General features: G+C 64.2%; 37 protein-coding genes and 2 pseudogenes. 18 read left to right on the top strand and 21 right to left on the bottom strand.

Annotated features, from left to right (window positions below; translation table 11 throughout):
- Nucleotides 1-260 (bottom strand): annotated as a pseudogene (locus tag Q1V78_RS08400) (myo-inositol-1-monophosphatase); the annotation flags it as partial.
- A 38-nt stretch (nucleotides 261-298) separates the two neighbouring features.
- Between Q1V78_RS08400 and Q1V78_RS08405 the strand changes: the two are divergent.
- The gene (locus Q1V78_RS08405) at nucleotides 299-1,204 is read left to right on the top strand and encodes an ROK family protein (protein WP_300613552.1); all 906 of its coding nucleotides are present in this window, start codon (nucleotides 299-301) and stop codon (nucleotides 1,202-1,204) included.
- Between the two features lie 352 nt (nucleotides 1,205-1,556).
- Nucleotides 1,557-3,161, top strand: coding sequence for an RNA polymerase sigma factor (locus tag Q1V78_RS08410; RefSeq protein ID WP_300613554.1), 1,605 nt, complete (start codon nucleotides 1,557-1,559; stop codon nucleotides 3,159-3,161).
- Nucleotides 3,162-3,248: 87 nt separating this feature from the next.
- Here Q1V78_RS08410 and Q1V78_RS08415 read toward each other — a convergent pair whose 3' ends face one another.
- The 3 genes from Q1V78_RS08415 to Q1V78_RS08425 form a co-directional block, all read right to left on the bottom strand.
- The gene (locus Q1V78_RS08415) at nucleotides 3,249-3,608 is read right to left on the bottom strand and encodes a DUF308 domain-containing protein (RefSeq protein ID WP_300613556.1); all 360 of its coding nucleotides are present in this window, start codon (nucleotides 3,606-3,608) and stop codon (nucleotides 3,249-3,251) included.
- 78 nt (nucleotides 3,609-3,686) lie between these two features.
- Nucleotides 3,687-5,423, bottom strand: coding sequence for a DEAD/DEAH box helicase (locus Q1V78_RS08420; protein ID WP_300613558.1), 1,737 nt, complete (start codon nucleotides 5,421-5,423; stop codon nucleotides 3,687-3,689).
- 12 nt (nucleotides 5,424-5,435) lie between these two features.
- A complete protein-coding gene (locus Q1V78_RS08425; protein ID WP_012360147.1) occupies nucleotides 5,436-5,678 on the bottom strand; it encodes a DUF3039 domain-containing protein in 243 nt (80 codons plus the stop codon).
- Nucleotides 5,679-5,738: 60 nt separating this feature from the next.
- On the opposite strand from Q1V78_RS08425, the gene Q1V78_RS08430 reads away from it, so the two are divergent.
- The 6 genes from Q1V78_RS08430 (at nucleotide 5,739) to galE (ending at nucleotide 11,631) form a co-directional block, all read left to right on the top strand.
- Complete coding sequence (locus Q1V78_RS08430) at nucleotides 5,739-6,209, top strand: DUF3099 domain-containing protein (RefSeq protein ID WP_300613562.1); 471 nt, start codon at nucleotides 5,739-5,741, stop codon at nucleotides 6,207-6,209.
- Nucleotides 6,210-6,336: 127 nt separating this feature from the next.
- The gene (locus Q1V78_RS08435; RefSeq protein ID WP_300613563.1) at nucleotides 6,337-8,067 is read left to right on the top strand and encodes a methyltransferase; all 1,731 of its coding nucleotides are present in this window, start codon (nucleotides 6,337-6,339) and stop codon (nucleotides 8,065-8,067) included.
- A gap of 10 nt (nucleotides 8,068-8,077) precedes the next feature.
- Nucleotides 8,078-8,545, top strand: a complete 468-nt coding sequence (gene dtd, locus Q1V78_RS08440; RefSeq protein WP_300613565.1) for a D-aminoacyl-tRNA deacylase — start codon at nucleotides 8,078-8,080, stop codon at nucleotides 8,543-8,545.
- Nucleotides 8,546-8,718: 173 nt separating this feature from the next.
- The gene (locus tag Q1V78_RS08445; protein ID WP_300613567.1) at nucleotides 8,719-9,741 is read left to right on the top strand and encodes a sigma-70 family RNA polymerase sigma factor; all 1,023 of its coding nucleotides are present in this window, start codon (nucleotides 8,719-8,721) and stop codon (nucleotides 9,739-9,741) included.
- A gap of 91 nt (nucleotides 9,742-9,832) precedes the next feature.
- Nucleotides 9,833-10,552, top strand: a complete 720-nt coding sequence (locus Q1V78_RS08450; RefSeq protein ID WP_300613571.1) for a metal-dependent transcriptional regulator — start codon at nucleotides 9,833-9,835, stop codon at nucleotides 10,550-10,552.
- Nucleotides 10,553-10,614: 62 nt separating this feature from the next.
- The gene (gene galE, locus Q1V78_RS08455; RefSeq protein WP_300613572.1) at nucleotides 10,615-11,631 is read left to right on the top strand and encodes a UDP-glucose 4-epimerase GalE; all 1,017 of its coding nucleotides are present in this window, start codon (nucleotides 10,615-10,617) and stop codon (nucleotides 11,629-11,631) included.
- On the opposite strand, the gene Q1V78_RS08460 is transcribed toward galE, so the two are convergent.
- Nucleotides 11,628-12,944 (bottom strand): DUF4192 domain-containing protein, encoded by a 1,317-nt coding sequence (locus tag Q1V78_RS08460; RefSeq protein ID WP_300613574.1) that lies wholly within the window; start codon nucleotides 12,942-12,944, stop codon nucleotides 11,628-11,630. The two genes, galE and Q1V78_RS08460, sit on opposite strands and share 4 nt — an antisense overlap.
- Before the next feature lie 264 nt (nucleotides 12,945-13,208).
- Between Q1V78_RS08460 and Q1V78_RS08465 the strand changes: the two genes are divergently transcribed.
- Nucleotides 13,209-14,192, top strand: a complete 984-nt coding sequence (locus Q1V78_RS08465) for a PAC2 family protein (protein ID WP_300613576.1) — start codon at nucleotides 13,209-13,211, stop codon at nucleotides 14,190-14,192.
- Complete coding sequence (locus Q1V78_RS08470; RefSeq protein ID WP_300613578.1) at nucleotides 14,192-16,750, top strand: RNA helicase; 2,559 nt, start codon at nucleotides 14,192-14,194, stop codon at nucleotides 16,748-16,750. The genes Q1V78_RS08465 and Q1V78_RS08470 overlap by 1 nt, the downstream gene beginning before the upstream one ends.
- On the opposite strand, the gene Q1V78_RS08475 is transcribed toward Q1V78_RS08470, so the two are convergent.
- Nucleotides 16,734-17,702 carry a hydrogen peroxide-inducible genes activator gene (locus Q1V78_RS08475; protein WP_300613580.1) on the bottom strand — a complete coding sequence of 323 codons (969 nt, stop codon included), beginning with the start codon at nucleotides 17,700-17,702 and terminating at the stop codon, nucleotides 16,734-16,736. The genes Q1V78_RS08470 and Q1V78_RS08475 overlap by 17 nt on opposite strands.
- A gap of 130 nt (nucleotides 17,703-17,832) precedes the next feature.
- On the opposite strand from Q1V78_RS08475, the gene hrpA reads away from it, so the two are divergent.
- Complete coding sequence (gene hrpA / locus Q1V78_RS08480; protein ID WP_300613582.1) at nucleotides 17,833-21,951, top strand: ATP-dependent RNA helicase HrpA; 4,119 nt, start codon at nucleotides 17,833-17,835, stop codon at nucleotides 21,949-21,951.
- 50 nt (nucleotides 21,952-22,001) lie between these two features.
- Here the strand turns inward: hrpA and nrdR are convergent, their stop codons facing one another.
- Both nrdR and Q1V78_RS08490 read right to left on the bottom strand, forming a co-directional pair.
- Nucleotides 22,002-22,475, bottom strand: coding sequence for a transcriptional regulator NrdR (gene nrdR, locus Q1V78_RS08485; RefSeq protein ID WP_300613584.1), 474 nt, complete (start codon nucleotides 22,473-22,475; stop codon nucleotides 22,002-22,004).
- 106 nt (nucleotides 22,476-22,581) lie between these two features.
- Nucleotides 22,582-23,031, bottom strand: coding sequence for a cell wall hydrolase (locus tag Q1V78_RS08490; RefSeq protein WP_300613586.1), 450 nt, complete (start codon nucleotides 23,029-23,031; stop codon nucleotides 22,582-22,584).
- A 337-nt stretch (nucleotides 23,032-23,368) separates the two neighbouring features.
- Between Q1V78_RS08490 and lexA the strand changes: the two genes are divergently transcribed.
- Complete coding sequence (lexA, locus tag Q1V78_RS08495) at nucleotides 23,369-24,118, top strand: transcriptional repressor LexA (RefSeq protein WP_300613588.1); 750 nt, start codon at nucleotides 23,369-23,371, stop codon at nucleotides 24,116-24,118.
- 32 nt (nucleotides 24,119-24,150) lie between these two features.
- Nucleotides 24,151-24,951, top strand: a complete 801-nt coding sequence (locus Q1V78_RS08500; RefSeq protein ID WP_300613590.1) for a DeoR/GlpR family DNA-binding transcription regulator — start codon at nucleotides 24,151-24,153, stop codon at nucleotides 24,949-24,951.
- Between the two features lie 127 nt (nucleotides 24,952-25,078).
- Here the strand turns inward: Q1V78_RS08500 and Q1V78_RS08505 are convergent, their stop codons facing one another.
- Together Q1V78_RS08505 and hflX are read right to left on the bottom strand one after the other, a co-directional pair.
- On the bottom strand, nucleotides 25,079-26,464 hold the full coding sequence (locus tag Q1V78_RS08505; protein ID WP_300613592.1) for a solute carrier family 23 protein: 1,386 nt from the start codon (nucleotides 26,462-26,464) through the stop codon (nucleotides 25,079-25,081).
- Nucleotides 26,465-26,527: 63 nt separating this feature from the next.
- Nucleotides 26,528-28,048: a GTPase HflX gene (gene hflX / locus Q1V78_RS08510; RefSeq protein WP_300613594.1), complete on the bottom strand. Its 1,521-nt coding sequence runs from the start codon at nucleotides 28,046-28,048 to the stop codon at nucleotides 26,528-26,530.
- A gap of 179 nt (nucleotides 28,049-28,227) precedes the next feature.
- Between hflX and Q1V78_RS08515 the strand changes: the two genes are divergently transcribed.
- A complete protein-coding gene (locus Q1V78_RS08515) occupies nucleotides 28,228-29,052 on the top strand; it encodes a hypothetical protein (RefSeq protein WP_300613596.1) in 825 nt (274 codons plus the stop codon).
- On the opposite strand, the gene miaA is transcribed toward Q1V78_RS08515, so the two are convergent.
- Entirely contained in the window at nucleotides 29,049-30,041 is a 993-nt protein-coding gene (gene miaA, locus Q1V78_RS08520; RefSeq protein ID WP_300613598.1) for a tRNA (adenosine(37)-N6)-dimethylallyltransferase MiaA, read from the bottom strand. The two genes, Q1V78_RS08515 and miaA, sit on opposite strands and share 4 nt — an antisense overlap.
- A 141-nt stretch (nucleotides 30,042-30,182) precedes the next feature.
- Here miaA and Q1V78_RS08525 point away from each other — a divergent pair, with 141 nt between their 5' ends.
- Nucleotides 30,183-31,565: a DUF349 domain-containing protein gene (locus tag Q1V78_RS08525; protein ID WP_300613601.1), complete on the top strand. Its 1,383-nt coding sequence runs from the start codon at nucleotides 30,183-30,185 to the stop codon at nucleotides 31,563-31,565.
- Between the two features lie 59 nt (nucleotides 31,566-31,624).
- On the opposite strand, the gene Q1V78_RS08530 is transcribed toward Q1V78_RS08525, so the two are convergent.
- The 5 genes from Q1V78_RS08530 to Q1V78_RS08550 form a co-directional block, all read right to left on the bottom strand.
- A complete protein-coding gene (locus Q1V78_RS08530) occupies nucleotides 31,625-32,389 on the bottom strand; it encodes a hypothetical protein (protein ID WP_300613603.1) in 765 nt (254 codons plus the stop codon).
- The gene (miaB, locus tag Q1V78_RS08535; RefSeq protein WP_300613623.1) at nucleotides 32,382-33,923 is read right to left on the bottom strand and encodes a tRNA (N6-isopentenyl adenosine(37)-C2)-methylthiotransferase MiaB; all 1,542 of its coding nucleotides are present in this window, start codon (nucleotides 33,921-33,923) and stop codon (nucleotides 32,382-32,384) included. Before miaB ends, Q1V78_RS08530 begins: the two co-directional genes overlap by 8 nt.
- Nucleotides 33,924-34,016: 93 nt before the next feature.
- Complete coding sequence (gene recX, locus Q1V78_RS08540) at nucleotides 34,017-34,658, bottom strand: recombination regulator RecX (RefSeq protein WP_300613605.1); 642 nt, start codon at nucleotides 34,656-34,658, stop codon at nucleotides 34,017-34,019.
- A gap of 8 nt (nucleotides 34,659-34,666) precedes the next feature.
- Nucleotides 34,667-35,782, bottom strand: a complete 1,116-nt coding sequence (recA, locus tag Q1V78_RS08545; protein ID WP_300613607.1) for a recombinase RecA — start codon at nucleotides 35,780-35,782, stop codon at nucleotides 34,667-34,669.
- 408 nt (nucleotides 35,783-36,190) lie between these two features.
- Nucleotides 36,191-36,397: a DUF3046 domain-containing protein gene (locus tag Q1V78_RS08550; protein ID WP_300613609.1), complete on the bottom strand. Its 207-nt coding sequence runs from the start codon at nucleotides 36,395-36,397 to the stop codon at nucleotides 36,191-36,193.
- 43 nt (nucleotides 36,398-36,440) lie between these two features.
- On the opposite strand from Q1V78_RS08550, the gene Q1V78_RS08555 reads away from it, so the two are divergent.
- The 3 genes from Q1V78_RS08555 to Q1V78_RS08565 are packed head-to-tail and all read left to right on the top strand — an operon-like array spanning nucleotide 36,441 to nucleotide 38,418.
- Nucleotides 36,441-37,073, top strand: coding sequence for a biotin transporter BioY (locus Q1V78_RS08555; RefSeq protein ID WP_300613611.1), 633 nt, complete (start codon nucleotides 36,441-36,443; stop codon nucleotides 37,071-37,073).
- A gap of 14 nt (nucleotides 37,074-37,087) precedes the next feature.
- On the top strand, nucleotides 37,088-37,795 hold the full coding sequence (locus Q1V78_RS08560; protein WP_300613613.1) for an energy-coupling factor ABC transporter ATP-binding protein: 708 nt from the start codon (nucleotides 37,088-37,090) through the stop codon (nucleotides 37,793-37,795).
- Nucleotides 37,783-38,418, top strand: coding sequence for an energy-coupling factor transporter transmembrane protein EcfT (locus Q1V78_RS08565; RefSeq protein WP_300613615.1), 636 nt, complete (start codon nucleotides 37,783-37,785; stop codon nucleotides 38,416-38,418). The genes Q1V78_RS08560 and Q1V78_RS08565 overlap by 13 nt, the downstream gene beginning before the upstream one ends.
- Before the next feature lie 18 nt (nucleotides 38,419-38,436).
- On the opposite strand, the gene Q1V78_RS08570 is transcribed toward Q1V78_RS08565, so the two are convergent.
- From Q1V78_RS08570 to Q1V78_RS08590, 5 genes and pseudogenes are all read right to left on the bottom strand, one after another.
- Nucleotides 38,437-39,303 carry a PspA/IM30 family protein gene (locus Q1V78_RS08570; protein WP_070759028.1) on the bottom strand — a complete coding sequence of 289 codons (867 nt, stop codon included), beginning with the start codon at nucleotides 39,301-39,303 and terminating at the stop codon, nucleotides 38,437-38,439.
- A 107-nt stretch (nucleotides 39,304-39,410) separates the two neighbouring features.
- Nucleotides 39,411-39,707 (bottom strand): helix-turn-helix transcriptional regulator, encoded by a 297-nt coding sequence (locus tag Q1V78_RS08575; RefSeq protein ID WP_231837780.1) that lies wholly within the window; start codon nucleotides 39,705-39,707, stop codon nucleotides 39,411-39,413.
- 166 nt (nucleotides 39,708-39,873) lie between these two features.
- Nucleotides 39,874-40,410 (bottom strand): CinA family protein, encoded by a 537-nt coding sequence (locus Q1V78_RS08580; RefSeq protein WP_300613619.1) that lies wholly within the window; start codon nucleotides 40,408-40,410, stop codon nucleotides 39,874-39,876.
- 21 nt (nucleotides 40,411-40,431) lie between these two features.
- Nucleotides 40,432-41,046 carry a CDP-diacylglycerol--glycerol-3-phosphate 3-phosphatidyltransferase gene (gene pgsA, locus Q1V78_RS08585; RefSeq protein WP_300613621.1) on the bottom strand — a complete coding sequence of 205 codons (615 nt, stop codon included), beginning with the start codon at nucleotides 41,044-41,046 and terminating at the stop codon, nucleotides 40,432-40,434.
- A 10-nt stretch (nucleotides 41,047-41,056) separates the two neighbouring features.
- Nucleotides 41,057-41,681 (bottom strand): annotated as a pseudogene (locus tag Q1V78_RS08590) (TerC family protein); the annotation flags it as partial.

The raw sequence follows: 41,681 nt of genomic DNA on the forward strand, positions 1-41,681 counted from the left end.
GCGCGGTCTGCTTCGGTGACGGGGTCGACTGCGGAAGACTTGGTCTGAGCCACCGGCATCGCCGAACCCATCAGCTCGATGATGGAGCCCGCCACCGCCTCACCATCGGTGCGTTCCCGGCGAGTGCGCAACACCAAGGCAGCGGCGAGTGCCGCGACCTCTTCAGCCGCGGCTTGCAGCTCGTTCACGCTCGCCCCGCCGGGGATTACCGCCGGAGCGTGGTCGGTGGTGGTTTTATCAAGCAACAAGGTCTCGGTCATGCCTCCACAGATACCACTGATGTGTAGCATTCAGACCCATGAGCACCGAGCAGGCCAGTAGCGCCGAATGGGCCGGAATCACCGTGGGAATCGACGTCGGTGGGTCCGCGATCAAAGCAGGCTTCGTCGACACCCGCTCCCACTGCGTCGTCGGGGAAAGATTCACCGTCCCTACTCCCCAACCGGCCACGCCCGAAAGGGTTGCCGGCGCCGCCGCAGCTCTCGCAACGCAGGCACTCGCCCAGGAGGTGGGCGCGGCGCTCACCACGCCTGCTAGCCCAGGCTGGTTCCGTGCGCTGCGGATCGGCGTCGCCATTCCCAGCGTGGTGACCAACCAGGAGGCACGCACCGCAGCGAATATCGCGCCGTCGTGGGTCGGTACCCGTCCCGCTGCGCTTTTCGACGAGGCCCTGCGACAGGCGTTATCGGGTGGCGCATCGGGGTCTTCCGCCCTCCAGGTGGAGTGGTTCTTCCTCAACGACGCCGACGCTGCTGGGATTTCTGAATGTGGCCCGTTTAGCGCCGACGAGGCGGCCGACCCGGAATACAGCCGGCTTTTCCTGACCTTGGGCACTGGGATCGGCTCTGCGCTCTTCCGTGGCGCGAGGCTGTACCCCAATACCGAGCTGGGCCACCTGACGGTGTTGACCGACGACGGTTCCCCCAGTAAAGCGGAGCGTTGGGCCTCGGCCGTGGTGAAGGCCCGCCAAAACCTCACGTTCCCCGAGTGGGCGGGCCGGTTGAGCACAGTACTCAATACCTATGTCGCACTGCTGCGCCCCCAGGAGCTGATCCTCGGTGGCGGGATTTCCGCCGAGGCAGAACGGTGGCTGCCAATGCTTAACCTCGAGGAGCCTTCGGTCCGGGTGAGCATCGCTCGCCACTTCAACAGCGCCGGCGTTATTGGGGCAGGGCTCGCCGCTGCCTGGGACCTGCGCCCCTAGACGGCATGAGCCATAAAGCTTGGCTATAATTGTCGGCCGTTGGGCGCTTGAGCGCCAGAGCCAGCATTTCAGCTGCTCAGAGAAACTGCTCGCCAGTAGAACACCGCCCGGTGGACCGGGTCGGTTGTACGCCACCGACACGAACTCGTTGGTGGACGTATGCTGGCGAGTAGAACTGAATGCGTCGTTTCCTGGTCGCTATCCACCAGGAAACGGCGAGCAAACGTAGTTTGGATAGCGACTGGCAGGAAACCCCCAAGCGGGTGACCTTCCTAAACGTACAGCGCGCTCGTCGGCTCTTCCCGGCGATCACCACCGTACGTTGCAACAATCCCCGACCGAAAGGGCTTCTGTGGCTTCTCAAGACTCGACCACCAGCGGTAATAGCGTCCAGGACGCAAGCGGGACGTCTGGCACTGCTGCACGGAAAGTCGCCAAGAAGACGGCCCGTAAGGCGGTCAACCGCACGGCCCGGAAGGTAACGAGCGCCACCGCCGCGAAGAAGACCACGGTCGCAGCTGCCACCGCAGACACGGCGGCGTCTCCCTCGGAGGAGGCAGCCGAAGAGCCGAAGAAGGTCGCGAAGAAGACCGCAAAGAAGGCGGCCAAGAAGGCTACCCGCAAGGTCGCGAAGAAGACGGCGAAGAAGGCTGCCAAGAAGTCGGCGAAAAAGACAGCCAAGAAGACCGCAAAGAAGGCGACCAAGGCGACGGCTGCTGCGAAGAAGCAGGAGCAGATCGAGGCGAAGAGTAAGGACGCCGAGGTCACCGCCAACGAGGATCCGGAGGACGTCGACGACAAGTTCGACCACGACGTCGAACCGGATCTGGAGGACATCGACGAGGACCTGGATGAGGGCCTCGACGAGGATCTGGACGACGACCTCGAGGATGAGGACGACGCCGACGACGAGGAAGAAGACGAGGACGACGAAGAAGAGGAGTCCTCGACCTCGAAGGACGGTCGCGACGATAGCGTGTGGGACGAGGACGAGTCCGCCGCCCTGCGCCAGGCCCGCCGCGACGCAGCCCTGACCGCTTCGGCGGACTCCGTCCGCGCTTATCTGAAGCAAATCGGTAAGGTCGCGCTGCTGAACGCCGAGCAGGAGGTCTCGCTGGCCAAGCGCATCGAGGCTGGCCTGTACGCGAACTACCGGCTGAAGCAGATCAAGGAGTCCGGCGAACGCCTCTCCCCCATGAACCGTCGCGACCTGCGCGAGATCGACCGCGACGGCCGCAAGGCGAAGAACCACCTGCTGGAGGCGAACCTGCGCCTCGTGGTCTCCCTGGCCAAGCGCTACACCGGCCGTGGCATGGCCTTCCTGGATCTGATCCAGGAGGGCAACCTGGGCCTGATCCGCGCGGTGGAGAAGTTCGACTACTCCAAGGGCTATAAGTTCTCCACCTACGCCACCTGGTGGATCCGCCAGGCGATCACGCGTGCGATGGCCGACCAGGCGCGCACGATTCGCATCCCGGTCCACATGGTGGAGGTCATCAACAAACTCGGCCGCATTCAGCGCGAGCTGCTGCAGGACCTTGGCCGCGAGCCCACCCCGGAGGAACTTGCCCGCGAGATGGACATCACGGTCGACAAGGTGCTGGAGATCCAGCAGTACGCCCGCGAGCCAATCTCCCTGGACCAGACCATCGGCGACGAGGGCGATTCCCAGCTGGGCGACTTCATCGAGGACTCCGAGGCAGTCATCGCGGTGGACGCGGTGTCCTTCACGCTCCTGCAGGATCAGCTGCAGGACGTCCTTCACACCCTCTCCGAGCGTGAGGCCGGCGTGGTGAAGCTCCGCTTCGGCCTGACCGACGGCATGCCGCGCACCCTGGACGAGATCGGCCAGGTTTACGGCGTGACCCGCGAGCGCATCCGACAGATCGAGTCGAAGACGATGTCCAAGCTGCGCCACCCATCCCGCTCCCAGGTTCTGCGGGACTACCTGGACTAACCCACACGCCGTGCCCGCCAATAGCGGGGCCGGAAAAGAAAACAACCGGCGGGAAACCCGGCGGTTGTTTTTATCTCTATCTGTCCCCTAGTTTTCGCGGCGCTCCTTGACGCACTGGGTAAGCTCCTCGTCGCTGAGCCCCTGGCACTGCTCCGGAAACTCGGTGGCCACCTTCGTGGTGATCAGCGCAAGACCCATCGCGAGGATCGCGAGCACGAGCCCCACGATGGGGTAGGTTCGCGCCGTGCCGTGGCGGTTCGCCCGGATGAGGGCAACGATCGCCACGACCAGCGCCATCATCGCCACAAAAATGCCGATTAGCGGGAGCAGGCCAGCCGGGAGGGCAAGCACTCCCAGGATCAGCGCGGCCAGCGACATCCGGCTGGCTACCTGGGGTGCGCGGGCCGGTACGGCCGGCTGGCCACCAGCAGGATTCTTCTTCGCCATCTCGCCTCAACGATCCTTTCTCGGAATTTATCTAATAGCCCTTCCCGGGCTGCGGTGTACCCGGCATGAGGGCACAGCCTACCAGTCGCGCAGGTAGGCGATGCGGTCTCGCAGCTGCTCAGCGGTGCACAGCGCCGTCGGGGGCCCACCGCAGTTGCGGCGAGCCTCGTTGTGGATCGCGCCCTGTGGTCTACCGGTTCGTGCCGCGGTCATGTTCACCAGCGCGTTGAGCTCCTTGCGCAGGGCGGGCAGCTCCTCGCTGGCAACGCGGCGACGGTGCGCCTCCGCGCCGCTCATTCCACCGGCAGCCCCGCCGCTGCGCCGCTCTTCGGCCTCCCGGCGCTTACGCTCCTCGGCTTCGCGGGCGCGTGCCTCGACCTGGTCGGCCTGCCGCTGCTTCAGCAGGGTGCGCATCTGCTCCGCGTCCAGCAGCCCCGGCAGACCCAGGTAATCCTGTTCCTCCGCGGAACCGGCCAGCGTGGTCGTGCCGTAGGTCGAGCCGTCGTAAATCAAGGAGTCCAGCTCGGCCTCCGCGCCGACGGACTCGTAGGTCGTCAGCTCGTCCGGCTCGTTCTCCTCGCGATTGGCCTGGGCCAGCAGTTCATCGTCCCAGCCTTCCTCGTCCTTCTTCGGCGCGCCCAGCACGTGGTTGCGCTGCTTTTCCAGCTTGGACGCCAGATCCAACAGCACCGGCACGCTGGGCAGGAACACGCTGGCGGACTCGCCCTTACGGCGGGAACGGACGAAGCGACCAATCGCCTGCGCGAAGAACAGCGGGGTCGCAGCGCTCGTGGCATAAACACCCACCGCCAGGCGGGGCACGTCCACGCCCTCCGAGACCATGCGCACCGCGACCATCCATTCGTCCTGGCTGGCCGAGAACTCCTTAATGCGGTCGGAGGCACCGACCTCGTCGGAAAGCACGACGGTGACCGGGGTGCTGCTGATCGTCGACAGGATCTTGGCGTAGGCGCGGGCGGTCGTCTTGTCGGTCGCGATGACGAGACCGCCGGCGTCCGGGATGTGGGTACGCAGCTTCAGCAGGCGGGTGTGGGCGGCCTTTAAGACCGCGGGGATCCACTCCCCCTTCGGGTCCAGCGCCGTCCGCCATGCGCGGGCGGTCTGCTCCGGGGTAAGTGTTTCACCCAGCCGGGCTTCGAACTCCTCGCCCGCGCTGGAGCGCCACCGGGCGTGGCCGGAGTAGGCCATGAAAACCACCGGCCGGACCACGCCGTCGCGCAGGGCCTCCGAGTACCCGTAGGTATAGTCCGCACGCGATTCCAGCGCGCCGTCGGTGCCCGGCACCTCGATGTAGTCCACGAAGGGGATTTGCGCATCGTCGGAGCGGAACGGGGTACCGGTCAGCGCCAGTCGACGCTCAGCGTGGGCATAAGCCAAGCGCACGCCGTCTCCCCAGCTCTTCGCGTCACCCGCGTGGTGGATCTCGTCGAGGATCACCAGAGTCTTCTGGGCGGTGGCGACCTGATAGTGCTTGGTGGGCTTCATGCCGACCTGGGCATAGGTCACGGCCACGCCGTCGAAGGCGTTGTTGAATGGCGAGGAGTTGGAAAACTCAGCGTCGAGGGCAATCCCCATGGCAGCGGCGGAGAGCGCCCACTGGACCTTCAGGTGCTCGGTGGGAACCACGATGACGAGTCGCTGGACAACGCGCTTCTCCAGCAACATCGACGCCAGCGTCAGGGCGAAGGTGGTCTTACCGGCACCCGGGGTTGCGACCGCAAGGAAGTCCCGCGGCTGCTGCTCCTGGTAGAGGTCCAGGGCCTCCTGCTGCCAGGCACGGAGGGTTCTTTTCACCTTGGATCGGACCTACTTCTTACGCAGGCTCTGGTAAATTTCCTCGCACTCCGGGCACACCGGGGAACCCGGTTTTGCCTGCTTGGTCACCGGGAAGGTCTCACCGCACAGTGCAACCACCAGCCGGCCCATGACCGCCGACTCCACGATCTGGTCCTTCTTGACGTAGTGGAAAAACTTTGGGGTGTCGTCCTGGGTCTGCTCCCGCTCATCAACCTTCGGACGTTCCAGCGTGCTGGTGCTCGTGGCGCTCACAATCCTCCATCTTGCCCCTGAGGGCTTCCCACAATTGACTCTCGTACTACCGTAGACGGTATGTCAGCAGCAGAGAAACGTGCCGGTCGCGCCCGGGGCAGTTCAGCCACCGGGGTGCGCCGTTTCCGCCGACCTGGCAAGCGGGTAGACCGGATCACCGATGCGAAGAAGTCGCAGCTGGAGGACTGGCACCACCGGCGTCGCCTCTATTTGGGGCTACAGATTGCACGCATCCCGGTGCTTGTCCTGGCCGTGATCCTGCTGTGGGTCACCAACAACCTGATGTTGGGCGCGGTGGTGGCGTTCATCAGTGTTCCGCTGCCCTGGGTCGCGGTCATGCTCGCCAACGAGTCCGGGGAAGCCACCAAGGAGTCGGAAAAGGTTTATAAGCCTGGCCTCGTGCGGGCCAACCGGGCGGCGATGGCCAATTCACAGCTCTCTCAGGCAACGAACCCACAGCGGCAGCTGGAGCCCAGCGAGGTGGACTCCACCGACCGCCACCCCGTCATTGACCACGAGTCCGAGGACTAGCCCGGCCATCACCACGGGGGACGTACAGCTTGCGACTGCCCCAGCGCCCGCGAAGAGATCATTGCTTCAGCGGCGACACGAAGAGCCAGTTCCCAACCACAACCGAGACAAGAAGGCACACCCCGCAGTGACAACCCACCCTTCCAGCATGCAACTGACCTCCCAGCCCGCCCGCGAGGCTCTCGGTGGCCTGCTCGCCGTTGCCCGTGAACGCGGACTCAGCACCACCCTGCTCGAGGGCGTCCTGGGCGAGGCTGGCCTCCGCGCTCTCAACCTCGCCAACCCTGCCGGAGCGCTACGCGCGGTCCGCGCCTATAGCCGGCGCAGCTCCCCCGGCGCCGCGGGTACTGCCCAACTCGTGGAGCTTTTCGTCTTGCGGGAACCGGCTGCCTTGGCGACGTGGCAGGAGCTCATCGGCACAGACCTCACCCGGCGCGCCATCGACGCCCGCCTGATCACCTCTCTGCCCGGTAGTGCGGATGAGCTGCAGTTGCGGGTGGATATCCGCCCGTACTCCTTCCCACACCTGTTCGGTGATGCGGATGGCGATGCATCAGGCCTGGGTGGAGAATTCCTGCTCGCGTCGGATCCGGACGCTGGCCTGTGGCCGCAGGAGCCCACCCCGGACGATCACGTGCCGGGCCTGGGCAACGCTCCCCGGTCGCTGCTTCGGGCCATCCCGCCGGCGGACAATCCGTGGCTGCCCTCCCCACGGCGGATCCTGGACCTGGGTTGCGGTGGCGGGGCGCTGAGCTTGGCCTTGCAATTGGCCTACCCCGAGGCGCAGGTGGTGGGGACGGATATTAGTGGCCGAGCGTTAGACTTCGCCGCGGTCAATGGCACGCAGCTCGACCAGGCACGAGGCGAGTTCTCCACGGCTGAGGCAGCCTCCGCGAGCGGCATCGAGTGGCGGGAGGGGTCCTGGTTCGAGCCCGTGGCGGGTGAGCGCTTCGACCTCATCGTGTCGAATCCGCCTTTTGTGGTCCAGCCCCCGGAGGTCGGGCATGTTTACCGCGATTCTGGGCTGGGCTTGGACCGTGCGACCGAGCTCGTAGTCTCCCATGCTCCTGAGCATCTCTCCCCCGGCGGCACGGCGCATATTCTGTGCTCTTGGGCGGTGTCCGCCGAGGATTCCGTGGCGTCGAAGATGGGGCGTTGGCTGCCGGCGGAGGGGGTGCGTGCCTACGGCCTCGTGCGGGAGTATGTGGACCCGGAGACCTACGTGACGACGTGGCTGAGCGACGAGGGTATTGACCCACGCTCCCCGGCTGGCCGGCGGAAGGCTGGGCAGTGGCTTGACTACCTGGCTGAGAACGGGGTCAGCCATATTGCCTTGGGTTTTGCCCACCTGCGTGCGATTGATGGCTCCACGGAGGTCACCGTCGAGCAGCTGCCCGACACCATGGTGCCGGGTACCCCGCTGGGTGCTGAGGTGGCTGAGTGGTTCATCCGGAGTCAGTGGCTGACCGATGTCTCCGCCGAGGATGTCCTGGGCGAGCGGTTTGCCGTGCGCCCGGGGGTGGCCACCGAGTTGGTACGGCAGGCCGATGCGGAGGCCGGGCAGGGGTTCCGGGAGCTGTGTCTGCGCCTGGCCAGGACGGACGGTCCGGCGTGGACGCATGAGATCGATGCCGCGGTGGAATCCATCCTCGCGGGTCTGAATCCGGAGGGCTTGGCTCTGGAGGATGTGCTGGGTCTCTATGCCGCTGTGACTGGACCTGCCGAGGGCGAGGACCTGGGTGCTGCAGGCGAAGATTATGAGGAAGTCCTGGCGGAGAGAATGCTGGGGATCATCGTCGACCTCGTACGCCACGGCATCGTGGTACCGAGCAGTCTGGTCGACTGGGCAGAAGGTTAAGAGGAGGACCATGAAGGCAGTTATCAGCACGGTGAGCCAGGCCAGCGTCGACGTCCGAGATGAATCCGGTGAGGTCCGTCGGGTCGGTGAGGTCTCCGGTCCGGCGTTGCTTGCCCTCATCGGCAGCGGCAAGGACGACGCCGCCGACGCCTGGGAGACGATGGTGCGCAAGATCGCGGAGCTGCGGTTGTTCCCTGCCTCGGGTGAGCCGTGGGGTGGTCAACGGGATCTGTCGGTTGAGGAGGTGGGCGGTTCCGTGCTGGTGGTCAGCCAGTTCACCCTGATGGGAAAGACGAAGCGGGGTCGGCGCCCCAGCTGGTCGGAGGCGATGCCGGGACCGGCTGCGGAGCCGGTGATTGAAAGCATTGTCCAGGGGCTTCGGGACCGTGGGATCCACGTTGAAACTGGCGAGTTCGGGGCTGATATGCAGGTCAGCTCAGTCAACGAGGGGCCCTATACCGTGTTGGTCGAGTGTTAGGCAGGCGATGCTTGGGGTAGCTAGCCCCGTTTGTGGGGTGTAGGCGTTCTCCGCCCCGACGGTTGGTCTGGGCCTGGGAACAAAACCCGAGCCTCGGCCGTTGGTTGTATTAGCGCCTCAAAAATAGCGCCCCGTCGGATGCCCATCGTGAGCTCAAGAGGAGACCTAACTGCATGAGCAAGTCCACCAGCGGCAGTGATTCCGCCCGCGCGACGTCCGCCAAGGATGATTCTTCGCAGCAGGAGCAGAATACTGACCGCCGTCGGCGCCGAGGCAATAACGAGAACCCTTCGGCCGACCTCGTCCGCGTCTACCTGAACGGCATCGGTAAGACTGCCCTGCTGACCGCTGAGGACGAGGTTGAACTCTCCCAGCGCATTGAGGCCGGGCTGTATGCGGAGCAGCTGCTCAAGAGCGGCGAGCCGTTGACTCGTGCGAAGAAGCGCGATGTGAAGATCCTGGCACGCGAAGGCAAGGCCGCACGTACTCACCTGCTTGAGGCGAATCTGCGCCTCGTGGTCTCGTTGGCCAAGCGCTACACGGGCCGTGGCATGCCACTGCTGGACCTGATCCAGGAGGGCAACCTGGGGCTCATCCGCGCGATGGAGAAGTTCGATTACAAGAAGGGCTTCAAGTTCTCCACTTACGCCACCTGGTGGATCCGCCAGGCGATCACCCGCGGCATGGCGGACCAGTCGCGCACTATTCGCCTGCCGGTGCACCTGGTGGAGCAAGTCAATAAGCTCTCCCGCATCAAGCGCGAGATGTACCAGCACCTGGGCCGTGAGGCGACGTACGAGGAGCTGGCTGCGGAGTCGGGGATCCCGGAGGATCGGATCGAGATGCTGATGAAGCAGTCCCGCGACCCGGTGAGCCTCGACATGCCCGTCGGCACCGACGAGGAAGCCCCGTTGGGCGACTTCATCGAGGACTCCGAGGCAGAGGACGCCGAAGCTGCGGTCGTCGCCAGCCTGCGCCACTCCGACATCCGCTCCGTGCTGGCCACGCTGGAGCAGCGAGAGCAGGATGTCATCACCCTGCGCTATGGCCTCGATGATGGCCTGCCCCGCACATTGGACCAGATCGGCCGTCAGTTCGGTCTCTCCCGTGAGCGCGTGCGCCAGATCGAGCGCGAGGTCATGGCGAAGCTACGGGAGGGCCAGCGCGCGGACAAGCTCCGCGAATACGCCGTATAGTGCGCCACTCCCCAGGACCGGGGATGTATGGTTGAGGCGTTGATTTTTTCGAGGCTTTCATCAGCTCGAAAGGTGAGAAAGGGCGAGTAGGGTGCGAGACCTAGTAGACACCACGGAGATGTACCTCCGGACGATTTACGAGCTCGAGGAAGAGGGCATCCCGCCGCTGCGCGCCCGGATCGCCGAGCGGCTTGAGCAGTCCGGCCCCACGGTGAGCCAGACGGTGGCCCGCATGGAGCGCGATGGTCTGCTCTCCATTGAGAAGGACCGCTCCCTGAAGCTCTCCGACGAGGGCCGGGCACTCGCGACCGCCGTGATGCGCAAGCACCGCCTCGCCGAGCGCCTGCTGACCGACGTGATCGGCCTGCCGTGGGACAAGGTTCACGACGAGGCCTGCCGTTGGGAGCACGTCATGAGTGACGAGGTCGAGCAGCGCCTCGTTGAGGTTCTCGACGAGCACGACACCTCCCCCTTCGGCAACCCCATCCCGGGGCTGAATTTCCTGACCGAACAGGCAGCGGACGATGCGGATTTCGCCCAGACGGCCGTGGCGGAAGACCCGAATTCGGTTCGCGCCGCCGACCTGGCTACCGGCGAGGAGCACGAGGCCGTGGTCGCCAGCTTTAACGAGATCGTCCAGGTCGAGGGCTCCTTGATGAAGCGGCTGCGCCAGGCGGGCATTCTCCCAGGTGTCACTGTCACCGTCATCCCGACTGAGGATCACCTCATTCTGCGTGGCGAGTCCGCCGAGGTCGCTATCCCCAGCGAGCTGGCGCACGCGGTCCGCGTACGCAACGTGTCGGGCGCTTAACCACCTCGACGCCTCCCGGCCCCGCCAGACCTCGCATTCCTCGATTGAAGAAAGCCCCCACAGTGACTGAACACAACGCAATTGAACCTGGCAGCAACGTCCTCGTCACCGGTGGTGCGGGCTACGTGGGCAGCGTGTGCACTGCTGTCCTCGTTGAAAACGGATTCCACGTCACCGTCGTGGATAACCTGAGCACCGGCAATCGGTCCGCGATCCACCCGAAGGCGAACTTCGTGGAAGGCGACATTGCCGATGTGGCCAGCAAGGTTCTGGCGGATGGCGATTTCGCCGCCGTCTTCCACTTCGCCGCGCGATCTCTCGTGGGCGAATCCGTGGAGCAGCCGGATGCCTACTGGCACCACAATGTCGTCACAACCCTCACGCTGCTGGACGCGATGCGCGAAGCAGGCGTGAAGAACATCGTCTTCTCCTCCACCGCTGCATGCTATGGCGAACCGGAACAGGTGCCCATTACGGAGGACATGCCCACGGCCCCGACGAACCCCTACGGTGCCTCGAAGCTGACGATCGACTACATGCTCTCCTCCTACGCCAAGGCCTACGGCCTGGCGGCGACGAGCCTGCGCTATTTCAACGTCGCGGGCGCCTATCAGCAGTTCGGTGAGAACCGTGAGGTGGAGACCCACCTGATCCCGATCGTCCTGCAGGTCGCTCTGGGCCACCGCGAGTCGATCAGCATCTTCGGCTCCGATTGGCCCACCAAGGACGGCACAGCAGTGCGCGACTACATCCACATCAAGGACCTCGCGGATGCCCACGTGCTGGCTGCGACGTCCAATGTGGCCGGCGAGCACCGGATCTTCAACCTTGGTAGCGGTGATGGGTTCAGCGTCCGGGAGGTCATCGACACCTGCCGGGAGGTCACCGGGGCCGAGATCCCGGCGATCGAGGCTCCTCGGCGCGCCGGAGACCCGGCAGTGCTCATCGCCTCGAGCGCGAAGGCTATCGCTGAGCTGGGATGGGAGCCGAAACTCTCGGATCTGAAGACGGTGGTGTCGGACGCTTGGCGGTTTACCTCCGCGCTGGGCGATGCGGCCCACTCCGCTCCCCGCCGCTAAGGTTTCGCGAGCTTACCTCCCTCGGTGTCGAGGTGACGTAGGTGTTCAACGGCATCCCAGTCAAGCACCCGCATGAAGGCCTCCCGAGTGTCGGCCGGGACGTGTTCGTGCGGGTTCTTCCCGTTCAGGACCTCTGTGGCGATTGCGACCTTATCCTTGACGATCTGGAGCGCGAGGCCGGTTTTCAGGGCTATGACGAGCACCTGGTTATCCTTCCATCCTATGGCGCTGGTCGCCTCGCAGACTGCCCGGCGCGCGGTGTGGAATGCGACTACTCCTTCCCCATTCCCGACGAGTACCTGGGTGAGCACGTAGAGCACATTGCTTCTCACGTCGCCGGCTGTGTGGCGCGCAGTTGCGGCGAGAAGTGAGCGGATGACGGGCGAAGGCATGCCTATCGATGCGGTGATGAGGAAAGCCTGGCTGCGCGGGTCGCCGCAGAGTCCGGCGATCGCGCTCAGCAGCGCCAGGTCTGCCATTGCATCCTCCACTGTGGTGAGACCATCGATTATCTCTTCTGTTTTCGCCAACAACTGACGGAGGGCGGCATCCAGGCACTGCGGGTTCGGCTGCCCGGCCAGGGGTGGGTTCTGTTGGTCCAGCCAGCATTCCATGTCCTCGCGAGCTGCGAAGTTCAGGGCATTGGTCACCCCCGCGTGGAGGGCTACTGGGTTGGCGCTTTGTACCGGGATGGTCCCCTCGTCCACCCATAGTTGGGTGTGGAGGTCATATGTCGCCCACTCTTGGTGGTCTGCGATCTCCTGGGCCCAGTGGCTGGTGTGCACGGGAATTCCGGCCAGGGCGAGTTGGGCGCGTGTGTCAGTGAATACGTCGACGGCGCGGGCCGGGGTGCCACCGATAACGAGGATGATCACCTGCGGGCATTGATCCGTCGGCACGGTGTCCGAGATGGGAGCCCCCAATGCGGCACAGAAGGTGTCGAGGGCCTCCTCGGTGCTATCACCGTCCAGGTCGGCTCTCACGACGGGGCCCACCTGAAAGGTGACGGTGGCGTGTGTGGTGCCGCGGTCACCCGGGTTGCTGCCTCGAGGTGGCCCGTCCTTGCTGAACGGTTGGAGTCCGATGAGTACCAAGGAGTCCTGCGGTGTGAAACCGAGCATGGCTGGTAGCCCTGCGAGCAGAGCCCCGGGGTCGGATCCCAGGGAGATGTCGCGCTGCCCGGTTGGTGCGGTGTCGCCGCCTTGTAGGCCCCGCAGCCTATTGCCGGGTGTCTGGGACCGCGCGGCGGTGGTCTCGTGGGGAATATTGCGATGGTCGTTGTTGTTGGAATGACGTGAATCGTGTGATCTCATGAACAAAGTGTGCTCGATCACCCGGTCAGCCCCAGCGCAGCAGCGTTGGTCTGCGGAGGAGAACCGCCAGGGCTCTGTGGACACGCCTTGGACTGTGGATAACTTCCCCACGCCGGAGCCCGCCACGTATTTTGGCTGGCCTGAACTCGGTTAATGCCGAGATCCCCGGCCCGCTGCCCCGCAGTCGTTGTAAAGAAAGGGAGCGCAAAGACGATGCCTCAGGACAATTCTTTTAGCCGCCGTCCCCGGAACACCATGTATGAGATGGAATATCCCGTTCCGCTGGAGGCGGATTCGCCGGACGAGGGTATTCCGATGCTGATCGCGCTCCAGGGCTATGCCGATGCGGGCCAGGCCATCGCTGTTAGCGGAAATCACCTCCTGGAGGCTCTGGATAGCTCGGTTGTCGCCAGCTTCAACCTCGATGATCTACTGGATTACCGCGCACGGCGCCCCAGCATCACGATCGACCAGAATCGGATCACCAAGTCCGACAAGCTCAGCCTGGACGTGCGCATCGTCAAGGACGTCAACGACCGGCCGTTCCTGCTGGTCGCCGGCCCAGAGCCGGACCTGAAGTGGGAGGCATTCGGCCACGCCATCATGGAGTTGGCGCAGCGAGCGAATGTCTCCCGGGCGATTTCCTTCTATGCTGCCCCGATGACGGTGCCGCACACCCGCCCGCTGGTGATTTCCGCGCACGCTTCGGACCCCTCCCTGGTGCGGGATTACCACACGTGGGACGCACGGCTGGTGATCCCGGGGGCTGCTGCGCTCGAGACCGAGATGCAGCTGTCTGCCGCGGGATTCGACGCCATTGGGCTCACGGCCCATGTGCCGCATTACATCGCGGGTTCAGAGTACCCAGAGGCAAGCTACGCGCTGCTGAAGGCCTTCGGCGACCTTGCCGACCGCGAACTGCCGTTGAAGGCGCTGGAGAAGGATATGTCGCGCGTACAGCAGCAGCTCGCACAGCAGACGGAGGAGTCCCACGAAATCGCTACCGTCGTTGGGGCCCTCGAGCAGCAGTACGACAAGGAAGTCCGTAGGCTTCGAAAGAAGAAGAGTTCGTTGCTCGAGCCAGGACAGGACATCCCCACTGGCGAGGAGCTGGGCGCCGAGTTCGAGGCATTCCTGGCCCGCATGAATGACGCGGCGGATACCGATTCCGCGGCAGGCGGGGAGGATCCGGCGGATCCCACCGATAGCAACGACCCACACGACGACGATGAAGGAGACTCACAGTAGTGGGAATCGCTGCCCAGCTGGCCGACCTACTCCCCGACCTCGACGAGGTCCCTGAAGGGCTCATTGACGACGCCGTGTTGGCGTCCTTCTTGCGGTGGACGGAAGACCGCGGGATCAGCCTCTACGAGGCGCAGAAGGAGGCAGCCACGGCGCTGGTCGCCCAGGACCACGTCATCCTGGCAACCCCCACGGGGTCCGGGAAGTCCATGGTGGCCCTGGCGGCCCACTTCGTGGCGCTGGCGCGCGGGCAGCGCAGTTTCTACACCGCACCGATCAAGGCCCTGGTCAGCGAGAAGTTCTTCGACCTCTGCGCAACCTTTGGCCCTGAGAATGTGGGCATGATGACCGGTGATGCGACCGTCAATGGTGGTGCCCCCATCATCTGCGCCACCGCCGAGATTCTCGCCAATATCGCGTTGCGCGACGGCAAGGATGCGCAGGTCGACCAGGTGGTCATGGATGAGTTCCACTACTACTCCGAGCCCGACCGTGGCTGGGCTTGGCAGGTTCCCCTCCTGGAACTCCCCCACGCTCAGTTCCTGCTGATGAGCGCCACGCTGGGCGACACCGCGTGGCTGGAGAAGGACCTGACCGGCCGCACCGGCAGGCCCTGCACCCACGTTTCTGGCTCCGTCCGCCCGGTTCCGCTGAGTTTCGACTACGTCTACACCCCGGTGCACGAGACCATCGAGGAGCTGGTCAAGAACGGCAAGACCCCGGTCTACGTCGTGCATTTCACCCAGCGCGAGGCCATCGAGCGCGCCCAGGCGCTGACGAGCCTGAGCCTGGTCAGCGAAGAAAAGAAGAAGGCGATCGCCGAGGCGATCGGGAACTTCAAGTTCACCACTAGCTTCGGCAAGACCCTATCCAAACTGCTACGCCGCGGGATTGGTGTCCACCACGCCGGCCTGCTGCCGAAATACCGGCGCCTGGTGGAGCAGCTCGCCCAGCAGGGCCTGCTGACCGTCATCTGCGGCACCGACACCCTGGGCGTGGGGATCAACGTCCCGATCCGCTCGGTGCTCATGACGGAGCTAGCGAAGTTCGACGGTGAACGACACCGCATCCTGAAGTCGCGGGAGTTCCACCAGATCGCCGGACGAGCAGGACGCGCAGGCTACGACACGGAAGGCACCGTCGTCGTCCAGGCGCCGGAACACGAGATTGAGAACTTCCGGCTCCGCCAGCGCGCTGGGACGGACCCGAAGAAGCTCAAGCGACTGCGCAAGAAGTCCGCGCCACAGGGCCGAACCACCTGGTCCGAGTCCACGTACGAACGCCTGCTCACCGCGGAGCCAGAAGAGCTGGTCAGCCAGTTCACGATGAGTAACTCGATGCTGCTGAACATCGTCGCCCGCAAGGAGTGGACCTTCGCCGCACTCAAGCGCCTGCTCCGCAGCACCCACGAGACACGCGCGAAGCAGAACGCTCATATCCGCACCACGATCGAGCTCTACCGTGGCCTGCTCCGCTCCGAGGTGGTCGAGGAGTTCGCGGCGGACACGCCGTCCGGGAAGGACGCCCGCCTGACCCAGGAGCTGCAGCGGGACTTCGCGCTTAACCAACCGCTGGCCCCGTTCGCGCTGGCTGCCCTAGACCTGCTCGACCCGGAGTCCCCGGAGTTCACCCTGGACGTGATCTCCACTTTCGAGGCGGTTCTCGACGACCCCCGTCAGGTACTCAGCGGCCAGCAACGCGCAGCCCGCGATGAGGAGCTCGCCGCGCTCAAGGCGGAGGGCGTGGACTACACCGAGAGGATGAACATCCTCGAGGACGTCACCTACCCGCAGCCGCTGGCCGACTCCCTCGACAATGCCTTCGACATCTTCTGCGAATCCAACCCCTGGGCGAAGGACTTCGACATCTCCCCCAAGTCGGTCCTGCGGGACATGATCGAAAAGGGCATGACTTTCTCCGACATCATCGCCACCTACCGTTTGGGGCGTTCTGAGGGCGTGGTGCTGCGCTACCTGACCGACGCGTGGCGCACCCTGGATCACTCGGTGCCACAGAGCTACCGCACGGAGGAGCTCGAGGACATCATCGAGTGGCTGGGCGAGCTTATCCGCCAGGTGGACTCCTCCCTGCTGGATGAGTGGGCCACCTTCTCCGACCCGGATGCCCCGCTGACCGAGGAGCAGGTCACGGAGCACGCATTCGGGGTTGCCGATAGTTCCGCGCTCTCGGCCAACAAGCGAGCCCTGCGACGCATGGTGCGCAACCACATGTTCCGCCACGTGGAGCTCTTCGCCTTCGAGAAGGAGGAGCAGCTGGCGGAGCTGGATTCCTACCTGGAGGACGCCCCCGACTGGCCCGCCGCCATGGACGATTACTTCGAGGAGTACGCGGACCTGGGGGTTGACGCCGACGCCCGTTCCAACTCGATGGTGCTCATCGACGAGAACCCGGAGGGTGCGGCCGGCCAGTGGCGGGTGCGCCAGATTCTGGATGACCCGGAGAAGGACCACGGCTGGGCCTTTGAGGGCATGGTGGACCTGGCCGCTACCGACGAGGCCGGCGAGGTGCGCCTAGCCAGCCTGGTTATTCACCAAGGATAGCGGTCAGCTCAGCCCGGGCGGTGTCCTGCACCGCTGCAAAGGACTCAGAGAGGATGCGGCCGAACTCTTTGTAGTCCTCGGTGCGCACGCTGCTGGAGCGGTGGGCGATCCCTACCGTGCGGCCTGCTGCTTTCTCCTCGGGGTGGAAGGTCGCCAGGCCGATGCCCGGGCGCTGGCACTCGCTGGGCACCGCGCTCAGCGGGACGAGGGTCGCGCCCTGCCCGGCGGCGACGAGGTGGACCACGGTGGACAGGCTCGTTGCCCGGGTCACCGCCAGCCGGGGGTCATGGCTCATATTCACCCTGCGGCACAGGTCCATCACCTGGTCCCGCAAACAGTGCCCCTCGTCGAGGAGCAGGAGGTCGAGTTTTTCGAGGTCGGCGACGCGCAGGTCGCGGCGGCCGGCCATCGGGTGGCCTTCTGGGACGACAACCACGAACGCCTCCTCGTAGAGGGGAATCGTGGTCAGCCCGGCGTCCTCAAACGGAAGGCCCAACACCGCGACGTCGATGCGCCCTTGCCGAAGGGCATCCACCAGGTGGTGGGTCTTCTCCTCCACGATCTGGGGGGCATCCCCAGCCTGCGGTTCATCGAGGGCACGCAGGAAATCCGGGAGAATGAAGGGGGCGATCGTCGGGATCATGCCCACGACCAGGGCGCTGCCCAGCCCGCCTTTCACAGAATTGGCGTGATCGACGAGCGCGTCCACGCTCTCGAGCGTGGCATGGGCGAAGGGCAGCAGCGACCGCCCCATCGGGGTCACGATGACTTTCCGGGTTGAGCGCTCGATCAGCTGCACGCCGAGCCCCTGCTCCAGGGTCGCGAGAGCCTGCGAGAGCGAGGGCTGGGAAATGCCCAGGTGCGCCGCCGCGGTGCCGAAGTGGCCGTGCTCTGCGATCGTCGCGAAGGACCGGACCTGTGCGATGGTCGGCCGATACTCTTTGTGGGTCACTGCTACCTATCAATGTTTCAACAATGCTGAAGCCTTATCTTACGCGAGCTGGCCGGGTGATTTTAGCCAAAAGCTATGAATGGCTCCCGGCTACAGCGGACAGTCACAGAGTTGTTAAGCTGGAGCCCTAATGAGCAGGGAAAATAGCGATAAGAGCACGCAAAAATCAGCGCAACAGCCGTCGCGGCACGCCAGAAACGGGCGTCACCGCAACCGCGGGGGCAAGCCGCGCCGCCGGGAACGCAGCGGCCGACAGCGCCGGGAGCGAACGGCCGGCGTCAATCTGCCGCAGCAGGACCGGGTCTTCCCTCAGATCCACTTCCCTAGCGAGCTGCCCGTCTCGGAGCGACAGGCGGATATCGAAAAGGCTATCGCTGAAAACCAGGTCGTCATCATTGCCGGCGAGACCGGCTCCGGTAAGACCACCCAGATTCCGAAGATGTGTCTGAACCTGGGTCGCGGCAAGCGGCAGCGCATCGGGCACACCCAGCCTCGGCGCATCGCCGCCCGCAGCGTGGCGGACCGCATCGCCGAGGAGCTCGGCTCGAGTACGGATAAGCCGGATTCCCTGGTCGGCTACAAGATCCGCTTCGACGATAAAACCAGCGAGAACACCGCGGTCAAGCTCATGACGGACGGTGTTTTGCTCAACGAGATCCAGCGCGACCGGCTACTCCGCGAATACGACACGATCATCATCGATGAGGCGCACGAACGCAGCCTGAACATCGACTTCCTGCTGGGGTACCTGAAAAACCTGTTGCCAAAGCGCCCGGATCTGAAGCTGATCATCACCTCCGCGACGATCGACCCCGAAAGCTTCGCGAAGCACTTCGCCAGCGCCGACGGCACACCCGCACCGATCGTCGAGGTCTCGGGCCGCACCTACCCGGTGGAGATCCTGTACCGCCCGCTGGAGCGAAGCTATACCGACCCGAACAGCGGCGAGATCACCACCCACGTGACGGACCCGTTGGACGGGCTGATCGAGGCTGTCGACGAGCTGTGGAGCTTCGGCAGCGGCGACATCCTGTGCTTCTTCTCCGGGGAACGCGAGATCCGCGACGCCGCCGAGGCGCTGGATAAGCATCTAAACCGCGACCGGCGCGGGGCACGCGTAGACATCCTCCCCCTGTTTGGGCGACTGTCGAATGCGGAACAGCACCGCGTGTTCAACCCGGGACAGCGTCGCCGGATCGTGTTGGCCACGAATATCGCCGAGACTTCCCTGACCGTACCGGGCATCCGCTTCGTTGTGGATACCGGTTATGCGCGTATCTCCCGCTACTCCAATCGCACGAAAGTGCAGCGCTTGCCGGTGGAGGAGATCAGCCAGGCCTCCGCGAAGCAGCGTTCGGGCCGTTGTGGCCGTGTCGCCGACGGTATTGCGATCCGGCTGTATTCGGAAGAAAACTTCGAGGCCCGACCGGAGTTCACCGATCCCGAGATTCTGCGCACCCACCTGGCCAGCGTCATCCTGGCGATGCTCGCTCTAGGCCTCGGTGATATCCAGAAGTTCCCCTTCCTGCAGGCCCCGGACTCTCGCGCGGTGCGCGACGGCGTGGCCCTGCTCAGCGAGCTGGGCGCGATCTCCGGCGGTGACCGGCACACGTTGACGGGCGTGGGACGGGACATGTCCCGCATCCCGACCGACCCGCGCTTGGCGCGCATGATGGTCGCCGCCCACCGCCTGAACATCCTGGACCAGGTCACCGTCATCGTCGCTGCGCTGTCCATCCAGGACGTCCGGGAACGGCCGTTGGAGAAGCAGCAACAGGCCGATGAGCTCCACGCCCGTTTCAAGGCGAACTCGGACTTCATCTCCACCCTGAAGCTGTGGAGCTATCTGCAACAGCAGCGCGCCGAGCTCAGCGGTAACCAGTTCCGCAAGCTCTGCCAGCGGGAGTTCATCCACTACTTGCGCGTCCTGGAGTGGGCCGATCTGGTTCGTCAGCTGCTCAACATAGCCAAGGAGCTGCGCTGGTCCGTGCCGAATATTCAGCATGTCAGGCAGCTGACCTTCGACGGTGAGCCAATCGCCGAAGATGATGTCCACCGCGCGCTGCTGGCCGGGCTGATCAGCCACATCGGCATGCGGGAGGGCGAGAGCCGCCAGTTCACCGGCCCGCGCAATTCGCACTTTGTGGTGCACCCGAGCTCCCATGTGGCGAAGAAACCACCGCAGTGGATCATGGCTGCGGAGCTGGTCGAGACATCCCGGATCTTCGCCCGGACGGTGGGGCCGATCCGCCCGGAGTGGGTGGAGTCAATCGCGCCCCACATGGTGAAGTACACCCATTCGGAGCCACACTGGTCCTCGAAGCGAGGTGCGGCGATGGTCTACGAAAAGGCGCTCCTGCTTGGACTCCCCATCGTCACGGAGCGTCGCGTCAACCTGGGCCGTATTGACCCGGAGCTGGCGCGGGATATGTTCATCCGCAAGGCGCTGGTCGAGGGCGACTGGGAGACTCGCCATAAGTTCTACCGCCACAATCAGGAGCTTCTTGAGCAGGCCGAGAAGCTGGAGGATAAGGCCCGGCGCCGGGACATCGTGATCGACGATGATGCCCTGTTTTCTTTTTACGACGTCCGCCTGCCCGCAGACATCATCTCCAGTAGGCATTTTGATTCCTGGTGGAAGAAGGCACGCCACAAGAAGCCGGATCTTCTGGACTTTTCGCTTGACGCGCTCATCGATTCGCACGAAGGGGCCGCGGAGGCCAACGAGTTCCCGGACACCTGGCGGCAGGGCAGCATGGAGTTCGACCTGGAGTATGTCTTCGACCCCACCGATCCGCGCGACGGCATCACCATGCAGGTTCCACTCCCCCTGCTGGCGAACGTCGACCCCGAAATCACGCAGTGGTTGGTTCCAGGCATGCGCCACGAGCTAGCGGTAGCGCTTATCCGTTCCCTGCCAAAGGCGATCCGCAAGTCGATGGTCCCGGCAACGGATTTCGCAGCACGGGCGCTGGAGGCCATGACGCCCTACGACGGGGCGATCGACGAGTCGCTGGCCGATGCGCTGCGCTCGCTGGGCGGTCGGGGCATCTACGCCACCGACTTCGACTGGGCCAAGGTGCCTGACCACCTGCGCATGAATTTTGCGGTTATTGACCGCCGCGCCAATGTGGTGCGCACCGGCCGGGATATCGTCGCACTCCAGCGGGAACTGGCCGGTGATGTCCGCCAGGCAATTGCGGCGGCGAGTGCTCGGTCTCTGCGTGGTGGCCAGGGTTCTACGGCTGCCAGCCCGCTGGATGCCAAGGTGCACCAGAAGGGTGCGGGCGCAGCTGGCAAGAAGGGCCGTGGCGCTGGCGGGAAGCAGAAGGCGGCTCAGGGCGGGGCCGGTGTGGGTGGCGTGCTGCAGCACGCTGACGAGTGGTCGGCCGAGAGCATCGGCGATATCCCTGAGTCCATCGAGACTGTCGTCGACGGCCAAGCTGTCAATGCGTTCCCCGCATTGGTTGCCAGCTTCTCCGCTGGCAAGACGGGTCACCGCAGCACGCGTTTCGAGCTCAAGGCCTTCCCCACCGAGCAGGCGGCGAAGGCTCAGCAGTTCTCGACGGTGCTCGGGCTGATGGCCGAGGCCACCCCGATTTCCGCTGGGCAGATGCTCACGGGGCTGCCGTTACGCCAGCGCGTGGCGCTGGAGAACTATCCGAACGGTGGTATTGAGGCGTTGGTGGACGATGCGCGCACGGCGGCGTGCCGCCAGCTTCTGGAGAAGATTGGCCCGGTGATCAGAACCCCTGACGAGTGCGAACGGGCTTGCCAGACGGCCCGCCAGCAGGCTCCTGGTCTGGTGCGCCAGATCCTGGTTGCATTCGCCCCTGCTGCATTAGCCATCCAGGACATCTCCGCGGAGCTGGAACAGTGGGATGGTCCCGCGATTGCGGAGATGAAAAAGCAGGTGCAGTTGTACGCCGCGGACCACAGTCTGGTGACGTGGGGGATTCAGCGCCTCCGGCACGTCCCCCGGTACGTCGAGGCTATGAAGGAGAGGCTGGCACTGCTGGAGCGGGATCCTGATCGCGAGGCGGAATTGGCGGAGGAACTGGCGGATGCGATGAAGGTCTACCAGCAGACGGTGGATCGTCTGCCCAGCGCCCGGCAGGCCTCGCCCCAGGTCAAGGATCTGCGTTGGCTGATCGAAGAGCTCATGGTGGCTCTGTTTGCCCAGCATTTGGGCACTGCACGCAGCGCATCACTGCAGCGGGTCCGCAAGGCTGCCGGACAGATCCGTTAGCCCATGGTGGGCCGGCAGCGTGAGCGCCGAGCGGCGCTATGGGCTCGGTTTTAGTTACCCGGGTGCGGAGAGTTGCCCTGGTGCTGGCTGCGCAGCAATGCGATCTCTGCCTCGAAGTCCTCGGAGGAGCTGAAGGACTTATACACGGAGGCGAAGCGGAGGTAGGCGACTTCGTCGAGCCGGCGCAGCGGTGGCAGGATCGCCAGGCCAATGTCGTGGGCGTTGACCTGGGATCCGTAGTCCGCACGAACGCTCTGCTCAACCTCGTGGGCGAGCAGCTTGAGGTCGTCGTCTGACACATCGCGTCCCTGGCAGGCTTGCCTTACACCCTTGATGACCTTCTCGCGGCTGAATTCCTCCGTCACCCCGTTGCGCTTCGTTACGAGAAGGACCGAGCGCTCCATGGTGGTGAACCGGGTGAGGCATTGCAGGCACTCCCGGCGGCGGCGGATGGCAATTCCGCCTTCGACAACTCGGGAGTCTACAACACGGGAATCTTCACAACGACAACTTGGGCATAGCACGCCACTAGTTTATGCCCCGCACGCAGAAAAAGCGCCACGGCGTGATTCCACAGTTCCCCCAATTCGATCGCCACGGCACTACTGCGCCCAGCCGAGCGGAGGATGGCTAGTCCGCCGCCTCGGCTGACGCGATCTCAGACACGGTCGCGGTGGTGGCAGGAGCCTGTTCTTCGCTACCTTGGCCCATCGCCAACGGGGACAGACCGAGGGTGAGCACCAATGCAATTCCGCTCAACAGCACTCCACCCCGGGAGGTGGCCACCCGGTTGGCAATATCCATGCCACGGCGAAGTGCGGAGGCCTGCGAGGTCACGACCCGCTGGGAACGAGCATTCGTTACTGGGTGAGCGAAGCGACGCTGCTGCACGAAGTTCGGAGTGAAGGCCCGCCCCTCCCCATGGGTGTTCGAACGTACATTCTTTCCGGCGCCAGGTGAAGCGCCCCCGGAAAGCGACTCGGAACCTTCGAACAGGACCCGCTCAGTTGGAATAGCGGCGCGTCGACCGGCGCGAGACGCAGCCGCAGGGACGTGGGAAATGCTCTTAACGAGAGTCATAGTAGATTCCTTCCTCGTTCGAACTCCGATCATCAGCGCTGATCTTTCCGATGAATCACCGGTAACCAGCCGTTGGATAGGAGTGAATCATCCGCTGGGGACAGCGCCCCAACGCCGCCTCACGTGTATCGAACGGGTGTTCTAGGCGGCTACATTGAAAATATAGCACGCACGTTCGAAGAAAGTCGAGCGTTTTAGTCCAAATATCGAACATGCAGGTGATAGAGTGGGTGCCAGCGCGGTCGAGGCCCCCTCGAACGCGGGAGCACAAGTTTTCAATCACATGCCAGGTGGCACACGCAGCTGACTGCCGCCCGGGCCGCAAGGAGAGTTCACCGTGACGACGTCCCCCGAGTCCCCCCGCCGGCGCCCAGGCCGACCCAAGAAGAGTGCTGCAGATGCGAAGGTTAAGGGCAACCTGAGCTCCCGCCAACGCCGCATCCTGGAGGTCATCAAGGACTCCACGGTTCTCCGGGGCTATCCCCCAAGCATTCGTGAAATCGCAGATGCAGTCGGCCTCCAATCCACCTCCTCGGTGTCCTACCAGCTCAAGCAACTTGAAGAGAAGGGCTACCTGCGCCGTGAGGACAACAAGCCTCGCGCATTCGATGTTCGTGGCTACGAGGACCACGCGAACCCCGGCCTCGTGAAGCCTGTGCCACGGAAGCAGCCCAAGACCACCCCTGCTCGTGTCTCCGACGACCGCCCCGCAGCGACGTACGTGCCCGTCGTCGGTCAAATCGCCGCGGGCAATCCGATTCTGGCGGAGCAGAACGTCGAAGCGCAGTTCCCACTCCCCGCCGAGCTGGTTGGTACTTCCGACGAGCTTTTCCTCCTGCAGGTGGTCGGCGAGTCCATGCGCGATGCGGGCATCTACGACTCCGACTGGGTTGTAGTCCGCTCGCAGCCGACCGCAGATCAGGGTGACTTCGTCGCCGCCATGATCGACGGGGAGGCCACGGTCAAGGAACTGCACCACGATGAGGACGGTGTGTGGCTGCTCCCCCACAACGACCTTTTCGAACCAATCGCCGGCAATGAAGCGCAGATCCTCGGTAAAGTCTCCGCGGTCCTGCGCAAGATCTAACCCAAGTTTTTGGATTAAGTGGGTAACTAAGCGTGCTTTCAGCTCAGCGTCGTCGACAAATCACCTCGCTTGCCGCCGTGCAGGGCAAGGTCACCGTCACCGAACTCGCGGCCCAGTTCGGGGTCACGGCCGAAACCATCCGCCGGGACTTATCCCAGCTCACGGCCGAGGGCAAGCTCTACCGGGTCCACGGCGGGGCCGTTCCGGCACGGCAATTCCAGACCGACTACGTCCCCCTGGAGACGCGGAAACACTCCGCCGCGCTCGCCAAGCAGGCGATCGGCAGGGCCGCAGTGCAGTTCGTCCCCCTCGACGGCGGAACCATCTTCCTGGACTCCGGAACCACCACCGCGATGATCGCTGAGGCAATCGTCGAGCATGCCGAGAGCATCGACAAAAACTACTCCCTGTCCGTCGTGACGAACTCGCCGCACAATGCGCTGCTGCTCTCCACCGACCCCCGCATCAAGGTGCAGCTGCTGGGCGGCAAGATTCGCGCCCAATCGCAGGCGGTGGTGGGAGCTGTTGCCCTCCAGACATTGGCGCTGCTGCACGCTGATGTGGCCTTCATCGGCACCGATGCCTTCACCCTCACCCACGGGCTGTCCACCCACGACGCGGCCGAGGCCGCCATTAAGCGCGCGATGATCGCCTATTCGGACAAGGTAGTCACCCTGTGCGATTCGACGAAGTTCGGCCTGGACTACATCGTGAGCTTCGCCGAACCGGAGAAGATCGATGTGGTCATCACCGATAGCTCCGCCCCTGAGGGCTTCATCGCCCAGCTCAACGACACTGGCATCCAAACGGTGGTCGTCGACCAGCAGGGGTAGCTGCCGAGCTCCCGCCCCCACGAACCGGGCTGGCAGCTCCCCCCTGCTGCGCCCAGGCCCAGCATTCCCCGGGGGGGCAGCCGCCCCGTCTCCAACGCCAGGACTAACCGCAGCCCCCTCAAAGGACTTAGCGCCTCGTGATGTAGCGTCCCTCGCCGAAGTTGTCGTAGAGGTAGCGCAGCACCGGGTAGCCCAGGATGATGCCCACCGAGCCCCAAGCAATGCCCTCCGTCGGGATGGAGCCCACGTTCAGAGTCAGGTTGCCGATGCCGACGATCATCGCCACCGCAGCAGCGGTGAGGTTCACCGGGTCCGTCAGGGAGACCTCGTTATCCATCCAAATGCGCACCCCGAGCAGGCCGATCATGCCGTAGAGAACGAGCGTTGCCCCGCCCAACACGCCCACTGGGATGGTAAGAATCGCGGCGCCAAACTTCGGGATGAAGGCCAGCACGATCGCTGTTGCGGCGGCCACCCAGTACGCGGCCGAAGAGTAAACCTTCGTCGCTGCCATCACACCGATGTTCTCCGCATAAGTGGTGGTACCGGAGCCACCACCGGATCCAGCGAGCACGGTGGACATGCCGTCGGCCATCAACGCCTTGCCCGCAAGATCGTCGAGGTTACGGTTCGTCATCGTCGACACGGCCTTCACGTGGCCGACGTTCTCGGCGATGAGGACGACCACCACTGGCAACGTGATCGTCACGGCGGTCACCGTGAATTCCGGAGTCTCGAAGTGAGGGAAGCCGATCCACGCGGCCTCACCCACGTGCTGCCGCGCCTCCTCCGAGACACCACCCGAAAGGAAGGCGAAGCCCCAACCGGTCAGCACGCCCAAAAGAATTCCGAGTCGAGCCACCATCCCGCGACCCATCACCGTGAACAGGAGGATCCCCAGCAGCGTCACGCCGGCGATCAGTGGCTGCTCCTGGACGTTACCCGTCGAGGTGGGAGCGAGGTTCAACCCAATCAGGGCCACGATCGCACCAGTCACGGCCGGCGGCATCACGGCATCCAGCACCTGCCGACCGGCGAGCTGAACCACGAGGCCGACCACGAACAGCAGCGCACCAGTGGCGACAATCCCGCCGAGCTGTGCCGCGAAGCCCTCCGCCTGGGTTGCCGCCAGCGGGGCCAAGAAGGCGAAGGAGGAACCGAGGTAGGACGGCAGTCGGTTGCGGGTCACCAACAGGAAGAGGATCGTCCCGAGTCCGGAGAACAGCAGGGTGGTGTTCACCGGGAAACCCGTGATCGTCGGCACCAGGAGGGTCGCACCGAACATCGCGATGACATGCTGCATGCCCACGCCGATGGTGCGCGGCCACGAGAGGCGCTCCTCAGGCTTAACGACCCCGCCCAATTCAATATCGCGGCCGTTGCCGTGCAAATCCCAGCCGAAAAACGAGCCGCGGTGCTCCGTCTTCTCTCCGGGCCCCGCCGTGCCCGGCTCCGAACTACCTGATGCGTTGTTTCGCGCGCTTAGCGCCCCATTGTCCTTAGTCACGGCCATAACACTACTGCAGCTAAGGAGGGTTCAGTGCGTCAGCTCCGCGTCCCGCGCGCGACGGGCGGATTAACTGGTCGCGGCGCCGTCGACGTCCAGATCGTCGTGCTCTCGGTCAGTCACGCGGAAGGCGTCCAGTTCCCGGGCGAGCTTCTTCGGGACGCGAGCGGTGAGGACGGTGCCGGTGGCGTCGTATTCCTCCTGTGTGACGGTACCCAGGTCGTGAATGCGGGAGACGACGTCGCCCCGGTCGAACGGGACCGCAAACACTCCCTTCTCGTCCAGTGAGTTTAAGAAGAGCTCGAGCCTGGTCTCCAGCTCGTCGATGCCCTCCCCGGTGTGCGCGGAGACGAACACCACGTCGTTGAGCTTGTGGCGCAGCTCGGCAAGAACCAGCGGATCCGCCTTGTCGATCTTGTTGACCACCATGATCTCTTGCGGGGCGTCCTGGCCACTCTCGGCGACGATCTCGCTGATCACCGTGTTCACCGAACGGATCTGCTCGAGTGGGAAGGGGTCGGAGCCGTCAACGACGTGCAGAACGACGTCCGCGGCCATGACCTCCTCCAGCGTGGAGCGGAAGGCTTCGACCAGCTGCGTCGGCAGGTGGCGGACGAAGCCCACGGTGTCGCTGAAAATCACGCTGCGCCCATCGGCGAGTTCCGCCCTGCGGGTCGTGGGGTCCAGGGTGGCGAACAGCGCGTCCTCGACGAGCACACCCGCCCCAGTCAGCGCATTAATCAGCGAGGACTTTCCTGCGTTGGTGTACCCGGCGATTGCGACCTGGGGAACCGCAGAGGCGTCGCGGCGGTGGCGCTTGGTATCGCGGGAGGTCTTCATCGCCGCGATTTCCTTGCGCAGGCGGGCCATCTCGGCGCGCAACCGGCGACGGTCGGCCTCGATCTTCGTCTCACCCGGGCCACGCAGACCAACGCCACCATTGGAGCCAGCCCGGCCACCGGTCTGTCGCGACAGCGAAGTACCCCAGCCACGAACCCGGTTGATGAGGTACTCCATCTGAGCCAGGGAGACCTGCGCCTTACCCTCGCGAGACTTCGCGTGCTGCGCGAAGATATCGAGAATCAGCATGGTGCGGTCGATGACCTTCGCGTTCAGCGCGTTCTCCAGGGCAATCATCTGGCCCGGACTCAGCTCACCATCGCAGATCACGGTATCCGCGCCCGTGGACTGGATGATCTCCGCGAGCTCGCTGACTTTGCCGCGGCCGATATAGGTGCCCGGGTCCGGCTTATCGCGCTTCTGATAGACCGTCTCCAGGACCTCGGAGCCAGCGGTCTCGGCGAGGGCGACCAGCTCCTCCAGGCTCGCTTCGATCTGCGCGATTGTTCCCTCGGTCCACACCCCCACGAGGATGACCTTCTCCAGGCGAAGCTGGCGGTACTCGACCTCAGTAATCTCGGACTGATCGTCCGTGTAGCTGCTGACCCCTCTGGTCAGCCGCCGGAGGCTGGAACGCGCCTCCAGATCGAGCTCACCGATGGTCGGACTCTGCTGAGATTCGAGTTCGAAATCCTCGCCTTCCGACGAGTCTGAAAAAAGATCGACAACATTATCTGAATTTGAAGCCATTGCCTTCCAGTTCTACACTGTCACCTGCATAAAAGAAAGTAAATAGCGGGCTTATCCGGGGCGTAAACCCCGGCGGTGTCCCCACTCGCTCATGCTCCCTTCACCGGCTGTGGGCCCGGACGCCGAGCACGTGTCAACCCCGCTATCCCGCTCCCCGATTTTTAAGGCGTTGGTTTCCCATGGCTACTGCATCCCAGAAGGCGATTCCCGAGCTCAGCAGCGTTGGATTGGCCTATCCCCAGTGGCAGGATGCCCTCGAGGCCGCTTATGCCTCCGGCCAGCTTTCCGTCATCGGGGAGGTATCGGGTGGCCAGGTCCTCCAGTACGCGGACGCTTCCGGGGCGACGCTGACGATCCTCGCTGCCCCGCCGTATGGGTCCTTCGTGGGTCTGCACCCGGCAGGCCAGCTGTCGACGACGGGGCACGTGACGATGGTTAACGACCTCATCGGGATTGTGGACATCGTCGCTGATAGCCCGATGCTGCAGGTCAGTGGCGCTAGCGCCCCGGTCATCGCCTCCTTCACCGCGACGGTTGGGCAGGGCCCCATGATCGCGGAGCAGGAGCCGCTGGAGTATCAACCGCTCTCGATTTCCGCCTTGGCCACGGATGTTCGCATCTTCCCGGACGCGGTCACCTTCGCTGAGTCCGGCGGTACCGAGGTCGGCTCCGTGACTTCCCGGGGCCTATCCGAGCTCAACAACGGCTCTGCTTCCCCGCACGCGCAGGCCACGGTCGCGGTCGAAGTCACCGAGGCAGAGCTGAAGACGAACGAGCTCAACGGCCAGCAGTTTTGGGCGCTGACCTGCCGCCACCCGTTCGAGTTTTCGCTCGCGGTCGCCGCGGATCACCCCGACCTTCCGACGGATGCCACGCGCCCGCCGTTCGCCACACCTGGAACCATCGTCAGCGGGGACGTCCAGTTCGCCGTCAGCATTAACGATCCTGGTGCCTGCAGTCCCGGTGGCTGCGGCAGCGGAGACTGTGGCTGCGGCGGGCACTAGCTCCGGCTGAACTCCCCCAGCTCGTCGATGACTTGCCCGGCGAGCAGGCCGGGGTCGGCGAGGGTCGCATCCAACCAGTGAATCCGCGGGTCACGGCGGAACCAACTGCGCTGACGGCGGGCATAGCGGCGGGTGCCAACCACCGTATCCTCCCGAGCCTGCTCCATGCTGCACTCACCTGCCAGCGCGCTTAAGACCTGGGCGTAGCCAATGGCCTTGCCGGCGGTGGAATCCCGACGCAGCCCAGCTGCCGCCAGGTCCTCGACCTCACCGACGAGGCCGGCGGCAAACATCCGGTCGACGCGCGCCTCCAGCCGGGGGTTGAGCCAGTTCCCCGGGGCGTTGAGCCCGAAGATCCTCGTGCCCCACCGGGTGGGGGCATTCTTTGGTGGTTGCGAGGCCGCGAAGGGCTTGCCCGTAAGTTCGATGACCTCCAAGGCGCGGACAATGCGGCGCGGGTCCTTTTCCTCAATGATGGCCGCCGCCTCGGGGTCCTTGGCGCGCAGAACCCCGTGTAGTGCTTCCACCCCGATGCGATCCTGTTTGGCCATCCACTTCGCCCGCACCGCCGGGTCAGTTGGCGGGAACTGCCAGTCGTCGACAAGCGCCTGCAGGTACATCATCGAGCCACCGACGATGATCGGACGGGCACCGCGGGCCTGGATCTGTTCCACCTTCTCCCCCGCCATCGCGCGGTACGCAGCCACGCTGGCAGTGTCGTCGACGTCCAAACAGTCGAAGAGGTGGTGTGGGAACTCGGCGCGCTCTGCGAGCGATATCTTCGCGGTGCCGATATCCATGCCGCGGTACATCTGCATCGAATCGCCGTTGATAATCTCCACCGGCTGATCCAGTCTGCGCGCGAGTTCGAGGGAAAGCTCGGATTTACCGGAGCCCGTGGGCCCCACGATCAATAGTGGACGCAGGCTGTCCGCTGCGGTTACCCCGGCGAGTGCGGTGAGCGGCGAATCTGTTTGAGGGTTATCCATGGCTATCACCGCCAAATCTTAGTCTCCGGATGCCTTAAAGCCTCAGTTAGGCGCGGTCTTGGCCCGGGCATCTGCCATAATGAGTCCGCAACGAGTATTTCCGCTCGCGGAGCCGGTGAGTGACGTGCAAAGGAAGAAAGCATGATCGACAAGCAGCAGAGTTCCCAGCCCCAGACCGGGGCTGCCCGCCCGAAGCCGGGCCCACGCCCAGGCCCGGGTGCCATGCCCAAAAAGGTGAAGCCCACCCCGGGGATGAAGACGCAAGCTCCTGTGTCAGTACACCCGGTCACGTCCAATCCAGCGGACTTCGGGCGAGTCGGGGCCGACGGTGCGGTGTGGCTGCGCCGCGAAGGCCATGAGGACCGCGTTGTCGGGCAGTGGCAGGCTGGGGCTCCCGAGGAGGGTCTCAAGCACTTCGGGGCGAAATTCGATGACCTCGCCACACAGGTCGCCACGCTCGAGACACGACTGAGCACTCAGCCGGAGCAGTCGGCATCGATCAAGTCCTCTGCCAGCGAACTGCTCGATGGGCTGGATCACGCGGAGGTCGTGGGTGACCTCAATGCTCTGCAGGTCAAGCTAGAAGCGTTGCTGCGGGACTGCGATAAGGCGCAGCAGGACGTCGCGCAGGCCAAGGCGGAGCGCAAGGACCGGGCCCTCCGGGGCAAGAGGGCGCTTGCAGAGGAGGCTGAGAAGCTGGGCGAAAGCTCCACGGAGTGGAAGGCAGCTGGAGACCGATTCCGCTCGATGGTCGACGAGTGGCGAGGCTTCCGTGGCCTTGACCAGAAGACCGACGACGAGCTGTGGGAGCGTTTCTCCCGGGCTCGCGAGCAGTTCAACAAGCGTCGCGGGGCTCACTTCGCAGACCTCGATAAGCAGCGTGAGGTGGCACGCCGAAAGAAGGAAGAGCTCATCGTCGCCGCGGAGGAGCTGCAGCACTCCACCCGCTGGGCGGAAACGTCGGCAGCCTACCGCGATCTGATGGACCAGTGGAAGGCCGCCGGGCACGCCCCACGCAAAGTTGACGACGAGCTGTGGGAGCGCTTCCGCGCTGCGCGCGAGGTATTCTTCAACGCCCGCGAGGCGGATCAGGATGCCCGCGACGAAGAGTTCGAAGAGAATGCGACCAAGAAGCAGCAGCTGCTCGACGAATACTCCTCCCTGATCGACCCCAAGGCCCACCTCGAGAACGCCCAGCGCCTGCTGCGGGAGCTGCAGGAGAAGTGGGACGAGATCGGCTTCGTGCCGCGGGCTAAGATCCGCGAATTCGAGGACAAGATCGGGGCGATCGAGAAGCGCGTCACGGACGCGGTTGAGGAGAAGTGGCGCCAGACCGATCCGGAGCTGCAGGCTCGGGTCGACCAGTTCTTCGCCAAGGCGAAGGATCTGCAGCAGCAGGCCAATGAGGCCAAGGAGGCTGCGAAGGATAAGCTGGCCGCAACACTGCAGGAGCAGGCCGATCAGTGGTGGCAGTGGGCGGAGACCGCGCAGGCCTCCACCAAGTCCGAATCCGAGGAAAACTAAAAGAGGGGGCTCGTAGCCCCCCTTAGCCCTAGCTCTGTGTCAAGAGCTAGGGCTTGTCTTTAGCCTTCTTGGCCCTCGGTGTTCTTATCGGCGTCGGTTTTCTGGCGGCGCTGCTTAGCGCGAGCGCGGCGATCGTCGACGATGTCCTCGAGCTCGGCCTTGGGCCATTCCTCGACGCCCGTGCGTAGGCGCTGCTGGGCGGCCTGAGCCTCCGCAGAACGGTGTGCCTCCTCGCGGCGGGCGGCCGCGAGCGCGCGCTGCAATGGATTACGGCGGAACAGCACCCACGTGATCATGACAAACAAGATCGTCATGCCGATCGCACCAATGACCAGGCCATAAGAAGGTGGGCCGGCCGGGTCGGTGACCGGGCGGGATTGGCGCATCCAGATCGCGAACACGCTATACCACCAGCCCACGCCTGCAAAAGCCCAGTTGACCCACGCAACCAGCCAGGATCGCGAGACGATCGTTCCGATGGTCAGCATGATGCCGCCCAGGACGGCGAGGGTGGCGTACACCCGTTCCGGCATGGTGATTTGGAACTTCTGTGCGGTCGGCGAGTTGAAGAGCACATCGATGCCCAGCACGTCCCGGGAGTGCGGCAGGAAGAGGGAGACGAGCACCAACATCAGGCCGAGGGCCATGAACGGCAGCTGCTGGCGGTAGTCGACCATCTTCGCAGCCTTCTCCTCGGCAGCGGTGAGGTCGCCCCGGTAGGCGGCAAGCGGATCCTTGCTCTGCTTGTCCTCGGTGGCGCCGGCTACGCCGGGCTTGCTTTCCTGCGGCGCATCGGCGGAGTTCGCGTCGTTCTTTTTAGTCACAGCCACACCCTTCGTGGACGTTGTTGGGCGCCGCGGTTGCATCAGCCTGGGGCTTAATACCAATGGTTGGCACGCCGAGGCTCACCCCGATCGGCGCGGTGGTCGGGGTCTGGCCAGCACCCGACATGTCGCCGGCCTTGGTCAACCGGTGGTTGACGAGTGGGCCGTCCGCAATGAGGAAGAACGGACGGGCGTCGGTAATCGTGACTTCCACTATATCCCCAGGACGAACGTCCTCGCTTGGGGTGAAGTGCACGAGCCGACCGTCCCGAGCACGGCCCGACATGCGGTGGCGCTGGGCGTCCTTGCGGCCACCGGTCTCCTGGACCAGCAGTTCCTGGGTCGTTCCCACCAGCTCCTGGTTATCTTCGGCCTGGATGCGCTCCTGCAGCGCGACGAGTCGCTCGTAGCGCTCCTGCACGACGGCCTTGGGAATCTGGTCTGGCATGGTGGCTGCCGGGGTGCCGGGGCGTGGCGAGTACTGGAAGGTAAATGCGCTGGAGAAGCGCGCCTTCTCGACGACGTCGAGGGTCGCCTGGAAGTCCTCTTCCGTTTCGCCGGGGAATCCCACGATGATGTCGGTCGTGATAGCCGCCCGTGGAATGCGTTCGCGGACCTTGTCCAGGATCCCCAGGAATTTCTTCGAGCGGTAGGAGCGACGCATCTCCTTGAGGATGCGGTCGGAGCCAGACTGCAGGGGCATGTGCAGCTGGGGGCAGACGTTGGGTGTCTCGGCCATCGCATCGATGACGTCGTCGGTGAATTCAGCAGGGTGCGGGCTGGTGAAGCGCAGCCTCTCGAGACCTTCGATCTCGCCGCAGGCGCGCAGCAGTTTGGCGAATGCGCCCCGGTCTCGTGGTAGGTTCTCGTCGGCGAAGTTCACGCCGTAGGCGTTGACGTTCTGCCCCAGGAGGGTGACCTCCTGCACGCCCTGGTCCACCAGCGCCTGAACCTCAGCGAGGATCTCCCCCGGCCGGCGGTCCTGCTCCTTGCCTCGCAGAGAGGGCACGATGCAGAAGGTGCAGGTGTTATTGCAGCCTACGGAGACCGATACCCAACCCGAGTAAGCGGATTCCCGCTTTGCCGGGAGCACGGAGGGGAATTCCTCGAGGGAGTCGAAGATCTCGACCTCTGCCCGCTGGTTGTGGGCGGAACGCTCCAGCAGAGTGGGCAGCGAGCCGATGTTGTGGGTGCCGAAGACGACGTCCACCCAGGGGGCGCGGTCGACCACCGCGTCCTTGTCCTTCTGCGCCATGCAACCGCCAACGGCGATCTGCATGCCGGGGTTGCGATCCTTCATGGGCTTGACCATGGCGAGCGTTCCGTAGAGCCGGTTGTCCGCGTTCTCCCGTACCGCGCAGGTATTGAAGACGAGGACGTCTGGTTCCTCACCGTCGGCTACAGGCTGGTAGCCCGAGTCCTCCAGGAGCCCGGAGAGGCGCTCGGAATCGTGAACGTTCATCTGGCAGCCGAAGGTGCGGACCTCGTAGGTGCGCTGTTCGGGCTGCTCAGATGCGGAAGTTTTCTTCTCCATAGCGTGAGTCACGTGTGCAGATCCTACCCCCAGGGCGGGGGCGAACACGAACCGTGTCACGCCCGCCACAGCCCCGCCCGCCGGCACCCCGCGCTAACTGGATTTGAGCTCGGCGAGCTGCTGATCCAACGCCTCACGGGCGTATGCCAGGCTGGTGCCCGCGGGAAAACCGCGGCGGGCAGCGACCCCCACCACTCGCTTGAGGATTTTATTGTATTCCGCGCGATCAGCAGGCACCGCCCGAATACTCGCAGCCTTCTTATCGATCAGTCCACGCATGATCGCGTCCTGATCCTCCTCGTCGACGAGCTCCACAGCAGCCTCGATGTGCTGCTCGGCGACTCCCTTATCCCGCAGCTCGCGGCGCAGCACAGCGACAGACTTCTTTTGATTCCTGCTTCTTTGCTCGACCCAGAGCCGCGCGAACTCGCCGTCATCAAGCATGCCGTTGCGCTGGCAGCGGTCGAGGACTTCCCTGACGAGTTCCGGGGCATAGTCCTGCTTGAGTAGCCGCTCCTCGAGCTCCGCCACCGAGCGTGGGCGATGGTTGATGAGGCTTTGCGCCCGATTGATCACCGGGGCGAGAGCCTCCTCCTTCTCCCGATCGACGAGTTGGCTACCGCTCCCCTGCGTCCAGGACTCAATTGCCCGCCGCAGCGCGGCAATCTTTTGCTCCCGGCTCTCCGTGGCGTCCCCGGCTGTAACCCAATGGTCGGCTGCGTCGCCTTCGGTCACAGCGGGGCCTAGTTCTCCGGCTCGACGTCTGGGTCATCGAAGTTGGGAACCACGTCGATGGGCTTATCCTCATCGGCGATGGGCTCGTCCTTCGCCTTGGCGTAGGGGCCAACCTTGAGCTCCTGCATGATGCGATCCTCTAGCTGCTCGGCCAGCTCGGGGTTGGACTTCAGGAACTCGCGGGCTTTTTCCTTGCCCTGGCCGAGCTGTTCGCCCTCATAGGTGAACCAGGACCCCGACTTCTTGATGATTCCGGCGTCCACGCCGAGGTCGAGGATCGAGCCCTCCCGAGAGATGCCCTCGCCATAGAGGATGTCGAATTCCGCGATCTTGAACGGTGGCGAAACCTTGTTCTTGACGATCTTCAACCGGGTGCGGTTACCCACGACATCCTGGCCGTCCTTCAGTGCCTGGATGCGGCGGATGTCGCAGCGAACGGAGGCGTAGAACTTCAGGGCCTTACCACCGGTGGTGGTCTCCGGGGAGCCGAACATCACGCCGATCTTCTCACGCAGCTGGTTAATAAAGATCGCGGTAGTGCCGGTCTGGTACAGCGCGCTGGTCATCTTGCGCAGCGCCTGGCTCATGAGTCGAGCTTGGAGACCCACGTGAGAATCTCCCATTTCGCCGTCGATCTCCGCCTTGGGGGTCAGTGCTGCAACGGAGTCGATGACCACCACGTCGATCGCGCCAGAACGCACCAGCATGTCCGCAATCTCGAGCGCCTGCTCGCCCGTGTCGGGCTGGGAGACCAGCAGCGCATCCGTATCCACGCCCAGAGCCTTGGCATACTCCGGGTCCAGCGCGTGCTCGGCGTCGATGAAGGCTGCAATGCCGCCGCCCTTCTGGGCTTCAGCAATGGCGTGCAGTGCAACGGTGGTCTTACCCGAGGACTCCGGCCCGTAAATCTCTACGACACGGCCGCGCGGGAATCCTCCGATACCCAGGGCGACGTTGATGGCAATATTGCCCGAGGGGATTGCGCTGATCGGTGGACGATTCTCATCGCCCAGGCGCATAATCGCCCCCTTACCGAAATCCTTCTCGATCTGAGCCATCGCCAGATCGAGCGCCTTGGAGCGATCCTTCTGTGCCGCCGTGGTGGCCTTCTTCTTTGGTGCCATGACACCCTCCTCGTTTTCGCGTCTGTATTTTCGTTCTGGTCTTTATCAATTCAAGCCGCCAACGTGGCGTCACCTCGTCGCGCGTCCGCGTGACTAGGCCGAAAGCTGTAGCCTCCGCCTGGGGCTAGTTCTATCACCCGCAGCGGACAGCGCTCTCGCCCACCTGGGCTCGCTGTGGGCAGCGATCGTGGCTATCCACAGGGGCGGAGAAGTGCTGGCACGTTGTTCGGATTTAGTTATAGAACATCGGGCAGACACGCACCGCGCCACCCACTACCTCGAACCACACTACACGAACCTTTGTTCGATTTATTCGAACGGCGCGCCGCGAGCTTTTAACGTTTGTCCGCCCCCTAACACCACCAGTAAGCGGCGCGAATGAGACAAAGCCTTTTCCGCTCTTAGGGCTCAGTCATCTTCCCCGAGCATCCGCTCTTCGGGAACCTCGAAGTCGCGACACAGCTCCCACCACACATTTCGTGGCTCTTCACCAGCCTCGATCGCCTCCTCGGCGGTCTTCCCCAGCCGCGACAGCACATGGCTTTCCACGATCCAGCTCCCATAGGTGGCGCCAAACTCACCCGCGATCAGCCGGTCAAACTCGGTTCTCCTCATGCCCGGACGGTAGCACAGAAATAGTTGAACAAAACGGGAAGTTTTGTTCAATGACTTGTTAATATGTCCAACGATGAAAACTCTTAATGTCCGCGATATCGGCGCGATCGTCGCATTCGCCGCCCTGACCATCGCGCTAGGCGCAGTAACCATTCCAGCCGGCTTCACCGGTGTGCCAATCGTCCTCCAGAACATGGGCGTGATCCTCACCGCTATGATTCTCGGCTGCCTCCGTGGCGGACTGTCCATCAGCCTATTCGTCGGCGTCGGCCTAGTGGGCGTTCCGAATCTCGCTGGCTGGAGCCCGACGATTTCCGCGATTTCCGGGCCAACCATCGGCTACATCGTGGGCTATATCTTCGCAGCCTTCATCGTCGGTGCAATCTCTCAAGCAATCCTCGGCCAGAAGAACCATGCTACTCAACCCGAGCAGAGCTGGGTTTCCATCGTCCGGTTGACCCTCGCGGGTGTGATCGGCATGGCCGTGATGTACCTTTTCGGTTCCGTCGGGCTGATGTTCCGGCTCGGCCTGGACTTCCCTGGCGCCCTGGTGTCCAACACGCCGTTTATCCTCCCGGACCTGATTAAGTGCGTCGCCGCGGCTGTCATCACCTTCGGTGTCTTCCGCGCGGTACCTCACCTGGTTCCGGCCGCGAACCCGCGCTCCCGCGACTAGTTCCCTTCTCCCCTATGCCTCTCATCGAGTTCTGCGACCTCACCTTGCGGGGTATCGGCTGCTCCCCCGACGCCCCGCCCATTCTCGATTCGATCAGCCTCCGGCTCTCCGAACACCGCATCGGCATCATCGGCGCCAACGGCTCCGGCAAGTCCTCGCTGGTGCGGTGCATCAACGGGCTTAACATTCCCGACGAGGGCGAAGTCACCGTCGATGGACTCTCCACCGCCAAGCGCGCCGGGGAGATCCGCCGCCAGGTGGGCTTCCTGTTCTCCAACGCGGATAACCAGATCATCATGCCCACCGTTGCTGAGGACGTCGGATTCTCCCTGCGCGGCAAGAAGATGAGCCGCCAGGACAAGCGCGCCGCGGTGACCGAGATCCTCGAGCAGCTGGAGCTGGCGGGCAAGGAAGAGCAGTCACCCCACACCCTCTCAGGCGGAGAAAAACAGCTCCTTGCGCTGGCGTCGATCCTCGTGATGAGCCCACGTCTCATCATCGCCGACGAGCCAACCACTCTGCTCGATCTGCGCAACCGCCAACGTATCGCGCACACGCTGGCTGCCTTGAAGCAGCAGCTGATCGTGGTGTCGCACGACCTGGAGCTCTTCGAAGGCTTCGATCGGGTCATTTGGATCGACGATGGTCGCATTCGGGCCGATAGTGCCGACGATGATTCCGTCACCACTGTGCTCTCGAACTACCGGACGTGCATGCTGTGAGACTGCCCCGCATCAATACCGCAGCTCCGGTCCTGTACATCCCGACGGGCTCGGTCATTCATAGGCTTCCCGCCGGAGCCAAGCTCACGGGTCTCATTGCTTTCCTCGTTCTCGCCGCCATCTTCGCCAAGACTCTGGTGGCTGGCGCAGGCTGTGTTGTGGCCGCAGTTGTCGCTTACGCGCTGGCGAGGATCCCCTGGCGCACCGCGCTACGCCAGCTCACCCCGATTCTCATCATTCTGCTGGCTTTCGGCGCGTTGACGTGGTGGCGCAGCGGTCTGAACGAAGCCCTGGTGCGTTTCCTAGTGCTGTGGGCCTCGGTCTCCGTAGCAATCCTGTTGACCATGACCACCAAGGTCTCCGACCTCCAGCGCGCCGTGGAACGGGCACTCGCCCCGGCTGCCACCATCGGCCTGCCGGTGGACAAGATCTCCCTGGCCATCAGCCTGACGATCCACATGATCCCCCTCCAGCTGCGCACCATCAACGAGGTCGTAGAAGCACAACAGGCCCGTGGCGGAAAGTTTTCCGCCCGGGCCTTGGGCATCCCCCTGGTGATCCGCACCCTGCTTCGCGGCCGGGAAGTCGGCGAGGCGCTGCAGGCGCGCGGGGTGGGCGACTAAGCGCCCACGAGGAAGGGCTTAGTTGCCTTCGCGCAGCTGACGCATGCGCTCGGCTACGGCGTCCGCATTTGGCTGCGCCTGCTGGTCGGCAGACTGTGCAGTGCCAGCCGACCCGGAAGTGCTGGCGTCGATGGACTTCTGAGCCGAACCGCTGATCTGCCCCTGCTCCTTGCGCATCTCCGAGCGGATCTGCTCCAGGCGGGAGTGCCCCGCGAGCTGGGTGCTGGCCTGGTTGATGTCCGCCATGCGCCCCTGCACCGAGTTCTGGGCGAGCTCCGCCTGCCCCAGCGCACGTGCGTAGCGGCCCTCGATCTTCTCCCGCACCTGGTCAAGGTTCGGCGAGGAACCGGACACGGCCTGGTTCATCGACTGCAGGGATTCCGCGACCTTCTCCTGCATCTTCGCCTGCTCCAGCTGGCTGAGCAGCTTGGTGCGCTCGGCCACCTTCTGCTGCAGCTGCATGGCATTGCGCTCAACCGCCTGCTTGGCCTGGTTGGCCTGCTGCAGCGACTGGTCGTGGAGGCCCTTGAGGTCCTCCACGGACTGCTCCGCTGTCACCAACTGGGCAGCGAAGGCCTCAGCGGCGTTGTTGTACTCCGCAGCCTTGGCCGCGTCGCCATTGTTCTGTGCATCGTCCGCCAGCTTCAACGCCTGGCGAGTGTTGTCCTGGAGCTTCTCCACCTCAGCGAGCTGACGGTTGAGCTTCATCTCCAGCTGGCGCTGGTTACCGATGACCGCTGCTGCCTGCTGAGACAGCGCCTGGTGCTGGCGCTGAGCTTCCTGGATGGCCTGCTCGATCTGGATCTTCGGATCCGCATTCTCTTCAATCTTGGAGTCGAAGAGAGCCATGAGGTACTTCCACGCCTTAGTGAAGGGATTTGCCATGCGGACTGCACTCCTTGGGGATAACTATCGACAAAAGTTTTGCCCGCCCCGTGGGAGACGAGCCTCATCTGCGCTAATTTTAGCAGCATCTGCGCTGCCAATAGTGCTTAGTTCACGCGCGCCATCGACGAAGCCAGCTCTGCCGCTGCCGCGTCAAGGGTCATCATGGACGCCGCTTCGAGGATCGCCGAAGCGACGCTGATTCCCATGGCGTGGCACACGCTCGCGAGCAGCTCGGAGGAAACTTCCTTGCGCCCCCGCTCCAGCTCCGAAAGATAACCGGGGCTGACGTTGGCGAGCTTAGCCAGCTCGCGGAGGGTGAATCCTGTCTGCCGACGCGTATCCCGCAGCGTCGCGCCGAGAGCTTCGCGCAGCAGCGGCTCGTCGCTGGGCGCCATCGGCATGGAGGCATCCCAGTTCTGCTCCAACACGTGTTCCGCGCTGAAGCCATCCAGCTTGTCCGCCGAGTGGGGTCGCTGAGCGCTCCCGCGGGAAGCCTCTGGACTGCGCGAGGGGGAATCTAGCAGCAAAATATTTTCTACCATCACTACCTCTAACGATCCTGGCGGACTATTTGTTCCCGTCGCCGGCGATCCCGAGGATCATCTCCAGCGCACCATTCACAGCGAGCTGCCGGATCACGGCGCGTTGCCGCGTTCCGAGATCCAGGGTACGTACCATCGTTCCACCGGCCCCCGCGGGCGCTGACAACCCGATATGAACCTCACCGACCGAATGTCCGTCCTGCCCATCCGGCCCCGCCACGCCGGTCAGCCCGATGCCAATGCTCGCCCCGCAACGCTGCGCCGCACCCTTGGACAGCTGGACCGCCACGGCGGGATCGACGGGGCCGCGCTTGTGCAGCAGCTCCCGGTCCACCCCCGCCAGCGTGGCTTTGAGATCTGTCGCGTACACCACCAGCCCACCGCGCAACACGGCTGAGGCCCCCGGAGTATCGGCGATACATGCGGCGAGCATCCCCGCAGTGAGGGATTCAGCGGTGGCCAGCGTCCAGCCCCGTTCCCGACACGCGTCAATCACCTGGGCGGACAGCTTCGCTGCCTCCGCGCGGAGTTCCTCCAGCGAGCCGATGTCAACCTGCTGCACGATCCTGCCCAGCCCTCTCGACTAGTTCTGTTTCCGGGAGTCCACCAGGTACTGCAGTCCAGTCACCACGGTGACCGCGACAGCCAGGGCCATGACCCCGTGCCCGATCCAGGCGACGGCACCTGCCAGCGGCATGATGTACAGCGCGACGGCGAGCGTCTGCAGCACGGTTTTAAGCTTCCCACCCTTGGACGCCGGGACCACCAGCCCGCGCCGGGCGAGAACCAGCCGCCACAGCGTGATGCCGAGTTCGCGGACAACGATGACCGCAGTCACCGTCCACCACAGCTCACCCAGCAGGTTGAGGCTGATGAAGGCCGCGAGCATCAGCAACTTGTCAGCGATCGGATCGGCAAGCTTTCCGAAGTCCGTGATCACCTCATACTTGCGCGCGAGGTGCCCGTCCAGCTGGTCGGTCACCATCAGCAGCAAGAAGACGACGAGCGCCCACCAACGGTCCGCCCGAGCAGCGGCGTCGTCCTGCCACGCCGCTGTGCCTGCGATCGCCCACAGGAAGATGGGGATCAGCAGGATGCGAATGGTCGTGAGGACGTTTGGCACGTTAAAGCGACGCACAAAACGACCAAATGCGCTCAGCGTATCTGGTTGCGTGTTCCGCTCCACTGTTGTCTCCACGCTGGTAATTCTACCTACCTGCGGGATCTTTACCGAAACCGGCATCGTCGGCATGTGTCGGTGCTGGTGCCTCGATCTCCGCGTGCTGCTTCTCCTGGGCCTTCTTCCCCACCGTGAGGCTCAGCACCGTCGTGATGGCCAGCGTCAACACGATGAAGATCAAGGAGAACTCGACCGACACCTCCGGGACGGAAACGTTGCCGCCACCGTTGATGAACGGCAGGTTATTTTCGTGCAGCGCGTGCAGCACCAGCTTCACGCCGATGAAGGCGAGGATGATGGACAGCCCGTAGGAAAGGTAGACCAGCTTCTCCAGCAGCCCGTCCAGCAGGAAGAACAGCTGTCGCAGCCCCATCAGAGCCAGTGCATTGGCGGTGAAGACAATGTAGGGCTCGCTGGTGATGCCGTAGATCGCGGGGATCGAATCCAGCGCGAAGAGCACATCGATGAAGCCGATGGCCAGCAGCGCGACGAACAGCGGGGTTACCACGAGGCGCCCCTTGCCGGAAGACTTCTTCTTTCCTTCGACGTCGCCGGTCGCACCGTCCTCCCGAACGAAGAGGCGGTCCGAGTGAAACTTGTCCGTCACCGGCACTGCCTTGCGCAGGATCCGGATGATCTTCATGTCGTTGAGG

The sequence above is a fragment of the Corynebacterium sp. genome (genome assembly GCF_030152825.1).
GTDB lineage: Bacteria > Actinomycetota > Actinomycetes > Mycobacteriales > Mycobacteriaceae > Corynebacterium.

Bases quoted from the DNA above. Each gene is read 5' to 3' on its own strand.
- Q1V78_RS08405 (WP_300613552.1), top strand. From the start codon at position 299: ATGAGCACCGAGCAGGCCAGTAGCGCCGAATGGGCCGGAATCACCGTG.
- Q1V78_RS08415 (WP_300613556.1), bottom strand. From the start codon at position 3,608: ATGGCGAAGAAGAATCCTGCTGGTGGCCAGCCGGCCGTACCGGCCCGC.
- Q1V78_RS08430 (WP_300613562.1), top strand. From the start codon at position 5,739: ATGTCAGCAGCAGAGAAACGTGCCGGTCGCGCCCGGGGCAGTTCAGCC.
- dtd (WP_300613565.1), top strand. From the start codon at position 8,078: ATGAAGGCAGTTATCAGCACGGTGAGCCAGGCCAGCGTCGACGTCCGA.
- Q1V78_RS08445 (WP_300613567.1), top strand. From the start codon at position 8,719: ATGAGCAAGTCCACCAGCGGCAGTGATTCCGCCCGCGCGACGTCCGCC.
- Q1V78_RS08460 (WP_300613574.1), bottom strand. From the start codon at position 12,944: ATGAGATCACACGATTCACGTCATTCCAACAACAACGACCATCGCAAT.
- Q1V78_RS08465 (WP_300613576.1), top strand. From the start codon at position 13,209: ATGGAATATCCCGTTCCGCTGGAGGCGGATTCGCCGGACGAGGGTATT.
- hrpA (WP_300613582.1), top strand. From the start codon at position 17,833: ATGAGCAGGGAAAATAGCGATAAGAGCACGCAAAAATCAGCGCAACAG.
- Q1V78_RS08490 (WP_300613586.1), bottom strand. From the start codon at position 23,031: ATGACTCTCGTTAAGAGCATTTCCCACGTCCCTGCGGCTGCGTCTCGC.
- Q1V78_RS08505 (WP_300613592.1), bottom strand. From the start codon at position 26,464: ATGGCCGTGACTAAGGACAATGGGGCGCTAAGCGCGCGAAACAACGCA.
- hflX (WP_300613594.1), bottom strand. From the start codon at position 28,048: ATGGCTTCAAATTCAGATAATGTTGTCGATCTTTTTTCAGACTCGTCG.
- Q1V78_RS08515 (WP_300613596.1), top strand. From the start codon at position 28,228: ATGGCTACTGCATCCCAGAAGGCGATTCCCGAGCTCAGCAGCGTTGGA.
- miaA (WP_300613598.1), bottom strand. From the start codon at position 30,041: ATGGATAACCCTCAAACAGATTCGCCGCTCACCGCACTCGCCGGGGTA.
- Q1V78_RS08525 (WP_300613601.1), top strand. From the start codon at position 30,183: ATGATCGACAAGCAGCAGAGTTCCCAGCCCCAGACCGGGGCTGCCCGC.
- miaB (WP_300613623.1), bottom strand. From the start codon at position 33,923: ATGGAGAAGAAAACTTCCGCATCTGAGCAGCCCGAACAGCGCACCTAC.
- recA (WP_300613607.1), bottom strand. From the start codon at position 35,782: ATGGCACCAAAGAAGAAGGCCACCACGGCGGCACAGAAGGATCGCTCC.
- Q1V78_RS08550 (WP_300613609.1), bottom strand. From the start codon at position 36,397: ATGAGGAGAACCGAGTTTGACCGGCTGATCGCGGGTGAGTTTGGCGCC.
- Q1V78_RS08560 (WP_300613613.1), top strand. From the start codon at position 37,088: ATGCCTCTCATCGAGTTCTGCGACCTCACCTTGCGGGGTATCGGCTGC.
- Q1V78_RS08570 (WP_070759028.1), bottom strand. From the start codon at position 39,303: ATGGCAAATCCCTTCACTAAGGCGTGGAAGTACCTCATGGCTCTCTTC.
- Q1V78_RS08575 (WP_231837780.1), bottom strand. From the start codon at position 39,707: ATGCCGATGGCGCCCAGCGACGAGCCGCTGCTGCGCGAAGCTCTCGGC.